Origin of the sequence: Desulfuromonas acetoxidans DSM 684, assembly GCF_000167355.1 — a bacterium.
Taxonomy (GTDB): Bacteria; Desulfobacterota; Desulfuromonadia; order Desulfuromonadales; family Desulfuromonadaceae; genus Desulfuromonas; species Desulfuromonas acetoxidans.
On record NZ_AAEW02000009.1, the window covers coordinates 115,344 to 169,836 of the forward strand.

41 protein-coding genes (1 of these 41 running past the window's edge) are annotated in these 54,493 nt (G+C 52.9%); 17 read left to right on the plus strand and 24 right to left on the minus strand.

All coding sequences use genetic code 11. The annotated features are described in order from the left end of the window. The 4 genes from citF to DACE_RS17270 all read left to right on the plus strand — a co-directional run. Positions 1 to 437: the final stretch of a citrate lyase subunit alpha gene (citF, locus tag DACE_RS09295; protein WP_006000628.1), read on the plus strand. 1,102 nt of this gene lie to the left of the window's left edge; the window shows 437 of its 1,539 coding nt (coding positions 1,103-1,539); its start codon lies beyond the left edge, outside the window; the stop codon is at positions 435 to 437. Beyond that, the gene (citX, locus tag DACE_RS09300; protein WP_006000629.1) at positions 367 to 912 is read left to right on the plus strand and encodes a citrate lyase holo-[acyl-carrier protein] synthase; all 546 of its coding nucleotides are present in this window, start codon (positions 367 to 369) and stop codon (positions 910 to 912) included. Before citF ends, citX begins: the two co-directional genes overlap by 71 nt. After that, positions 854 to 1,696, plus strand: a complete 843-nt coding sequence (locus tag DACE_RS09305) for a triphosphoribosyl-dephospho-CoA synthase (RefSeq protein WP_006000630.1) — start codon at positions 854 to 856, stop codon at positions 1,694 to 1,696. The genes citX and DACE_RS09305 overlap by 59 nt, the downstream gene beginning before the upstream one ends. A gap of 113 nt (positions 1,697 to 1,809) precedes the next feature. Further along, positions 1,810 to 5,088 carry an EAL domain-containing protein gene (locus DACE_RS17270; RefSeq protein WP_006000631.1) on the plus strand — a complete coding sequence of 1,093 codons (3,279 nt, stop codon included), beginning with the start codon at positions 1,810 to 1,812 and terminating at the stop codon, positions 5,086 to 5,088. On the opposite strand, the gene DACE_RS09315 is transcribed toward DACE_RS17270, so the two are convergent. Next, the gene (locus DACE_RS09315) at positions 5,089 to 5,673 is read right to left on the minus strand and encodes a DUF2238 domain-containing protein (protein WP_006000633.1); all 585 of its coding nucleotides are present in this window, start codon (positions 5,671 to 5,673) and stop codon (positions 5,089 to 5,091) included. Between the two features lie 180 nt (positions 5,674 to 5,853). Here DACE_RS09315 and DACE_RS09320 point away from each other — a divergent pair, with 180 nt between their 5' ends. From DACE_RS09320 to DACE_RS09340, 5 genes are all read left to right on the plus strand, one after another. Beyond that, the gene (locus tag DACE_RS09320) at positions 5,854 to 6,306 is read left to right on the plus strand and encodes a Fur family transcriptional regulator (RefSeq protein WP_006000636.1); all 453 of its coding nucleotides are present in this window, start codon (positions 5,854 to 5,856) and stop codon (positions 6,304 to 6,306) included. A 32-nt stretch (positions 6,307 to 6,338) separates the two neighbouring features. Then, positions 6,339 to 7,688 carry an FAD-dependent oxidoreductase gene (locus DACE_RS09325; RefSeq protein WP_006000638.1) on the plus strand — a complete coding sequence of 450 codons (1,350 nt, stop codon included), beginning with the start codon at positions 6,339 to 6,341 and terminating at the stop codon, positions 7,686 to 7,688. 145 nt (positions 7,689 to 7,833) lie between these two features. Next, positions 7,834 to 8,316, plus strand: coding sequence for a hypothetical protein (locus DACE_RS09330; protein ID WP_155809077.1), 483 nt, complete (start codon positions 7,834 to 7,836; stop codon positions 8,314 to 8,316). A 375-nt stretch (positions 8,317 to 8,691) separates the two neighbouring features. Beyond that, the gene (locus tag DACE_RS09335; protein ID WP_006000641.1) at positions 8,692 to 10,344 is read left to right on the plus strand and encodes an L-lactate MFS transporter; all 1,653 of its coding nucleotides are present in this window, start codon (positions 8,692 to 8,694) and stop codon (positions 10,342 to 10,344) included. A 390-nt stretch (positions 10,345 to 10,734) separates the two neighbouring features. Then, the gene (locus DACE_RS09340) at positions 10,735 to 11,133 is read left to right on the plus strand and encodes an adenine nucleotide alpha hydrolase family protein (RefSeq protein ID WP_006000643.1); all 399 of its coding nucleotides are present in this window, start codon (positions 10,735 to 10,737) and stop codon (positions 11,131 to 11,133) included. A 119-nt stretch (positions 11,134 to 11,252) separates the two neighbouring features. On the opposite strand, the gene DACE_RS17275 is transcribed toward DACE_RS09340, so the two are convergent. The 3 genes from DACE_RS17275 to DACE_RS09355 form a co-directional block, all read right to left on the minus strand. After that, positions 11,253 to 12,923 (minus strand): diguanylate cyclase domain-containing protein, encoded by a 1,671-nt coding sequence (locus tag DACE_RS17275; RefSeq protein ID WP_006000645.1) that lies wholly within the window; start codon positions 12,921 to 12,923, stop codon positions 11,253 to 11,255. A 1,458-nt stretch (positions 12,924 to 14,381) separates the two neighbouring features. After that, positions 14,382 to 15,584, minus strand: coding sequence for a M24 family metallopeptidase (locus DACE_RS09350; protein WP_006000647.1), 1,203 nt, complete (start codon positions 15,582 to 15,584; stop codon positions 14,382 to 14,384). A gap of 101 nt (positions 15,585 to 15,685) precedes the next feature. Further along, complete coding sequence (locus tag DACE_RS09355) at positions 15,686 to 16,000, minus strand: MoaD/ThiS family protein (protein ID WP_006000650.1); 315 nt, start codon at positions 15,998 to 16,000, stop codon at positions 15,686 to 15,688. Positions 16,001 to 16,143: 143 nt separating this feature from the next. Between DACE_RS09355 and DACE_RS09360 the strand changes: the two genes are divergently transcribed. Then, on the plus strand, positions 16,144 to 17,418 hold the full coding sequence (locus DACE_RS09360) for a glycosyltransferase family A protein (RefSeq protein WP_006000652.1): 1,275 nt from the start codon (positions 16,144 to 16,146) through the stop codon (positions 17,416 to 17,418). 363 nt (positions 17,419 to 17,781) lie between these two features. Here the strand turns inward: DACE_RS09360 and DACE_RS09365 are convergent, their stop codons facing one another. From DACE_RS09365 to DACE_RS17280, 9 genes are all read right to left on the minus strand, one after another. Beyond that, positions 17,782 to 18,483, minus strand: coding sequence for an LrgB family protein (locus tag DACE_RS09365; RefSeq protein WP_006000653.1), 702 nt, complete (start codon positions 18,481 to 18,483; stop codon positions 17,782 to 17,784). Continuing rightward, complete coding sequence (locus DACE_RS09370; RefSeq protein ID WP_006000654.1) at positions 18,480 to 18,824, minus strand: CidA/LrgA family protein; 345 nt, start codon at positions 18,822 to 18,824, stop codon at positions 18,480 to 18,482. Before DACE_RS09370 ends, DACE_RS09365 begins: the two co-directional genes overlap by 4 nt. Before the next feature lie 394 nt (positions 18,825 to 19,218). Continuing rightward, positions 19,219 to 19,995 (minus strand): twin-arginine translocase subunit TatC, encoded by a 777-nt coding sequence (gene tatC, locus DACE_RS09375; RefSeq protein ID WP_006000655.1) that lies wholly within the window; start codon positions 19,993 to 19,995, stop codon positions 19,219 to 19,221. A gap of 2 nt (positions 19,996 to 19,997) precedes the next feature. Continuing rightward, positions 19,998 to 20,189: a twin-arginine translocase TatA/TatE family subunit gene (locus DACE_RS09380; RefSeq protein WP_040366750.1), complete on the minus strand. Its 192-nt coding sequence runs from the start codon at positions 20,187 to 20,189 to the stop codon at positions 19,998 to 20,000. Positions 20,190 to 20,231: 42 nt separating this feature from the next. Further along, the gene (locus DACE_RS09385; RefSeq protein WP_006000657.1) at positions 20,232 to 20,408 is read right to left on the minus strand and encodes a twin-arginine translocase TatA/TatE family subunit; all 177 of its coding nucleotides are present in this window, start codon (positions 20,406 to 20,408) and stop codon (positions 20,232 to 20,234) included. 144 nt (positions 20,409 to 20,552) lie between these two features. Next, the gene (locus tag DACE_RS09390) at positions 20,553 to 20,942 is read right to left on the minus strand and encodes a cytochrome c3 family protein (protein ID WP_006000658.1); all 390 of its coding nucleotides are present in this window, start codon (positions 20,940 to 20,942) and stop codon (positions 20,553 to 20,555) included. 52 nt (positions 20,943 to 20,994) lie between these two features. After that, a complete protein-coding gene (locus DACE_RS09395) occupies positions 20,995 to 22,524 on the minus strand; it encodes a flavocytochrome c (protein WP_006000659.1) in 1,530 nt (509 codons plus the stop codon). 425 nt (positions 22,525 to 22,949) lie between these two features. Then, complete coding sequence (locus DACE_RS09400; protein ID WP_006000660.1) at positions 22,950 to 24,419, minus strand: flavocytochrome c; 1,470 nt, start codon at positions 24,417 to 24,419, stop codon at positions 22,950 to 22,952. Continuing rightward, positions 24,412 to 26,091, minus strand: a complete 1,680-nt coding sequence (locus DACE_RS17280) for a PAS domain S-box protein (RefSeq protein WP_006000662.1) — start codon at positions 26,089 to 26,091, stop codon at positions 24,412 to 24,414. Before DACE_RS17280 ends, DACE_RS09400 begins: the two co-directional genes overlap by 8 nt. 670 nt (positions 26,092 to 26,761) lie before the next feature. On the opposite strand from DACE_RS17280, the gene pdxA reads away from it, so the two are divergent. From pdxA to DACE_RS09420, 3 genes are all read left to right on the plus strand, one after another. After that, positions 26,762 to 27,778 carry a 4-hydroxythreonine-4-phosphate dehydrogenase PdxA gene (pdxA, locus tag DACE_RS09410; protein ID WP_006000664.1) on the plus strand — a complete coding sequence of 339 codons (1,017 nt, stop codon included), beginning with the start codon at positions 26,762 to 26,764 and terminating at the stop codon, positions 27,776 to 27,778. A gap of 35 nt (positions 27,779 to 27,813) precedes the next feature. Next, positions 27,814 to 30,630, plus strand: a complete 2,817-nt coding sequence (uvrA, locus tag DACE_RS09415) for an excinuclease ABC subunit UvrA (protein WP_006000666.1) — start codon at positions 27,814 to 27,816, stop codon at positions 30,628 to 30,630. A gap of 83 nt (positions 30,631 to 30,713) precedes the next feature. Continuing rightward, positions 30,714 to 31,607: a lipid A deacylase LpxR family protein gene (locus DACE_RS09420; protein ID WP_006000668.1), complete on the plus strand. Its 894-nt coding sequence runs from the start codon at positions 30,714 to 30,716 to the stop codon at positions 31,605 to 31,607. A gap of 80 nt (positions 31,608 to 31,687) precedes the next feature. Here DACE_RS09420 and DACE_RS09425 read toward each other — a convergent pair whose 3' ends face one another. Beyond that, a complete protein-coding gene (locus DACE_RS09425) occupies positions 31,688 to 32,149 on the minus strand; it encodes a hypothetical protein (RefSeq protein WP_006000670.1) in 462 nt (153 codons plus the stop codon). 164 nt (positions 32,150 to 32,313) lie between these two features. Then, positions 32,314 to 33,987 carry an FAD-dependent oxidoreductase gene (locus tag DACE_RS09430; protein WP_006000671.1) on the minus strand — a complete coding sequence of 558 codons (1,674 nt, stop codon included), beginning with the start codon at positions 33,985 to 33,987 and terminating at the stop codon, positions 32,314 to 32,316. 253 nt (positions 33,988 to 34,240) lie between these two features. Here DACE_RS09430 and DACE_RS09440 point away from each other — a divergent pair, with 253 nt between their 5' ends. Together DACE_RS09440 and cls are read left to right on the plus strand one after the other, a co-directional pair. Then, entirely contained in the window at positions 34,241 to 34,567 is a 327-nt protein-coding gene (locus DACE_RS09440; protein ID WP_155809079.1) for a hypothetical protein, read from the plus strand. A gap of 15 nt (positions 34,568 to 34,582) precedes the next feature. Beyond that, complete coding sequence (gene cls / locus DACE_RS09445; RefSeq protein ID WP_006000673.1) at positions 34,583 to 36,025, plus strand: cardiolipin synthase; 1,443 nt, start codon at positions 34,583 to 34,585, stop codon at positions 36,023 to 36,025. Positions 36,026 to 36,222: 197 nt separating this feature from the next. Here the strand turns inward: cls and DACE_RS09450 are convergent, their stop codons facing one another. From DACE_RS09450 to DACE_RS09465, 4 genes are read right to left on the minus strand one after another with little or no spacing between them, the layout of a single operon-like run. Then, positions 36,223 to 38,304 (minus strand): HD-GYP domain-containing protein, encoded by a 2,082-nt coding sequence (locus DACE_RS09450; protein ID WP_006000674.1) that lies wholly within the window; start codon positions 38,302 to 38,304, stop codon positions 36,223 to 36,225. Between the two features lie 2 nt (positions 38,305 to 38,306). Continuing rightward, positions 38,307 to 39,020, minus strand: a complete 714-nt coding sequence (locus DACE_RS09455; protein WP_006000675.1) for a transglutaminase-like cysteine peptidase — start codon at positions 39,018 to 39,020, stop codon at positions 38,307 to 38,309. 3 nt (positions 39,021 to 39,023) lie between these two features. Then, positions 39,024 to 40,370, minus strand: coding sequence for an HlyD family type I secretion periplasmic adaptor subunit (locus DACE_RS09460; protein WP_006000678.1), 1,347 nt, complete (start codon positions 40,368 to 40,370; stop codon positions 39,024 to 39,026). A 9-nt stretch (positions 40,371 to 40,379) separates the two neighbouring features. Continuing rightward, positions 40,380 to 42,578 carry a type I secretion system permease/ATPase gene (locus DACE_RS09465; RefSeq protein ID WP_006000680.1) on the minus strand — a complete coding sequence of 733 codons (2,199 nt, stop codon included), beginning with the start codon at positions 42,576 to 42,578 and terminating at the stop codon, positions 40,380 to 40,382. Between the two features lie 159 nt (positions 42,579 to 42,737). Between DACE_RS09465 and DACE_RS09470 the strand changes: the two genes are divergently transcribed. After that, positions 42,738 to 44,078: a TolC family outer membrane protein gene (locus tag DACE_RS09470; RefSeq protein ID WP_006000682.1), complete on the plus strand. Its 1,341-nt coding sequence runs from the start codon at positions 42,738 to 42,740 to the stop codon at positions 44,076 to 44,078. Between the two features lie 181 nt (positions 44,079 to 44,259). Beyond that, the gene (locus tag DACE_RS17285) at positions 44,260 to 49,977 is read left to right on the plus strand and encodes a cadherin-like domain-containing protein (RefSeq protein ID WP_006000684.1); all 5,718 of its coding nucleotides are present in this window, start codon (positions 44,260 to 44,262) and stop codon (positions 49,975 to 49,977) included. A 251-nt stretch (positions 49,978 to 50,228) separates the two neighbouring features. On the opposite strand, the gene DACE_RS09480 is transcribed toward DACE_RS17285, so the two are convergent. The 5 genes from DACE_RS09480 to DACE_RS17905 form a co-directional block, all read right to left on the minus strand. Beyond that, positions 50,229 to 50,654 (minus strand): universal stress protein, encoded by a 426-nt coding sequence (locus DACE_RS09480; RefSeq protein ID WP_006000686.1) that lies wholly within the window; start codon positions 50,652 to 50,654, stop codon positions 50,229 to 50,231. Positions 50,655 to 50,681: 27 nt separating this feature from the next. Then, complete coding sequence (locus DACE_RS09485; RefSeq protein ID WP_006000688.1) at positions 50,682 to 51,977, minus strand: TRAP transporter large permease; 1,296 nt, start codon at positions 51,975 to 51,977, stop codon at positions 50,682 to 50,684. Next, positions 51,970 to 52,488: a TRAP transporter small permease gene (locus tag DACE_RS09490; RefSeq protein ID WP_006000690.1), complete on the minus strand. Its 519-nt coding sequence runs from the start codon at positions 52,486 to 52,488 to the stop codon at positions 51,970 to 51,972. Before DACE_RS09490 ends, DACE_RS09485 begins: the two co-directional genes overlap by 8 nt. A 98-nt stretch (positions 52,489 to 52,586) precedes the next feature. After that, the gene (locus DACE_RS09495) at positions 52,587 to 53,618 is read right to left on the minus strand and encodes a TRAP transporter substrate-binding protein (protein ID WP_006000692.1); all 1,032 of its coding nucleotides are present in this window, start codon (positions 53,616 to 53,618) and stop codon (positions 52,587 to 52,589) included. 217 nt (positions 53,619 to 53,835) lie between these two features. Further along, entirely contained in the window at positions 53,836 to 54,315 is a 480-nt protein-coding gene (locus tag DACE_RS17905) for a TRAP transporter substrate-binding protein (RefSeq protein ID WP_337442370.1), read from the minus strand. Between the last annotated feature and the right edge of the window lie 178 nt (positions 54,316 to 54,493).

The following is a 54,493-nucleotide window of genomic DNA, read 5'->3' on the forward strand; positions in this document are numbered from 1 at the left end:
TGGTGATGCTTGGTGCCACTGAAGTGGACGTGGATTTTAATGTTAATGTCAATACCGAATCCAACGGCTACCTGTTGCACAACACCGGTGGCCACAGTGATACCGCCGCTGGTGCCAAACTGTCGGTGATCACGGTGCCGTCCATTCGTGGCCGGCTGCCGATTGTACGTGATGCGGTGACGACAATCACCACGCCGGGAGAGACCATCGATGTCATTGTCACCGAGCGCGGTATTGCCGTCAATGAACGCCACGATGATCTGCGCCGCGAACTGGAGAAACGCCATCTTCCAGTCAAGGATATTCGCCAGTTGCAAAAAGAGATTATCGCCCTGACCGGTCAACCCAAGCCTGTGGAGTTCGAAGATGATGTTATTGCAGTCATTGAATATCGAGACGGAACCATCATCGATTGTGTGCGACGGATTAAGGCGTGACCTGCTCGACGCCCGTGAACAGCGTCAATGGGAGATCGACCAGTTTATCCAATCCGGCCATGCCGCAGTGATTCAGATCGCCACCAATTTCCCCGGTGCCGACAAGGCTCCCGAAGGGTGTGAGGCCCTGGTGGCCTGGGCACAGACGCAACTTGAGGAACAGTTGCAGGCGGTGACGGTATTGCACAGCCGCGATCGGGCCGGAGTGTACAGTTTGCTGATCAGCTCACAGGATGCAATCCGCTGCAAACAGATGGCGATTGATGTCGAACTGTCCCGTCCGTTTGCCCGTTTGCTTGATATTGATGTTTACGGTGCGCTCAGTGGTCAGATTCACCGTCAGGCGTTGGGCTATCCGGCCCGCCCCTGTCTGTTGTGCGAAGCGAATGCCATGGACTGTATAAGGAGTGAACGTCATGATCAGGATGCCGTTATACGCGCCGCTTACCACCATTTGCAGAACTTTACCCGATGATCGGCTCAGTGAGGCGTTCTGCCGTGGTGCGCGACGTGAGCTGCTGCTGACGCCCAAGCCGGGGCTGGTCGATGTGTTTGACAACGGCTCCCATGACGATCTCAACCTGATCGTGATGCAGCAGTCCATTGACCTGCTGCCGCTGTATTATCATGACCTCATGGCCATCACGCTCTCCCCCTTTGACCCTGAGGTGGTTCGCACTGTCGGCCTGGCCGCCGAAGAACGGATGATGATCCACTGCGGCACCAATACCCATAAAGGCTACGTGTTTCTTAGTGGCCTGGTTTTACTCGCCCTGCGTTATGGTCGCGACCTGCGCCATAATCTCCGCCAATTGAGTCGACAACTGTTTGCCGGTGGTCGTCAGAGCGGCAGTCACGGTGTCGCCTGTCAGCATCTCTACGGCTGCACGGGAATTGTCGGAGAGTGTCTTGACGGTTTGCCGTCGCTGTTTGAACACGGGTTGCCCTGTTATCGGAGCTATCGCAATCAGGGGATGGATGAAACCCGCGCCGGACTGGCTTTGATGGGACGACTGATGCAGGTGGTTGAGGACACCACCAGTTATCACCGGGCTGGAATGCACGGTGCCACGGTGATCCGGCATGATGGTGTTGTTCTGGAAAAACGCCTGGCTGCCGGTGGGCAAGTGGAGGACTGGCTGGTGCAGCGTAACCATTATTATCGTCAGTTGAATCTGACCATGGGCGGTGTTGCCGATATGATGGCGTTGACCTTTGCCCTGGATCAGCTGCTTGATGAAGAAGGAGCTGCGTCATGATAAGATTCTATGATATAAACAGGAGATAGGATTAATCTTATATCATGCTTTCCGGCTTAATTTTTTCCGTCGGAAGCCGACTTTCTCATGCCGCCTCTTCCTGTGGGGACACCATGGTTGTCAATACGTTTAAAGTTTCACTGCTGTGGCGCTTTCTTCTGGTGTCCTGTCTGCCGATGTTTATTGTGGGCATGTTCAGTCTGTCCTTTATTATTGACAGCACCCGTGATCAGCTTGACCGTCAGCTTGTCCAGCAGGCTGAAAATATCCGTACCGCCATCCAGTTTATCATCGACAAGCCCGAATCCACCCTACGTCACATGACCACCGGCTTATCCTCCTACGATTTTCGTGGTGATAGTGGATTGAACAATCGTTTGCAAAGTGTCGTCAACCGCTCGGAGATCATCGAGGCGATCTTTATCCTCAATCATCAGGATGTTGTTCTTCACGCCGGCTTGCCCAACGCTCTGGAAACGCAACGGCAAACCTTTATCGGTTACGATCTGTCTGAAAATGACGAAGTAAAACGCAGTAAGGCGCAACGCAGCATTTACTGGTCGAGTGTGGTGTCGTCGATTGTTACCGGGGAACCAGCGGTGGTCCTGTGTCAGCCGTTCCATCAGTATCTGCTGTTTGCCTATCTCAACCTCAACCGTCTTACAGCGCTCACCAGCCACCTGCCCACGGATTCCACCGCCGGGATTGCTGTGATCGGCCGTAATGGGCGGGTGTTGTTCAGCAGTGGAGAACCACAAGCCTCCCAGCACGGTGATCTGAGCACCCTGGTGCCGGTACAGAGGGGGTTACAGGGGATCGAAGGACACTACAACTATTTGTGGAACGGTGATGTTCATATCGGCAATGTGCTGATTATTCCCGAAACCGGCTGGCTGGTGTTGGTGTCGCAGCCGAAATACCTTGCCTATGCCGAAATCAACTACCTGCAGAACCTGTTTTTGTTCGGTGGTGTGAGTTGTGTGGTGCTGTCATTGCTGGTGGCGTTTGCCGTGGCCCGTCGATTGTCCCAACCGATGACGCAACTGGAAACCTGTGTCAAGGAGATGGCTCGTGGTGAGTGGGATGCATCGGTCGAAGTCAGCGGCTTTGCCGAGGCCAAAGCCCTGGCGCAACATGTTCGAGCCATGGGCCGGGCCATTCAAGAGCGTGAAACAGAGTTGTCCCGCGAACGTGACCGTTTTCAGGCGCTGTTCGATAACGTCAACGATGCGGTGTTCATGTGCTCTGTTGATGAGGAGCAGAGGGTCGGCAACTTTGTCGAGGTTAATGGTGTCGCCAGCGATCTGCTCGGCTATTCACGCGCTGAATTTTTGCAGATGACGCCGATGGATATTGACACCACCATCGACAGCCTTTCGTTACGGGACCATATTGGCTCCATCTCGATGGAGTCCGATCAGCCGATTCCCGGTCTGATCGAGACAACCATGGTGACCAAGCAGGGGCGCAAAATGCCTTTTGAGATCAATCTGCAGCCATTGCGTCTGGATGATCAACAGATGCTGGTGTGTGTGGCGCGGAATATCACCGACCGCAAACAGGCTCAGCGTGCCCTCAATGCTCTGGTGACCAGTACCGTCGGGTCGACGGGAAAATCGTGCTTTGAGAAGATTCTGCGGGAGCTGTGCCTCTATTTTGAGATGGATGGCGCCCTGATTGGTATCCCCAACGACGGCGACCATGTCGAATGTCTGTCGATGTTGTTTCTCGGTCATTACCGCGATGGCTACTCCTATCCGCTGGTGGGATCTCCCTGTGAGAAGGTGTTGCGCAACGAGGTGTGTTTTTATCCGTCCGGGGTGCGTGAGCTGTTTCCGCAAGATGTTGATTTCAAACAGATGGGCATTGAGAGTTATTTCGGCATTCCGCTGGTCAATTCCGAGCAAAAAGTGGTTGGTGTGCTCAATGGCTTCTCCCGGCAGCGCATGCACCTGCCGCCGGATGCTCGCGAGATTCTGTCCATTGTTGCTGCCCGTGCCGCCACCGAGCTGGAACGTCTCAAGGCGGACGAGGCTCTGGCGGAACACCGTAAGCAACTCAGTTATCTGGCTTTTCACGACCCCCTGACCCAATTGCCCAACCGGTTACGTTTTACCGAAGTGCTGGAAGCGGCGGTCGGCGATGCTGAAGGTCATGGCCGCTATCTGAGCCTGCTGTTTATCGACCTTGACCGCTTTAAGAATATCAACGATTCCCTTGGCCACAGTATTGGCGACAAGTTGCTGCAGGCCGTGGCACGACGCACCGGTAGCCTGATCGACTCCGCTGATGTTCTGGCCCGTTTAGGCGGCGATGAATTCGCCATCCTGTTGTTCAATTGTGTGACGCCGGTCGTCGGCGCTGATACGGCCCAGCGGGTGATTGATGCTCTGTCGCAACCCTTCCAAATCGATGATTATTCTCTGCACGTGTCGGCCAGCATCGGCATTACCGTAGCGCCGGTGGACGCACGCGAACCGGATGAGCTGATCAAATGCGCGGACATTGCCATGTTCAAAGCCAAGGATGCCGGTCGCAATACGTATAAATTTTATGAGCGCAGCATGAACCTGAAAACGCATGAATTATTGCTGTTGGAAAATGATCTGCGCCATGCCTTGAGCCGAGATCAGCTTGAGTTGTATTACCAGCCGCAACTGGATCTGCAGAGCAACTGCATTGTCGGGTTTGAGGCCTTGTTGCGTTGGAACCATCCGGAACGTGGTCTGGTTTCGCCGCTGGAGTTTATTCCTCTGGCCGAGGAGACCGGATTGATTGTGTCGATGGGGGAATGGATTCTGCGTAGTGCCTGTCGGCAGATCCGGACGTGGAATGAGGAGCATGGTCGCCAGCTACGGGTGGCAGTGAATATCTCGGCGCGGCAGTTCCACCATTACGATCTGGTCCACTGTGTTGAAAAGGTTCTCGAACAGACCGGCGTACCGACCGAGTGGTTGGAGCTGGAGATTACCGAGAGCCTGCTGATGTACGACATTCAGTCGTCGATTGAAACCATGATGCGTCTTAAAAAACTCGGGGTGCGGCTGGCGATCGATGATTTCGGCACCGGCTATTCATCGTTGAGTTATCTCAAGAAATTCCCCATTTGCAGTCTCAAGATCGATAAATCGTTTGTCGACGATCTGCTCACCGATGCCAGTGATGCGGCCATTGCCGAGTCAACGTTGGCTCTGGCCAGCAAAATGGACCTGATGGTTGTGGCTGAAGGTATTGAACAGCAGGAGCAGCTCGATTATTTGCAGCAGCGTGGCTGTCAGTTCGGTCAGGGCTACCTCATCAGCCGCCCATTGCCGGTGGCGCAGTGCACGCAGTTCTGCCGTGAGCGCTTCACCGAGGATTGTGCGCGCCAATCTTCGCAATCTGACAGCTGATCAGGCCCGCTTTTTCTCATGTCGGTGGAGCTCAATCCAGGCAGCCAGCAGCGCGCCGAGATGGGCGAGAACCATGTCCTTCTGCGCATCCCATTGATCCCCTTGTGTACCGAGAAACGCAATCCCCAATTCCGGATGGGTCCATTCTGTGGCCAGCCATTCGACAATCTCATAGATCCCAGAAGCGCTGAACAGAATCAACAGTGTGACCACCAGCCGCAGTGTTGACCGATGGAATGTTGTAGCCAGTTGTTCCTGTAGGGGGCGAAACAGCAGTAGACCAAATAAAAAATGAACCAGCCGATCATAATGGTTGCGTTGCCAACTGAGAGAATCGGCCAGCGTGTTGAGCCAGGGCATCTGCGCGTAGGTGTAGTGGGCACCGATAGCATGGAGGACAAAAAAGACCCAGAGCAGTCCGGCTGCACTATTAGAAAATGGTCGGCGGCGATGGAGCCAGAACAGAACCGGCAGGGCCGCAAAAACCAGGAGGTTTTCCAGCAACCAGTCGTCGCGATAGCGCGGATGGATGGCCAGAAGCAGCCAGATGATCGCATAACTGATCAACAGAAGTCGTTGTAACATCGTCAATCTCCTTGGCGGAAAAGCGAAATAGTTACAGGCGGCTACAAGGTTTTCAGCATCCACCTACGCCAGGTGGCCAAAACGTTTTATGGCATTATTTAACCTTACCCTCTTGACAGACTATCGGCAACGGCGTAAAACAGTTTGTGCGACTGAGACTCGTTCTCAATTGGAGGAACTATGGAAGCACTGGATCAATTCAAACAATTTTTGCAACAGCGCGGACTGAAATTTACCCGTGAACGCGACAGGATTTTTCAGGCGATTGTCGATTTTGAGAAACCTTTCGATGTCGACGGATTGCTGTTTCATCTCAAGCAGCACGAGGTGAAGACGTCCAAAGCCACTATTTACCGGACGTTGCAGTTACTCCTTGAATCGGGATTGCTGCGGACCATCAGCCTCTCGCCTTCGGATCATCGAAGCAATTTATACAGTTTATGCGGAAAATTTCGTGCCTACGATCATTTGGTCTGCACTGGTTGCGGTAAAGTGACCGATGTTGAAAAAAAGCAGATTTGCGACAGTTGCCGCCTCATTACTGAAGAGCGTGGTTATCAGTTAGAATCGCATAGTTTACGCATCTTTGCCTTGTGTCCGGACTGTCAGAAAAAAGGACTGAGAGTCTGTTAGCAGGCATTGAAATCAACCATGGAGGGAACACAATGAATACAACTGATGTGGCGATTATCGGCGGTTCTGCCGCCGGCCTGGCCGCTGCAACCACCCTGATGAGACGTTATCCTGAAAAACGGATCAGCTTGATCCGCAACGTAACTCAAACCGTTGTACCGTGCGGAATTCCGTATGTGTATGGCACATTGGGCGCGGTGAATAAAAACATCATCCCTGACAACCAGTTTCGCGATGCCGGTGTGAATATCATCACCAAACACGTTAACGTGATCGATCGTGATAACAAGGTTGTGGAATTTGATGACGGTGAGACACTTGGCTACGATAAGCTCATTCTTAGTACCGGTTCCAAACCGTTTTTGCCGCCGATTGACGGCGTTGATTTGACCAATGTGTTCTGCATCCACAAAGACCCTGCCCACTTGCAGACGATCCTCGATGCCCTCAACCCGGCGCAGAATGTCGTGGTGATTGGTGGCGGATTTATCGGGGTGGAGATGGCCGAGCAAATTGCCCGCATGGAATCGCGCCCTGCCCATATCCGTCTGGTGGAGATGCTTCCTCACTGCCTGATGACGGCATGCGAGGAGGAATATTGTGTGGTGGCCGAAAAAGAGCTGGAACGTGAAGGGGTCGAAGTGATGACCAATTGCCAGGTCAAGGCAATTCACGGTGATTCAGGCGTGCAGACCGTTGAGCTGGCCGACGGCAGGCAGCTGGATGCCGATGTGGTCGTGATCGGTATCGGTGCGGCACCGAATATTGAGTTGGCCGAGCGATCGGGTATTGCCTGTGATGCACGGGGTGGTGTCAAAGTGTCACGCACGTTGCAAACCAGTGATCCGGCGATCTATGCCGCCGGCGACTGCGCGGAAAAATTCTCGTTTTTCAATGGAGAACCCAGTGCCATTCGCCTGGCGTCTATTGCCGCATCCGAAGGGACCATTGCCGCTTCAAACCTTTATGCCGACACACAGCGTGAAACTCTTGGCGCGCTCGGGGCTTTTGCAACGAAAGTGGGTACACGCAGCATTGCTGCAGCCGGGATCACTACCCAAGCTGCCAAGCAGCAGAACCTTGATGTTGTTATCGGTGAAGCCGTTGCCTCCAACATGCATCCCGGTTCACTGCCCAATGCCATCGCCGATATGCGCGTGAAACTGATTTTTGAGCGTCAGACCGGTCGCCTGCTTGGTGGTCATGTCTGCGGTGGTGACAGTTCAGCGGAGTTGGCTAATGCCATTGCCGTGGCGGTCCAGGCCCAACTGACCGCGAATGACCTGTCCCTCATGCAGTACGCGACCCACCCGTTGCTGACCGCATCACCGGTGATGTATCAACTGATGGTTGCGGCGGAAAATGCCCTGATTCAGCTGTAGCGCCTAGCAAACACCCGGTCACGGGCGTCTGCTGCATTTTGAATGACATGCGCCCCGTTTGACATGATGTTGAACGGGGCGTTCCTCTCTCAGATTTGATAAAAATTATAAAACAAAGTTTGTTTGTTTGATTTCAATGGTCTGTATGGAAACCGAGGCGCCATTGCTGAAAAACAATCAACAAGATTTGCCTGTCGGGATGAATCTCGCTATAGTTATCACGAAAACGTGGCGGCAACACGCTGGTATTCCGGGAGGCTTCATGTACACAAAACTCAGTAAACTCATGACGCTGTTTGGCCTTTGTGCCATGGGGTTCTATGCGATCATGCTGTCTTCCGGGCAGTTTTCAGTCGAAGTCCTACCGCAGTTCGCCCTGTCAGCGGTTTTTTTTCTCAGCTCGGGTCGGATGATGAAAAAGGTTGCCAGGAGGATTCGTGCTGGCCAATCCGAACAGGATGAAGATCAAGCCAATCGCATTGACCTGCAGTTGCTCAGTTGGGTAGTGGGCATCGCGCTCTTGATGGTCCTCAGTCTGCTTCTCCTCGTTCCATTTGGTGTAACCATTGAACATACTTATCTTTTTAAAGTTGCTCATCAACTTTTTGACAGCGCCTTAATCCCCTGATAAACACTTTTTGCATTCCTGCAAAAAATCCTATTTGTGCCGACATAATTGCAAAACAAAGTTTTATTATATTGTGAATAACCATTCCGTTTCCCTGTCATTTGGGGAGTTTAAGCTGATGGCCTGTCGCAACGGATGGAGGCTTTCCTTGTTGCAACAATTGTTACGCCCTGTCCATTGATTTGCAAATCTGCGAAGTTGTTGAGATAAACGGGAATATCTGCGTTTTGTGTATACGTGGTGTTTTTCGGTAACTCTTTGTATTTACGCGGTTTTGCATAAAGTGTGTCATGTGCCCTGCTATTGGTATACAGGTTGCTAATTCTTCTGTGCAACGGCGGAAACGCTACAGCGACCGATGACGGTGGAGTAGTTATGAACAACAAAGATGTGTGTCCCTATTTTCGCAAAGATGACGAAGCCTGTGATGTCGGCTCGGAGCATATTTCCAGCCATGACGTCATGATGATCATCAATTATTGCAATGGACGCTATCGGGAGTGTTCCAACTACCAGCTTCTCGCAGACGGTCTGGATCCCTGCCCGTCCAAGCCGTCGCTGATCACACCACCCGCCATACCAAAGGAAGCGCCGAGAGCTCATCATAAGGCAATGCGAAGGGTTCCCCCCTTCAGCGTCAAGTGGCCGAGTACCGTTCAGCTTCGTGCGATGACAGCTCAATACAATGAGAGTTTTAATTACACACAGGAGAACACGACCATGACTGACCAGATCAAGAACAAAGGACTCACCGTGGTGCTTGCCGCGACCGGCATCAACCTCGCCCTGGGAATCCTTTATACGTGGAGTATTTTTAAAGGGGCCATCGCCGACTCCATTGCAGCGGGCGGACCCGGCGCTTTTACCTGGGATAAAGCTTCAATCAATGATCCCTATGCCGTTGCCTGTCTGGCGTTTGCCGTATCGATGATCATTGCCGGTAAATTGCAGCAGAAGTTCGGTCCCCGTCTCACCTGCATTCTCGGTGGTCTTCTTGTTGGTGCAGGCTTTGTGTGGATTTCCCAGACAACCAACTACTGGGCCTGGATCCTCGGTTTCGGCGTCATGGCCGGGATGGGCATTGGATTTGGCTACTCTGCGACAACGCCACCGGCCTTAAAGTGGTTTTCCCCGGCCAAAACCGGACTGATCGCGGGTACGGTTGTGTCCGGCTTCGGGCTGGCGTCTATCTATATCGCGCCGCTGGCCAAACATCTGCTGGCCACCCAGGGGTTGCAGCAATCTATGCTGATCTTTGGCATCGCCTTTGCGATTGTTGTCAGTCTGCTTGGCTTGTTGATCAGCAATCCGCCGGAAGGTTTTGTTCCCCAAGGTGCCGAGGTTGCAGCGAGTGCGGCTAAAAGCAGCAGTGTGGATATGACGGCGTCACAAATGCTCAAAACTCCCAAGTTTTATATCCTGTGGACCTGCTTCTTTATCGGCGCGGGTGCTGGGTTGATGGTGATCGGCAGTGCCAAAGGTCTGGCCAAGGCGTCCATGGGCGAAATGGCCTTTCTTGTCGTTGCCATTATGTCGGTGGGCAATGCCGCCGGTCGTTTAATTGCCGGGGTGGTTTCCGACAAGGTTGGACGCGCCAACACCCTGACCTTTATGTTGATGTTCCAGGCGGCATTGATGTTTGCTGCCGTGCCGGTTCTGGGCGGCAGTGACAGCAGCCCGATTCTGGTTGTACTGCTGGTCAGTTTTATGGTGTTTAACTATGGCACCAACCTGTCGTTATTCCCGTCATTTGCCAAAGATCTATGGGGCGCGAAAAATCTCGGCATGAACTACGGTTTGCTGTTCAGTGCTTGGGGCGTCGGCGCCTTTGTCCTGGTGCGGTTGTCTCAGATGATGGTGGTGAAAACCGGCAGTTTTGATCTGTCATTTGAAGCGGCAGGAATCATGCTGTTGGTGGGTGCCGGTTTATCGCTGACCTTACGTGCCAAGCAGGCCGTGGCAGAGGCGCCCCAGACCGAAGCTGTGCTTGACGAAGAGTACGACGAAGAAGATCTGCTGGTCGATTAATCGATCACGCAGTACACGGATAAAGCAGGGGCTGTACGGCATGACACGACGACGAATTTGCCGCCCGGCCCCTGTTCAGTGTGTTTAGCCAATTTGTTCCATCGCCTGAGACACTCTGTGGCAGAACGTAACTCAGGGCAAGGCATGGGCTGGCACGAAACCATCGAATACCCTTGGTAGAAATATACTGTAAACACATTGAAATATTAGCGTTCAGAGATTTTATGACAAAGTGGCACTGTCGTTGCTATTACAAGTCACTACAGATTGTCTGTTGCAGTGTCGGAATTTTCGGAAGTAACTGATACCGTTTCAATGGCGGAGCGGTGACGTTGCGCAGCAGATACGACGTTATCACGGCGCACAGTGTGCCATGCAGAGGAGGGAACCATGGATTGTCAAACAATTGTTGTAAATTACACCCACCCGGATCGAGATGCCGAGGCGCTGAGCACCGCTCTGGAGCTGGCCTATCGTCATGAAAGTGAGCTCCTGCTGCTGCACAGTAACGGTGCATGCTGCAAAGAGGCGTGTCAACGCAACTACCTGTTCAGCGAAGAGGAATTGGTGCAGCAGGTTAATAAGGCCAACGGCTATGGTGTGCCGGTGGTCGTGAAGATTGTTGATGAGCAAAGTCCTCTCGAAGAGGCGATTCGCCATCTGGACAACCATGATCTTCTGGTTGTTGGCGACAGCCATGCCGATTGCTTCAGCAACAGGGTAAACAACGTATCGGCCAGCAGGGTGTGCTTCCCGTCGCAAGTGGAACCACTGGCACAAGCCGTCTGATTTCGGCTTGATAAAAAAACAACAATCCCGCCTTTTTGATCCTCCCGGTTGGAAGTGAGGGGATTGTTGCGAGGCCACCCTTTACGGGGTGGCCTGTTTTTTTGGGGAGTCGAGTGCTTTCAGGAGGACTCAGGCAAAGGCGGTGCCATGATGACCTGATTGCGTCCGGCTTTTTTAGCGGCAAACATGGCATGATCAGCCTGACGCACCAACGTTTCTGTGGTATGTCCCTTACAGACCCGGGCAATACCGATTGAGCCGGAAATTTGGGCCTGATGACCGTTGAGATCAAACGGGCGGTTGAGCTGATTAAGGACTTTTTCAGCCACGCTGAGGATTGCCTGATTGTCGCTGGTATGGCAAAGAAGCACCGTGAATTCATCGCCACCGATGCGGGCGACCTGATCGGTCTGTCGCACACTGTCTTTCAGGCGTTTAGCCACCTGTTGCAACAGCAGGTCGCCATAGTCATGTCCCAAAGAATCATTGACCTCTTTAAAACAATCCAGATCAACAAACATCAGTGCTGCGCCGATGTCCTGACGTTGGGCATGGAGAACCACATCGCCGAGATACTGATAAAACAGCACCCGGTTGGGCAGGTCCGTCAGGGAGTCATGATGAGCTTGGTGCCAGATCTTATCTTCAAGAGCTTTTTGTCGGGTGATATCTTCTTTGATGGCAACAAAATGGCTGATCTGATGCTGGTGGTCCAGCACTGGGGCAATGGCCGCTTTTTCCCAATAGGATTCACCGTTCTTGCGTTGGTTGTAGAAGAGGCCGCGCCAGATCTTGCCATCGAGGATGGTTTGCCACATCTGGCGCGTTTCCGCCGGTGGCCGGGGCCGGGCGCGTAGCACGCGCGGATTTTCGCCGAGCACCTCTTCGGCGGTGTAGCCGGTGATGCGGGTGAAGCTCTGGTTAACATATTCGACACGGCCATCGCGGTTGGTAATGACAATAGAGGCTGGGCTGTGTTCCACCGCAGTCGTGATTTTACGCAGATGATCTTCAATCTGAACGCGCTCGTTGATATCGTGGATGATTGAGTAGAGCAGGGTCCGGTCAGAGAGGATGATTGGACCGCTGAACACTTCAATGGTGCGGATTTCACCATCGGCCAGTTGATGTCTGACCCGGTAACAGGGGGTTGCGCCGGTGTACGCCTGGTTGATCTTATCCTGAATGGCCTGGTCGGTATCGACATTGAGGTCGAACAGGGAGCGCTGGGTCAACTGGTCGTGGCTATAACCATAAAAAAGGCAGGCGGCCTGATTGGCATCGACAATGCTGCCGTCATCGGGATCGATGAGCATCATCATCGAGTGACTGTTGTAGAATAGCGGGTAATCGGCTGCTTCGAGCAGTGGCGATGGATTGGCCTGCCGTTGCCGGGCGGGAACCTGGCTCCATAAACGGCACATCGACAGCTCAAGGATATCAAAATAGCCGCGCATGACGGCGCGAAGGTCCACTGAGGAACACAGCGACAGGTAGCTGTCGCGCAAGAATTTGAGAATCCGTAACAGGTGAACATGCTCAAGCCCTTGATTGTGGCACCAGTGAATGAATTCTGGTTCAAACCCTTCGCACACGGGATGCTCGTCCGGATCAAAATCGTGATCAACCTGATGCACAAGTCGTGTCACGGCCGGGAACAGGGTGTTCTCCCGCGCACCGCTGATCAGATCCTGAGCATAGTCGACACATTGCTTGATCAGTTCAGGATTGTGATTGCGGACCAGGCGGTGAATCTGCTGGCGGTTATCTTGGGTTGGCTTTTCGTTCAACACGCTCTCCTGCTCAAAGTCTCACTTTTCAGCATAATCTAAAACCGGTTAAACACAATGAAGATCAAGGAGAATTTATCGTTCCAAGGTGTCTACTCTTTAGCACTTCAGTTTTACAGTTCAGCTCCGAATTGAGAACTGCTGAAGATCAAGGTCAAAGTCAAAGTCGCCGGGTTTCGTCCCGACAGCCGACATACTTTTGACTGGCCGCTCAAAAGGATGCAAAAACCAGCTTGAACACCTCCTGAACCTGGATCAACCGACACAGAGTCTGTTATTTAGCAACTAAGCTCTCCCGTTCAGCAGCACCGAACGCAATGAACGTCAGCGAGTTTTGCCGACATCGCGATGTAAGAGAATGGAGAGAGGGAACCCGCAGAGTGCAATGACGGGAGTCGATTTTGCCTCCCTTTTGTCGACGCAAAAGGGAGCCGACGGGCGGGGGCGGAAGCCCGCGTCACGTGGGTACCACCATTGCGAACGGATGAAGTTTGCCAGCGCGATTTGTTCCAGATGACGAACCACTGAAGGTCAAAGACAAAGTCGCCGGGTTTCGTCCCGGCAGCCGACATACTTTTGACTGGCCGCTCAAAAGTATGCAAAAACCAGCTTGAACATCTCCTGAACCTCAGATTAACCGACAATGCGTCTGTTTCCGTAATGCTTCACAGATTCGGCTCGCCGCCCTTTAGGTCGACGAATCTTGCGACTCATCTCCTTTGGCGTAAAACCGTGATAACAATCTTAAGTCGCGTTCTATCTCTGGTGTGGCACCAATCAAACGGGCGGGACGGTGCCCGCCCTGCAGTCGTGTGTTATTAAGCAGCCCAGCCCTCCCGTTCAGCAGCACCGAACGCAATGAACGTCAGCGCAATGGTTGTCGGCAACCTGTTTGAGCGTCAGCGAGTTTTGCCGACATTGCGATGTAAGAGAATGGAGAGAGGGAACCCGTAAGGGTGCAATGACGGGAGTCGATTTTGCGGTACTTTTGTCGACGCAAAAGTGCCCCGACGTGCGGGCGCGGAAGCCCGCGTCATGTGCGTACCACCATCGCGAACGGATGATGTTCGCCAGAGCGATCAGTTTCGAATTGTGAACCACTGAAGATCAAGATCAAAATCAGGGTCGCCGGGTTTCGTCCCGGCAGCCGACATACTTTTGACTGGCCGCTCAAAAGTATGCAAAAGCCAGCTTGAACACCTCCTGAACCTGGATCAACCGACAATGTATCTGTTTCCGTAATGCTTCACAGGTTCGGCTCGCCGCCCTTTAGGTCGACGAATCGTGCAACTCATTATCTCTGGCGTAAAACGGTGATAACGGCTTGATGCAGCGCCCTATTTCTTCCGTGGCACTTGTTAAACGGGTGGGCAGTGCCCACCCTTCTAAGGTGTGTTGTTTTGCGCCTCACTTGCAAAGACAGAGCACCAGAGTTTAATCCGGCCTCAACGGGCAGAGTTATTCGCAACAGGCAACTTCCATCAGTCCGGGATGATCCCCGGTGATACATTCGCCACCGGACGGCGTAACAATAAAGGTATTTTCAATGCCGACCATACCGACATGTTCAATGCCCCGTTTAGGTTCGATGGCCATGACCATTCCCTCTTCCAATGGCTCATCAAAGCCCTTGGCAATGACAGGATATTCATCGATGTACAGACCAATACCGTGAGCGAGAAACCGCGCTTGGCGGTCACCGAAGCCCATGAAATTGTGAAGGAAATCGGCGTCAAGAGTGGCGATAACTTCTGTATAAATCTGTGAAGGAATTGCTCCGGGCACCATGCGACGGGCGACTTCATTCTGAACCTCCACACAGCGGTCATGACTGCTGCGCATTTCATCCGTGGCACTGGTGCCGAACAGGTAGGTCATGGTTTTATCGGTATGGTAGCCGTTGACGCCGCAGCCGATATCCACAAACACCAGGTCGCCCCGTTTAAGGCGACGATCACGGCTGCCGAGGAGGGGAACTGCTGGATTCATTCCATAGTTACCGCCAGGGCCGTCGAAAGATGTCGGGTAGATGGAGCTTTCGCCGAAGCCGATCTGCCCCAAGAGGATCTCCGTTTCAAACATGCTGAATCGAGCGATGCCATGGTGGCCTTCATCGATCATCACCGGATAGAGTTGGCTGGCAAACTCGGCTTCAGAGATGCCGAGCTTGAGCAGTTCAGGAACACGCTGCTCAAGGATGCGTTGGTGAATGTGGCCGGCTTCACGCATCAGGTCGAGTTCAAAAGGACTTTTCACCGCGCGGACCCGGGCGATCATGCCGTCGATGGGGTGGACCTGCTCGACAGGGAAATGTTTCTTAAAGCGTTCAAAACCGGCCAGCGGCAGCAGCTCCATCTCCACATGCACTGTTTTCGGCATGGTGGGGAATGTTGATGCCGCATCGCGGAAGCTACTCATGGGGCGGATGTCGGTAAACTCGGACTCTTCCGTGGCACGCTGAAAACTGCGTCGCACCCAGTAGGTGGCGTCACCATCACGGGGAATCAACAGCACACCGTCCTGCATGGTGCCGGTAAAGTAATAGTGGTTGATTTTACCGAAAATAGCGGCCAGCTCCCAGTCGGACTGGTGCTGGTCCATCAGGTGGCGAAATCGTTGAAGACGGTTGGACAGTTCACTGGCGGGAACGCGATCAGACATCACAACACTCCATGGTATCAAGAGACGTTTGCAGACAAACAGATTGAAACAGCAAAAAGAACGTATGGAGTATACAGGGGCGACGAGTGTGGGGCAATGCCTCAGTCGGAGGAGTTGAGATGCCCCTTGCCAGCGGCATGGATACCGAGCATGAAACGATGAGGTCCCGGTACTCCGGTGGGAATAAACGCCACTTTGTCACCGGGATGAAGTCGGTGGTCGAGACCGTAGGCGAGATGGTTGCAGAAGACGCCCTCAATGCGGTTAAGCGGCAAATCAAGTTCTTTGGCAAGATCCATGGCTGTCATCCCCTCTTCCGGCAGCCAGACCTCGGCGACGGGAGGCAGGCCGCGCTCACGACGTAAGGTGTGCAGGTTGCCGAACAGACGAACAGTGGTGTTGGATTTTTTGGTCATGTGTTCTCCATCTTGAAGCGTTTACGGTCAGAGTAGTACGTATACGCTGGAGACAAAAGAGAAACTTGTGCAAGGATGGTCACCTCAGAGAGGAATATGGTACAACCCCATAACATTGCAGCCCGTGAGCTAAGGATTAAGGAATGACTTTCTCTAAAACGCAACAACGCTATCTGCAACGCCACGCCTTGAGTGGGCCATGGACACTGGAAGGGGTGCAGGGAGATAAGTATCGTGGTGCGGTGGTGATTCCCGCTCTGGCAGAAGGGGAAGTGTTATGGGCAACCCTCAATACTCTGTTGAGTCAGAGCGGTGGCTGGCCGGACGACTGGCTGGTTGTTGTTGTGATCAATGCCCGCGAAGACAGTGATGCACAACAGGTGGATAGCAATCTGAAGGATCTTGAACAGTTACGTCGTGGGCGTTTTGCACCTGCGCCGGTAAGCTGGGTGGATGCGTCGGGTGGCGGCTGTCGCTTGTCGATCAAACGCGGAGGCGTCGGCATGGCACGCAAACTTGGTTGTGACTTGGTACTGCCTTATCTGGCTGATAAGGGTCTTCTGGTGCATCTGGATGCCGACTGCCGGGTGGAAGATACTTATCTGACGGTCATTGAAGACTATTTTACCCGCCATGAGGGGGGTGGCGTGCTGCCGTATTGTCATCCTTTGCCGACCACCCAACCGTTTCGTGCGGCCATGATCTGCTACGAGCTCTATCTGCGCTGTCACCGTCAAGGGTTGCAATGGGCGGGCTCGCCCTATGCTTATCATGCGATCGGCAGTACCATGGTCAGTACGGCTGAAGCTTATGTCAAAGCCGGTGGCATGAACTGCCGTCAGGCCGGGGAGGATTTCTATTTTCTTCAACAGGTGGCCAAGATCTCAGCTGTTGATTACCTCGAGGGCACGGTAGTGTGGCCGTCGTCTCGCATTTCGCAACGTACGCCCTTTGGTACTGGACAGGTAATTGCCGCCAGTGAAGAGGATACGCTACAGCAGCTTTACCATCCCGCCACCTATGCAGTGCTGCGTGATTGGTTGCGAACGGCCACTGAACACCCTCAGGAGACTTCCCAGCAGTTATTGGAACGGGCCGCCGCCATTGACACTGTGTTGCATAATTTTCTGCTCAAGGAAGGTTTTGCCGAGCGTTGGAGGCAGTTGTGTCGCACCCATGGAACCATAGAGCGCCGACTGCGGGCGTTTCACGAATGGTTTGACGGGTTAAAGAGCTTGCGCTGTATTCATGCTCTTGGCGAGACATATCCGGTTGCGCCGGCGGTTGAACAGGTGCCGCGGCTTTTTGAGTTGTGGGGATGGGACGCCTGTTGTGATCTGGAGGAGGCTTTGATTCAGTTGCGACGGCAGGATTTGTCGTGGTTGGCGGAAGGGGATGCGGCTTTTTTGTTGGATTAGGTTTTTAAGGTCAAAGTCAAGGTCAAGTTCGCCGGGTCTCGTCCCGGCGGCCGACATACTTTTGACTGGCCGCTCAAAAGTATGCAAAAACCAGCTTGAACACCTCCTGAACCTGGATCAACCGACACAGAGTCTGTTTCCGTCATGCTCCACAGATTCGGCTCGCCGCCCTTTAGGTCGGCGAATCATGCAACTCATCACCTTTGGCGTAAAACCTTGATAACGATCTTTCGTCTTTCTTTAGTTCTGGTGTGGCGCCGATCTAACGGGTGGACAATGCCCACCCTGCAGTAGTTTGTTATTTAGCCTCCCAGCTCTCCCGTTCAGCAGCAGGCTGTATCAATATATGGCAAGAGCGAAAAGCTATCCCGGTGGCAACACCCCCTGCAACAAAGGAATCAACAACGCCGTTGCAATCCCATTCAGCCCAATCGCCAATCCGGCAATCGCCCCACCCAGCACATCAATCTCCAACATCCGTCCGGTGCCGATTCCATGCGCGGCGGTGCCCATGGCCAACCCCATGGAGGCCGGATCGGTGATGCGCAGCAGGCGGCAAAGGCTCGGGCCGATCAGAGCGCCAAAGCAGCCGGTCAGTACAACAACGGCCGCTGTCAGCGGGGTGATCGCGCCGATTTTGTCAGCAATGCCGATGGCAATCGGCGTGGTCACCGATTTGGGTGCCATGGTCAGGGCCAACTGACGACTGCCACCCATCAGCAGGATGATCCCCGAGGCGCTGACAATTGACGCCGTGGCTCCGGCAATAATACCCCCGGCAATCGGGATCAGCCGATGGGTGATCTCACTGCGGCGCTCATAGAGTGGTACGCCCAGAGCCACCACGGCCGGACCGAGCAGAAACAGGATCATGTCACCGCCCAGGGCATAGTCGTCATATGGAGTGCCGGTCACAGAGAGAAGAACAATGATGGCGATGATGGTCAGGATCACCGGATTGAACAAGGGATGCTGAAAACGGCGATAAAACAGACTGGCAAACTGAAAGATGATCAGGGTCAGGGCAATGCCGAACAGAGGCGTATGCAGTAGGCTGTCGCTCATGCTTTCCTCCGCCGGTGCAGTAGTTGATCGGTCAGGCCAGTAACGGCCAGCACCACCAGTGTACTGATTGTGGTGGCCAGAGTCAGGGGCAGCCATTGCTGTTGGATCAGTTCCGCGTAGACCATGACGCCGACGCCGGCGGGAATAAACAGCATCGACAGGTTGTCGAGCAGCAGTTGGGCCGCAACGCGTACCCATTCGAGCTGGATGATCTCCAGGCGCAGGGCGAACAGTAACAACACCATGCCGATGACGCTGCCTGGCAGGGGCAGGTCCAGTACGGTGGCGGTCACCTCGCCGAGGTATTGAAAACCGAGTAAGATGGCAAAGCCGCGTATCATCAGGGACTCCTGTGGTGGGTAAGTTTGAAGGTGTTTTAGTATAGCGATAATTATGGGCTTGTGGAGGTTAAATCTTAGGTGTTGAGTGTCAGCGATGTCATGGTACTCAACAAATAACCAGCTTAACTTATTTAACAATTAAACGTTAGTTCTGGCCAATGCTGATGGTTTGCATGAGTTGCTGGACTGAGAAACGGTTACAGGTCGGTTTTGCATCCTTTTGTCGGCATAAAAAGGATGGTTGTTGCCGGGGCGCGTCCCGTGGCTCTCATTGTGGGGGGGGATACCTCAACGTTACCGCCGCGAAGGGTACTTGTCGGGTGGGGAGATCACATAAACGGCAGAGATCCCTCGTGGTGATGGAGACACTCTGCCGTACTCAAACCATGCTTTGCTACGAAAGTTGTGATGACGTTTCGCTTTGCTCTTTTGCCCCAAATATCCAGGCCCCCCAGATACCAACTTCATAAAGTACGACAAAAGGCAATGCAATGGCTGTCTGGGAAAAGATATCCGGTGGGGTGAGTAAGGCACCAACAACAAAGCCACAAAGAAGGGCATATTTCCGATAACGACGTAACGTATGGTGATCGATGACGCCGAGGCATGACAGAAAAATCATGAAGATCGGCAGTTCAAAGACCACTCCAAATGCGAAAAGTAAGCGACAGCAAAGAGTAAGATATCCGGCCATAGAAAGCATGGCATTAATATCACCAAGGTTTGTGCCGAACGAGATCAGAAAGATGAAAACTTGTGGAAAAATAAGCGTAAAGCCGAAATAACAACCGCTTCCAAAACAGAGACAACTTGCCAGGACGAAGGGCAATGCAAGACGTTTTTCTCCATGGTAGAGTGCTGGAGAGATAAAGGACCATGCCTGCCATAAAAATATCGGCAATGCCAGAAGTGCCCCTGCCAGAGCACTAACCTTCAAATAGGTAAAGAACGGTTCTGTTGCGTGGATAAATACCAGCTGACTGCCCGTGGGTAGGGCATTGTGCAGCGGCGTGGACAGGAATGCAAACAGTTGCCCTGCCTGACTATAGCACACCGCGAAACACACCAGCCAAGCCAGGGCTGAAACAATCAGCCGCTGGCGCAGCTCGTCGAAGTGACTGAGATAATCGGCAAAACCAGTTTTCTTTGCATGAACCTGTTCATTCGCCATGGTTATGAACGCTTGTCTTGATCATGGTCTGACATGTCGATTTCAATAGAATTTTTTATTTCTTGAGTTGCATGGCGAAACTCGTTGAGTCCACGCCCCAATGCTTTGGCAATCGCGGGCATTTTTTTTGGTCCCATAACCACCAGGGCAAGGATTAAAATCATCATTAATTCAGGCAGGCCGATTCCAAACATACTCAATCTCCTGTGCTTTTAGGGCAAACAACTCGCGAAGCTTCATGCTTCTGTCTGGTCGATCTGCTGGTCATTGGCGTTTTCTTCCTTGAGCCCTCCTTTGAAGTTGGTAATCCCTTTGGCCAATGAACTGCCAAGCTGAGGAAGCTTTTTCGCGCCGAATAAAACAATGACAATAGCGAGAATGATCAACAGTTCTTGCATTCCTAATCCAAACATAAGAGTGTCCTTTTTTTAGGCCTGACTCAGGGGTGACGCACATTTTTACACGTTATGATCCACGCACTGATTCAGGTAAGAGTGAAACTGTCATTCAGGCAATCAACGGCCTGCCCGGAAAGGGCAGGCCGTTTAACGGATTGTCTACTTTTGAAAGTTGGGGTAGTTAAACGAATGACAACCAGCGCACATCGGTTTTCTCGAACTATGCTCACCGTGACATTCCATGCAGGGAACATCTTTTCCGTAGTGCATATTATTGTGCGGATTTTGCCATTTTTCGTCTTCGGGGCGGGCCGTTGTCTTGACCAGTTCTTCAAGGTCATGGCAGGCCAGACAGGCGTCATCCTCAGGTAAGCTCAGAGGGCTTTTGTTTAAGTGGCAAGAATCACACGCCTTTTCCTCATAGAATTCGGCGTGATAACTACGACCTTTAATACCATCGAACTGAGTAAGGCTATCTGCGGCCATGCTGGTATTTGCCAACAACATCAACAGCAGCACCAACATAAACCCTTGAATTGTAACTTTCATAACGTCTCCTTTTTTGACGGGAAGTCAAACGTTAAACGGGGTGGCGTTCTGCCTAACCCTTCATCATGGTTTCAGCCGCAGTCATTCCCATAACCATGCAGTCCGGAATGGAACAGCTGCCTAAGCGGCTGACGCCATGCATGCCCCCAGCAACCTCACCCGCTGCATACAGACCGGGAATGGGTTTCCATGTTGTGGAATCGATGACTCGCGCTTTAAGATCGATTTTAGCGCCACCCTGGCAATAGTGAACTTTTGGCCAGTTACGTACGGTGACAAAGGGTGCTTTAAGGTATTTCCCTTTGGCTTTTTTCATCGGCTTGCCAAACTGCTTGTCGACACCTGCCTTGACATAACCATTGTATTCATCAATTTGCTTTTTCAATGGCGCAAGAGGAATGTTGAAATGAGCGGCCAATTCTTCCAGAGTATCGAACTTCCAGCCGACGCCATATTTGAGCACTTTTTTCATTGTTGGGTGTTCTTTAGCGTGTTCATAGCTGGTGATGGTGACTGGTGGAAGCGGTTTTCCATCATCATCCCGGCAGGTAAGCTCAGCATCGGCACGGGTTTTCCGGTCGGCAATTTCATTCATGAACCGACGTCCGGTTTTCGGGTAAACGGAAATAGAATGAGCAAAGTTGTAGATGGAGTAGTTGGAGACATAGCCGAAACCATCTTCATCAGGAGAAGCCCATGGTCCGGTCTGGATGTAGGCCATGTGAACTGGAACAGCGCCGACATCAAACAACTCCAGAAGCGCCTCACCCGTGGCGTGGGGCAGGTTGGTGGAACCAACTTCCTCCGTCAATGTCGGATCCTGGGCACTGCGCAGCCCGACGTTGCGTGCAAAACCACCTGTGGCGATCAAAACCCCGCGCTGTGAGCGAACGTTGATTGCTGATCCCTCTTTACCGCGACCGAAATAATATCCTTCAAATATTTTTGCGCCGGCAACCTTGCCTTTGTCGTCAAAGATCAGGCTGTCGAACTTGGCTCGAGTCACCAGTCGGACGCCAAGGCGGCGACATTCTTTAATTAATGGCTGGGTGATTCCGGCGCCACAAGCAACGGTCGTCTGGTAGGTACGAGGGACAGAGTGTCCACCGAGTTGTTGCAGATAAGGGAAATACTCCGAACCAGCGTCCAACGTCATCTGCAAGGCTTCTTTGGCGCGTGTGGCGACATGTTTCAGCAACTCTTTATCGGCAACACCGCGACCGGCCTTGAGCTGGTCTTTGGTCATGATTTCGGGAGAATCGGTTACCCCCTCTTTTTTTTGCAAAGGTGAGTTTGGAACCGCAAACAAACCACCGTTAAAGGCGGAGTTGCCACCCAAAACAGGCATTTTGTCATAGATTACCACGTCTTTGGCTCCAAGACGTTTTGCCTGAATGGCCGCTGCGAGTCCGGCAAAACCTGAACCGATAATCACAACCTCATGCTCTTGATCCCAGCGTACATCACTTTTGCAGGACGTGGTGGCAAGAGCGGGACCGGCCAGGGTCACAGCCGCGCCAGCGACCCCCATGCCAATCAGGAATTTGCGGCGATCCGCCTGATGTCCTTTTGAGTCCTTCATGTTTGACCTCCGTAATGTGGTTTGACCTCCCCGCTAATCGGGACGGAATGAACCGGTTGATTTTCCGTATGGTGAAATAAATGCCGTATTAAAACGTATCAACATTGATTCAGGTTACAAGTGCACCACGTACCGCTGACCAGATTTTTGTTATGTGCTGATTTTTGGCTGGTGTGCTTTGGCGTAAAAGTTAGCAGGCAATGTGGTGTGTCGGTAGGTCAGTTATCGGGGTTTTGTCGGGTATAAATGACTACCCGATAGAGGGGAAATGTTCGTTTTCTTGCGTAAAATGATCAGATGAGCGTGATCCTGGTGCAGGTTTGTGGAATGGGGTAAAAGGAGGTTTGGTTGTATGGCGGGGCTGCACAGCCCTCCCCTTCAATCGGGTGGGCTGCGCGTGATCATTCCTGTCCCGTAGTGGTGACTCAACACGGTTTCATGGCAGCGTCACTGCGTGCAGCCCCGGCGTTTTTTCCTGCAATACGACCGAACACCAGACAATCGACAATCGCATTGCTGCCGAGCCGACTGGCGCCGTGAATGCCACCGGTCACTTCACCCGCCGCAAAAAGGCCGGGAATAGGCTGGTGGTCGTGGATTGAAAGCACTTGGGCATGGCTGTTGATCTGAATCCCGCCCATACAATGATGCACTTTCGGCAAAAGTCGGATTGCGTAAAAAGGAGGTTTTGCAATCGGCTTAAGGTCCTTCACCAACGGCTTTCCAAATTCGATGTCACGGCCATGGGATAAAGATAAGTTATAACGTTCCAGAGTCTGATGCAGCTGTGGTAGTGGAATCGTATAAAATGCCGCTAACTCCTCAAGGGAGTTGAATTTTTTAACGACTCCGCGCTTCAGGCATTTATCGAGGGTGCTGGCATTTTTGACCCCTTCGCTGTCAACGATTGCGACAGGTGTAATGTTTTTCATCAACATGGCATCGGTGCGAAGTTTTCGGTCGGACAGTTCGTTGACAAAACGTTTACCGCTGCTGGAGTCGACCATGATTCCGTACGGAAACCCTGCCAGCAGCGTGAACATTGAACCGACACCCCAGCCTTTTTCATCAAGTGAAGCCCAGGGGCCAAGTTGTATCCATGACAAGTGGACGGGGATGGCACCGACCTGTAGCGCACTGCTCAAGCCTTCGCCGGTAGCACCGACGTGATTGGTGCTATCGATATTTTCTCCCAGCCGTGGGTCTTGACTTGTGCGCAAAAGGATATCGCGACTGAAACCGCCGGTGGCGAGAACGACCCCTCGATGAGCACGGAGTCGTTGTACGTTCCCTGAATCGCTGTTGGGAAACAGATAATTATCGCGTATTTCAACGCCTTGAATGTGGCCGCGCTGATCGGTGATCAGGCGCGTGAGTTGTGATTTCATCTGTACCGGAATCGCCATCTTATGGCACTCGGCGAGTAATGGTTGGATAATTCCCGAACCCGTGCTGGTCGCGGTAATGTACGTTCGAGGGACACTATGTCCGCCAAGGTGGTTCAAACTGTCCTGGTACTCAACACCTAATTTTTCAATGGTCCAACGCAGCACGTCACCGGATTGTTCCGCAACCAAGCGGGCCAATTCAGGGTGATTTAAACCCATTCCTGCTTTGAGCATATCGTTAAACATCAGTTCAGGGCTGTCTTCTATCCCTTTATGGTGCTGCAAAGGGGAACCGGCTACAGCAATCAGGCCACCGCTGATTGCAGAGTTCCCACCTGGGATACGCATTTTTTCGAGTACCACGGTACGTGCTCCGGTCTGGGCGGCCTCGATCGCAGCCGCCAAACCGGCAAAACCGGAACCGATAACGACAACATCGTATTCCTGATCCCACGGCTGATCATCATATGTCATGGAGTTACACCGATCTGGGCCAGAGTCAGTCATCAGAACCTCCCAGTTCACAATTTCGGCTTGTCAGATAACTGTGGAGATTGATCTCTTTACCACGAAGGTCCAGCTTTTTTCGAATATTTTTGCGATGGGTCTGAATGGTTTCAAAAGACAAGTTCATGGCTTCGCAGATCTCCTTACTACTTAAACCGGCTTTGATAAATCGGCAGATTTTTAGCTCACTTTTGCTCAATTTCATCAGGCCGGCATCCAAAGAATGCTCAAACCCGGTTGTCAATGCGACCAGTTGCGCTTTGAGCAGGTCAAAATATTGGTCAACCATCTCATCTTCAAGATTTCTTCTGATCCTTTCCAGTCCTGGAACAAGTTCGGTACGGATTCGATTTGTCAGATTTTGTTCAAATTCACGACGGTCACTTTCGATGCTTTTCAACACGTTGCGTAACGTGACATTCATCTCCTCCGATTGCAGCTTCTCTTCACGCAGCCCATTTTCCAGGGCACGCTGTTCTGTGATGTCACGTATGATGACAGGCCAGAAACGCTGCCCTTGCAGATCCATACGCGTCATTGTGATTTCACTGGGAAAGGTCGTCCCATTAACATAGAGACTGGTCACTTCGGCGCTACGCCGTTGCCCTTCCAGTAGATTTTCACTCAGTGCCATCAGAGTGAGACAACCATCAGGGTCTGTCAGCGTGCAGAATGCTGTGCCGATGAGGACTTCAAGGGGGATCCCATACATCTCGCTGGCTTGTTGGTTGGCTTTGATGATTTCCCGATCACTGTCAATTAGCAGGATTCCTTTGCCTACCGACTGAAATATCGCATCAAGCATTTTTTCTGATCGCGTCAGAGCCTGTGTGCGTTCTGCAACGCGTTGTTCTAACAGTTGGCGATGGTCAACCATGCAGGTAATATCGTTCAATAACAGCATCAAGCCCTGGTCGGTCAGACTTGTGTGCCCAATCGGAAGAATTTGCAGGTTGAACACCTGATGATATTGATCGCGTTGTAATGTCAGTTCATGTGGTTGATGTGGAGGGAATCGGGTAAGAAACTGGTCAAGGTCAGAGATCGTTTGATCGAACAAAGATGCACAAAATTCTCCCAGAAGAGGGTGGCCTGAATAAAACACACGTGCTTCCGGGTTTGCGTCGGTGACGATGCCTTGCTGGTCTGTGATCAAGACCAGGTTGCTCGTCGCTTTAAAAATGTTTTCGTACGTGGCTGTTTCGCGAGCCAGCTGACGATTGGTTTGTTCAAGATCAGCCAGAGCCTCGTCATTTCCACGGTGGTGCCAATCCTTGAGAAGTCTTGTTTCAATCGTTTGGGTGAGACGGTGAAGGCGCAGGATGATTTGCTGTTTCGTTGACTCCGCAGCGACACTTTGCACAATCAACTGTTCCATCGCCGTCCACATCCCCTTAAATACGATAAGGCTCTGGGGAACTGATATCCCCCGACTACGCTGATATTTGCTGGCGTTTATAAAGTAAGACACCGCTGGGTCGTTGGGAGATAACTCACATGCCGGATTGACATCGAGCTTTTCCAATGTCGCAACCAGAAGCAAAAAACCTTTGCGCCAGTCGTCGTCGGAAAAGGGTGATTCGATAGAGTCGAACTGCTCCAGCTGTCTTTGCCACAGGTGGTGAAAATGGTCAAGACCCTCAACCAGTTGTCCCAGCAGGTCATTGATCATGGCTTCCCCTTGTCATCTAAGTTGTCCTGATAGCGCTACAATCGTGTGATGAATGAAGTCAGATTCCTATGTTGTTCCAGTGCGTTTGTCAGGTTTTTTAAACGTCGGCATCATTTTAAAAAGCCTGACTCAGACTGCAATGCACAGTCAGAAACACCATTCAATCATCGCTCGACCTACATCTTTTGTCGAGAGGAAAAGATTGGTTACATCTGGTGATTTCTCGAAATGACGATTTGATTTTTGGCGTTGTTTTCGATTTGAATTCGCTCCACATTTACTGTGATAAACCTTTTTTGCAGGCGTGGAAGCCTGCGTCACGTGGGTACCAAGCGATGTGAACGGATGAAACTCGCCAGAGCAATCAGATTTGTTACATGAACCACTGAAGATCAAGCTCAAAGTCAAGACCGCTGGGTTTTGGCCCGGCAGGCAACATGAATGACAGGCGATTATAAGCGCGTGATGCGTCATTCTTAGTCATGATTCTCTGCCATACTCCATCCAAGGCGACAAAAGAACGTTTATCTGATAAGCTCGGCTGTTCCGCGTGATTTTTATCTCATGGGGTTCTGCACCGGAATGAAAAAAGACTGGAATAGATGGTTAAATCCGCATACAATAAATAACAATTTAGGTAATAATTATCTTGCAAACCAAAAGAGAGATCATGGACGCACCCGTCATCGTTACCATGGGGGATCCCGCCGGCATTGGCCCGGAAATTATTATTAAAGCCTGGATTACCGGGGCTCTAGACGCTTTTGACATGCCGCTGGTAATTGCCGGAGATGTGGCGATTTTGCACCGCGCCGCACGGGTGCTTAAGTGCGAGGTGGCGTTTGAAGTCGGCCAACAGGGCGAAGCGGTATTGATTCACCAAGGTCGGCGTTTACGTGTCAAACCGTTGTCGATTCTCGATCCGGCAGATGTTCCGTTCGGTGAGATTCAGGCTGAATGTGGTGAGGCGATGCTCGACTATATTGAGTGGGCCTGCGAACAGTGTCGCATGGGCCGGGCTGCCGCCATGGTCACTGCGCCGATTCAAAAAGAGGCGATCCGTGCCGCCGGTTGCAACTTTCCCGGCCATACCGAATTGCTGGCTGAACGCTGCGGTGTCGATAAGGTGGTGATGATGCTCGGTGGCGAGCGCCTCAAGGTGTGTCTGGTCACCACTCATCTGGCATTACGCGATGTGCCGCAGGCGGTTACCGTCGAAGAGATTGATGCGACCCTGCGGGTGACGGATGCGGCATTTCGCCGTTATTTTACGTCCGACGCACCGCGTATCGCTGTGCTGGCTCTCAATCCCCACGCCGGTGAAGGTGGCTTGTTTGGTGACGAGGAACAGCGGCTGATCGCTCCGGCCATTGAGCGGGCGCGTCAGGCCGGGATGGATGTGTCCGGGCCGCACAGTGCCGACACCCTGTTTCACTTTGCCGTGCAGGGCGCGTATGACGCCGTGGTGTGCATGTACCACGACCAAGGGCTGATTCCGTTGAAGCTGCTCCATTTTGACGATGGCGTTAATGTTACGCTGGGGCTGCCGATTATTCGCACTTCCGTGGATCACGGTACGGCCTATGATCTGGCCGGAACCGGCCGGGCCAGTTGCGAGAGTCTGGTGGCGGCGCTTCGCACCGCCGTCGCTATGCATCACCGTGCCGAAGAAAATAGCCTTACGTAAAGAACGGCCCTCCAGGGTTGTGAAAGAGAACGGTTATGATCGATAAAATCATTGTCAAAGGTGCCCGTGAGCACAATCTGAAAGATATCGACGTCGAGATCCCTCGCGACAAACTGGTGGTGGTGACCGGGGTGTCCGGCTCGGGCAAGTCGACCCTGGCTTTTGACACCATCTACGCCGAAGGGCAGCGACGCTATGTTGAGAGTCTGTCGGCCTATGCCCGCCAGTTTCTTGAGCAGATGGAAAAGCCCGATGTCGACAGCATCGACGGGTTGTCGCCGGCCATCTCCATTGAACAGAAAACCACGTCAAAAAATCCCCGCTCCACTGTGGGCACGGTGACCGAGATTTACGATTATCTGCGCCTGCTGTTTGCCCGTATCGGCAAGGTGTTCTGCCATCACTGTGGCCGCGAGATTGCCGCCCAGAGTGTGCAACAGATGGTCGATCAGGTGATGAGTTTTCCCGAGCGTACCAAGTTGCTGATTCTGGCACCGCTGGTCAAGGGGCGAAAAGGGGAATACCGTAAAGAGTTACAGCAGTTGCAAGCGGATGGCTTTGTCCGGGTACGCATCGACGGCGCGCTTTATGAGCTGGCCGAGACCCCGGAGCTGGACAAGAAAAAGAAGCACACCATTGAGGTGGTCGTTGACCGCCTGATCGTCAAGGAGGGGATTGAAAGCCGTCTGGCCGACTCGCTGGAAACCGCTTTGCGTCTTGGTGATGGTCTGGTCATGGTGCAGGATGTCGATGGAGCCTGTCATCAGTTTTCGGAAAAACATGCCTGTATCGATTGCGGCATCTCGTATGCCGAGGTGGAGCCGCGCATGTTTTCGTTTAACAATCCCCACGGCGCCTGCCCGGACTGTTCCGGCCTGGGGACACGTAATTATTTTGATCCGGACCAGGTGGTGCCCCATGCCGATCTGACCCTGCGTGAGGGTGCTATTGCCCCATGGGTGACGCGCAAGGGGTTCTATTATCAGCAACTGCTCGAATCGCTGGCCGACCATTACGGTTTTGACACCAACACGCCGTATCGCGATCTGTCGGAACGGATTCGTAAGATTCTGATGTACGGCTCCGGCGATGAAGAGATCCGCTTTTACTATGATCAGGGCGAACGGCGTCATTTTTATCACAAGGTGTTTGAGGGGGTGGTCCCTAACCTCGAGCGCCGTTATCGCGATAGTGACAGCGATACCATGCGCGAAAAGCTGGAGCAGTACATGGACATCATGCCCTGCCCCAGTTGCCACGGCGCACGCCTGCGCCCGGAGTCGCTGCATGTCAAGGTTGACGATAAAAGCATCTATGAGCTGTGTGAGCTGTCGGTGGCCGGGGCGCTGGACTTTTTCAACAACCTGCAATTGAGCAGCAAGGATGCCGAGATCGGCCAACGGATTCTCAAAGAGATCCGAGAACGGCTTGGTTTTCTGGTGCAGGTTGGTCTCGATTATCTGACCTTGAATCGTGCCGCAGGTACCCTGTCCGGTGGCGAAGGACAGCGCATCCGTCTGGCCACTCAGATTGGTTCGTCATTGATGGGCGTGCTGTACATCCTCGACGAACCGTCCATTGGTCTGCATCAGCGCGATAATCGCCGTTTGCTGGAAACCCTGGTTCACTTACGCGATCTGGGCAACACGGTGCTGGTGGTAGAGCACGACGAAGAGACGATTCTCGAAGCGGATTATGTCCTCGACATGGGACCGGCCGCCGGTGTCCATGGTGGCGAAGTGGTTTCTGAAGGCACGCCAAAAGAGATTGTCGCAGACCCCAAGTCGCTTACCGGCCGCTATCTCAGTGGCGAGTTGGAGGTGCCAGTGCCGTCACAGCGGCGGACGGCTGAGCGTTGGCTGGAGGTTCTTGGGGCCGAGGCCAACAATCTGCAACAAGTCGATGCCCGCTTTCCTCTCGGCGTTATGACCTGTGTCACCGGTGTGTCCGGCTCTGGCAAGTCAACGTTGGTGATCGATACCCTGTATCGCAGTCTTGCCCAGCACCTTAACCGCAGCCGCGAGAAGTCCGGTAAGCTCAAGGGGATCAGTGGTCTGGAGCACCTGGATAAAGTGGTGGATATCGATCAGTCCCCCATCGGCCGTACGCCACGCTCCAACCCGGCCACCTACACCGGCGTGTTCAGCGATATTCGTGAGCTGTTTGCCCAATTGCCGGAAGCTAAAATTCGCGGCTACAAGCCGGGACGTTTTTCGTTCAATGTCAAGGGCGGCCGCTGCGAGGCGTGTAACGGCGATGGTGTGCTGAAAATTGAGATGCACTTTTTACCCGATGTCTATGTGCAGTGCGAAGTGTGCGGTGGTGCGCGCTACAACCGTGAGACCCTGCAGGTGCATTACAAGGGCAAAAGCATCGCCGATATTCTCGACATGACGGTCAATCAGGCCAGCAAGTTTCTCGAAAACATTCCGCGTATTCACAACAAACTGCAGACGATCCGCGATGTCGGCCTCGGCTACATCAAGCTGGGCCAAAGCGCCACCACCCTGTCCGGGGGCGAGGCACAGCGGGTTAAGTTGGCCAAGGAGCTCGGAAAACGGGCCACCGGGCGCACTATTTATATTCTCGATGAGCCGACCACCGGTCTTCACTTTGACGATGTGCGCAAGTTGATGGAGGTATTGCACCGGTTAGTGGACACCGGCAACACCGTGATTATCATTGAGCACAACCTTGATGTGATCAAAACCGCCGACCATGTTATCGATCTCGGCCCCGAAGGGGGCAGTGGCGGCGGGATGATTGTTGCCAGCGGCACGCCGGAACAGGTGGCGCTTAACAGCCACTCCCATACCGGCCGATATTTGCGCTCTTATCTCGATCTTGTGTAAATAACAAACAGCCGTGCATGCAACCAATTTTTCAGTTAGAATGTGCATTCATCATCTTATTCTAACTGTTGTCAGGAGGTTGCATGCCCGCTCGTCTGTTGCTTCTCGGTGTCCTATTCTGTTTTAGTGTGATTGTGGCCGTGTCACCAGCGGTAGCGCAAGAAAGCGCACCGTCGTTGTGGAGTCTTGGTATTGCCAACGATAGCTTCTTTGATCAGGATCGTGGTTATACCAGTGGTTGGGATATTGCTTTCACTCCCCAGGCGTCACCATTTACAGTACGGATCGGCCAGGATATCTATACGCCGGACCGTGATAACAGCGAGATGCCTCCTCCCGGACAGCACCCCTACGCAGCCTGGTTATATGCCCGCGGCGATTATCGCTATCAGCTCTGCCCAGTGGTTCTGATGACCACCAGCGTCAGTTTCGGTACCACCGGAGAGCGGGCCTTGGGCGAAGAGTTTCAGGATGTGGCGCATCAGGTTCTCGGTTTTGATGAGTATGAAGGCTGGGACAGCCAGGTTTCCGAGCGCTGGGGCTGGATTGTCGGTGTTGAACTGCTGTGGCAACAGCCTCTGCTCAGGACACCTGCAGGTTATGGCCTGGATCTGATCACCATGCTGGAAGGCCAGGGGGGCAATATCCTTGTTGATCTCAGTGCGGGAGTCGGAGTGCGCTTTGGCTATCACCTCCCTGAACTCTCGGCGACGCCCGAACCAAATGCGCCAAAATCAGTCTATTTTACCCTGTATGGAGAGCGCAAAATCGTTGATAAGAACGTGTTTCTCGAAGGGGTGAGCAGCAGAGATTACAGTGTTGAGCCGGAACGGGGTGTGAATACTCTGAGTTGCGGTGTCCATTGGCGCGAAGGGGCTTATCAGGTTGACCTCGATTTTTATTTTCCCGAGCAGGAGTTTAAAGACCAGGACCTGACCTATCGCTATGGGGTGCTGCGTTTGAGTTACTGGTACTAATTTCCCATTTTTCCGGATTACTGAAAAAGGGTTCTTCATTTTTGAAGCGCCCTTTTTTTATGGGCAGGTCAGGAATGGTCTTAATGCGCGCTGTGGGACTGGACCATACGTAGCGGTGGCCGCTGCTGGTCTTCGAGCCAGCGGCACATAGTGCGGAATACCTCAATTTCGCTGATTTCAGCGAGGTTGCGTAAGTCGATGGCAATGCCGGTGCTGTTCATGCGCAAAAACTCCATGTCCCACAGATCGCAGGGGGTGAGTTTTCCACTGCGGTAGTCCTGCTTGCACGGCGTGTAAAGGTGCAGGTTTTGGCGGAAATAGGTCATTTTGGCAACGCATAGATCGTAGAAAGAGAAGACCAGCTCAAGGATGTGGCAGCGACGAAAAGCGCGATGCGTCGCATAAGGATGGTCGGGACGATTAGCAAAGCAGCGTACCCAGTAGATCTTGTTGTCGACCTGTTTGGGAACCAGCTTGAATTTTTTGATCAACTGCTGTTTTTCTGTAGGCAGTTCATTGAGAAGTTGGTCGTCGTTAATCATATGCAGATCCTTGGCAGGAGATGAACGATTAGCGAGTCCAAACTAAATCAGATGATTTGATATGTCCAATTGGAATTACTGATTATTTAATCGAAGCCTATCAGGCGGGGAAATAAAAAAGCCGAGGCGTAGGCCTCGGCTTGGAAGGATGATCTTAACCAAAATTATTCGAATTCATAAGGCCAGGCAAGGACGCCGCCTTCCATGTAGCGGACATTGGTAAAACCGGCCTGTTGCAGAATAATCTGCGCTTCGAAGCCGCGCAGGCTCAGCTTGCAAAATGGAATAATCAACTGATCCTTGGGAAGCTCGTCAAGACGTTTGCGCAGCGCTCCGAGCGGCACCAGCGTGGCACCTGGAATACGGATCTCCTCGTATTCAGCAGGAGAGCGGACATCCAGAAGGATGACAGGCTCACCGCTGTTGACAAGGTCAACCGCTTCACAAGGACTCATGCTGTCAGCCAGGCCGTCGAGCTTGTTACGCATGGCATTGGCCGCCTGAATCAGAGCATCCATCGCATTGGCGAACGGCGGTGCGTAACACAGATCAAACTGGGCGAGTTGGTCGACCGTAGCGCCCATGGTCACGGCTGAGGCAACGACATCGAGGCGTTTATCAACCACACCCGGGCCGACGATCTGGGCACCGAGCAGTTTGCGAGTTTGCCGGTCGGCGATCAGCTTGATAATGATCGGTTTGTTGCCGGGATACAGATGGGCGATATCCGGTGAGGTGGCAATCAGGCTGACGGAGTCGTAGCCGTTAAGGCGGGCATCTTCAGCGCTGAGACCGGTGCGGGCAACATTCAGATCAAAAACTTTAACCACCAGGCTGCCGAGAATACCGGGAAAGCGATCTGCTTGACCGGCGATTACGTTGGCGGCAACGCGGCCGTGTTTATTGGCTGTGGAACCGAGTGGGACATAGACGGGCTTACCGGTCAATTGGTCAATGGACTCGACACAGTCACCAACGGCATAGATGGCGGGATCGTTGGTCTGCATCTGGTCGTTAACGGCAATGGCGCCGGTTGTTCCCAGTTCGATACCGGCATCCTTGGCCAGCTCCGTAACCGGCCGCACGCCAATAGCCATAATCACCATGTCAGCCGGGTATTCCCCCTGCTCAGTGATCACTTTTTCAACGCGGTCCTGTCCTTCGATGCGCAGCAGCGGTTCCGCCAGGCGCAGGTTGACGCCGTTTTTACGCAGTTCCCGATGGACAATGGCCGCGCTGCTGAAATCAAGGGCCGTGGCCATCACCTGATCCTTCATCTCCAGCAGAGTGACGTTGATCCCGCGTTTGGTGAGGGCTTCTGCCACTTCCAAACCAATCAGACCGCCACCGACCACCACGGCATTTTTGGCGGTGTCGGCCAGTGCGTCAAGTTGTTCGGCGTGTTCCATGGTCTTGAGCGGAAGAACACCGTCCAGATCGTGACCGGGAACCGGAGGAACTATCGGTGTATTCCCTGTCGCCATCACTAAGGTGTCATAGCTGAGGGTTTGGACACGATCCTCGTCAAGAGAGCGGATGGTGACCGTTTTGGCATCGCGATCAATGGCTGTTGCTTCGCTACGGGTTAGCGTGGTGAATCCTTTGACATTGGCAAAAAACGTCTCGTCACGCAGGACACCGACAGGTGTTTTGCGGACCTCCATCAGGTCGTCATAGAGACCTTCAATATAATAGGGTAATGGACAGGCGCCGTAAGAGATGTTTTTGGTTCGATCAATGACGGTAATTTCAGCATCGGCATCAAGGCGACGTAGACGACAAGCGGTTTTCATACCCGCTGCAACACCACCAACGATGAGGATTTTACGAGAATGCATAATCGGAAACTCCTTGTAAACATCATTTCATCAAAGTTGTCACCATATACCGAATGGCCATTGTTTTCTACCGCCAAACGGCAAAAAAAGCATTTTTTATTGGAATGTTATGCGAATGTTAATTCTATTATTGCTGTGTTTTTAACCTGTAAAAAAGGGCCACTGTATGACTGCGATGTGATTTGTTATAGTTAAGACTGTTGCCGGAGTTTCCAGGTAAAAATGCTCAGGTTGGTAACAGATGGGAGGTTGCATGGAGAAATGTCCTGAATGTCATGAACCGCAAAAGGGGAAATACTGGTGCCGCAACTGCAAGCGGGTGTTTGTCTGTCCCAATCCGCAATGTGGTGCTGAAATGTCTCAAGCGCGCGATAACTGTCCGCGCTGTGGCTTGTTGTTTGAAGATTATATCGTGCGACGCAAAATGTATCGCCGCTGTCCGAAATGCAAAAAAAAGCAGGGGCTGTCGGACAATCAGTGCCGTTATTGCCAGTACTGGTTCACCTGCCCAACCTGTGGCCATCCGGTGACGTCCACCAGTATGTTGAGCTGCCCACGCTGCGCAACCCGGCTGCGTTAGGCGGAACGAGGGGTTATGAACGGATTTTCTGTGGGCATCGTGATCGTGAACCTGCTGTCATTCGTGGTTGCGGTTCACGCCTTGCTCAACAAGCGCGATCCGCGTGCGGCGCTGGCCTGGATCATTGTCTGTCTGGCGCTGCCCGGAGTCGGTGTGGTGCTCTACTGGCTGATGGGGGTCAATCGCATCCGCACGCGGGCATTGCGCTGGCAGCGGCGTGGCGAAGGGATCTATGTTGCCGAAGAGGAAGCGCCGTGCGAGAAGAGTGTTGTGCTGCGCACCCCGTTTCATACCCAGAACTATCAGTTGCAACGCCACCTGGCCGATGCTGTAACGCGGCGCCCGCTTGTTGGCGGCAACCGGGTGGTGCCGCTATACAACGGCGAGCAGGCCTACCCGGTTATGCTCAAATCGATTCGTGCCGCCGAGCGCAGTATCGATCTGTCCAGCTATATTTTTGACACCCAATTTTGTGGGCGTGAGTTTGTCCAGGCGCTGATTGAACGAGCGGAAGCGGGCGTTGCCGTGCGGGTCCTGGTGGATGGCCTCGGCGAGTGTTATTCCTGGCCACGGGTGCATACTCTGTTTGACAAGACCCCGGTGCAGGTGGTGCGCTTTCTGCCGTTGTCACTGTTTCGACGCGGAATGCACCTTAATTTGCGCAATCACCGTAAATTGCTGATTGTTGATGGCAGGGTCGGCTTTGCCGGCGGCATGAACATCAGCCAACGGCATCTGGTACAGAAAAAACGCCATGATGTACGACCACGTGAGCGGGTTGTCGATATTCACTTTAAAGTGGAAGGCCCGGTGGTTCGGCAGATGCTGGAAGTGTTTCAGGAGGACTGGCAGTTTGCCGGTGGCAGGCCGTTTGAGCTCGACCCCACTCCACCCTGTCTTGGCGGCCCGGACAGCTTGTGTCGAGGGATCAGCGCCGGACCGAACGAAGACTATGAAAAGCTGGTGTGGATTGTTGTTGGTGCGCTAAATTGTGCGCGCAAGCGGGTTTCGATCATGACGCCCTACTTTATTCCCGATCGTTCCATGGTCACCGCCATGAACAGCGCCGCCTTGCGTGGCGTCAATGTCGAGATTGTCCTGCCGGTAAGAAATAACCTGCCTTATGTCCACTGGGCGAGTCGCGGTGCCTTCTGGGAACTGCTCGAATACGGCGTTAAGATTTATTACCAGCCACCTCCATTTGCCCACAGTAAATTGCTGTTGATGGACGATCACTATGCCCTGATCGGCTCAGCCAATATGGATCCGCGCAGTCAGCGCCTCAATTTTGAATTCAACCTTGAAGTGTACGATAAAAGTTTCAATGCCGAGATGCGTCACCATTTCGACACCACTGTGGCCAAATCCCAAGCCATCAGCCTCGACGAGATGGATGGGCGTCCGGTCTGGCAAAAAATGCGCGACAACTTTTTCCGCCTGTTTACTCCGTTCCTTTAGCAGGCTGTTGAAAAACAGCCTGTGGAGCCTATGGACGGGCGATCAAAATCAAGGACAGGTTTTCAAGTCCTTGATTTTGTGAGCAAGACGGAAATCGGATTTTCGGCTTGCGTCGTTGGGAAATCCCCGGACGGGATTTTCTCAACATCCTGTTAGTCGGGGGCCAGAGGGCCGGCTGCTGGTGTTTAGTCACCGCATTACGCATCCTCCTGGCGCTGGAGAATCTTGTCTCCGGCCGGTGATTCGATCACGTCGCGCAATGCCGTGACAACACTGGCTTCATAATGCTGTGGCAGGTTTTCCAGCTCGTTTAGAGCCTCGGCGATACTTTTCCCGGTGCGATGCGCCCGCGGTTCCACCATGGCACAGAAGCTGTTGATGACGCTCAGAACACGTGCGGTGAACAGAATTTCGTCACCCTGTAACCCTTTCGGGTAGCCACTGCCGTCGAGATGTTCATTGATCTGGTAGATGGTTTCCGGCACTGGCAACTCAAACGGTATCGGGCGCAGGATGCGGGCGGAATGCTCGACATGCTGCTCGACTTCATGACGCTCCTCGTCGCTCAGCGGCCGTTGGGCGGCAATCAGGTTTTTGTCGATGAACATTTTGCCAATCTGTGACAAGTTGGCCGCCATTTCAACCGTGGCCACCTGCTGCTTGTTGCCGCCGAGCTGTTTCATCACTTCCTTGCTGAGTTGGCGCAAGCGTTGGCTGTGACCTGCCAGATAGGTGTCGTTGAGTTCAATGGCACTGACCAGAGCTTCAACGGTTCGGCGGATGGCGCGTTCGTGACGTTTCTGGCTTTCCACCAGCTCAGTAATGTCACTCATCACTGTGATAATCCCGCCGAGCTGATCCGATTTCTCAAAAAGAGGCGCTTTAGAGATCAGCACATGGGCCGGTTGAGATTGCAGGTAAAGGGTCTCCTGAACACTGATGGGCTTGGCTTCAGCCACCACCTGCTGGTCAAGCTTTTCCAGGCGTTTGGCGGTATCAAAACCGAAAACGGCACAATCGTCGCGATCAAGAATCTCCGTTAGTTCACGTCCCAATGCCTTGACCATGGCCGGATTGGCATACTGATAAAGGCCGCGAATGTCTTTGAGGCAGATAAAGTCGTCAATGTTGTCATTGATGTTGTTAAGCAGTTGGCGTTGTTTATCAATCTGTTCGGCCAGAGATTTAAAATGGCGGGCAGTTTCGCGGTTTTTCAGACCAATCTGCTGAAACCACAAAATCCCAAAACCCAGCGAAAAAACACCCATAAGCAGAGCGGAAATGCTCCAGGCTGTTCGGGCATGACGACTCAGACTGGCGCGTGCTGCCGTGTATTCCACTTCCTCGACAATCCACCAAGGCAACCGTTGTAACGGGATGGCCAGAGAGTAAACCTTGTTGCCGCTCTGCAGGCCGGGACGAACCGCAAAGGGCAGTGTGTTGTCGATGATTTGCGGCGAAAGGCCATTGAGTGGCGCGATCTGTTCCGGCATCCATGGCGTGACGACCGCCAGACCCTTGTTGGTACTTTGCAGCAGGTGAACCCGTTCCCCCTGCTCGATCAGCGGTGATGCCGACAGCAGCTGATTGATTTTCTCCGTGACGACTTTGGTCAGAATGAGAACGGCCACGACAGTGCTTTGCTTCTCGTCACTGTCGAGAGAAAACAGCGGCAGGGCCATGTCAATGATCAGTCCGGCCGAGGTGGCCTGCAGGGCGGAAAATTGCGCTGTTGCCGAATTTAAAACCTGCTGGGACAAAGCCTTCTGTTGTTCGGACAGATGGCTGATGCCGCTGTCTGTGGACAGGTAGGCCTGACCATTGGGATGGACCAGGCGTCCGGACAGAAAACCGGCATAATGACTGAATTCGATGAAAATATTTTGCAGTTCAGGAAGTTGGGCGCGCAATGCTGCAGCTTCATCGTCAGTGGTTGGGGTCCATTCGGGAGTGATCAGGGCGGAGATATCCTCTTCGATCAGATCCACTTCGGTTGCGTAGAGCCGGAACAGGTCTGAATTGACAATGCGGTCGCCTTGGCGAATCAGCCCCTCAAGCCAGGTGTCGATCACCTGGGCATGGCTGGTCGCCAGCAGGGACAGGCGCTGCTCCAGGGAACGTTCTGTCTGCCGCTCCTTATCACGAATGCTCCACGAGGAGCCGATGATGGTGCCGATGGCAATGGCCGTGATCACGACAATGGCCAGCAACAGGGTTCTGCGTCGGGACATCAGCAGCCGGGTCTGTGGTGGCGGACTTAAAAATGGTGTTGTGACCATGGTTATTCTCCTGTGTCAGTACGCGTTGGCAAGGCCGTAGAGCGTGGCTTGATATGGATCCAGCGCGTGTTTTCATTGACTGAATACTGAGGCAGATAGTGCTGATAGCGGTGGTGTGAAAACACCGGATCAGAAAGATTGTCCAGTATCAGGATGTCGTTTTGTGTGTAAACGGCCAGCACCGCGTGGGTAATGGTCCGGATGGTGTCGTGAAGAATGACGATGCGCATCCGGTCAGGGGCCACACCGAGGTGCCGCAGGGCAAAATATTTACAGATAGCGTAATCCTCACAGTCGCCGGAGTGGCGTAAAAACTCCAGCGGGGTCGCCCAGTAGTCCTTTTTTTGCCAGACCTCGCGATCCAGACGATAGGGCCAGCGGTTGAAAAAACGGTTGACGGTTTTCAACTGCTCCATCAGTGGTGCATCGGTCAGTTGGGTGACCACTTGCTGCCATTCGCGGGCGGCACGGATGCCGGTGTCCTGTTGCGGCGAGCTGAACCGGTTCATCTCATCGTCGCCAAGGGGTAAAACACGTTGCCAGTTTTTCAAAGCGGTCAGTGTGCCGCGAAACTCATAGGAGTCGAATACGCCTGTCGGTGGTGGTCTATCCGCGGCCGTTGTTTTCGGAGACGAGGCCTGTACCGGCGAACATCCGACCGTGGACAGCAATAGTCCCAACAGGATCAGGGCACGTATGTTATTCCATCCCGGCAAGGCTTAGCGCTCCCGTAATGCCGTCTGTTTGGCTTTGAGAATCGGCTTGAGCAGATAACTCAAGACCGACTTCTTGCCGGTTAAAATATCCACGGAAGCCGTCATGCCGGGAATGATCGGCAATTGGGTTCCTTTGTAGGTCAGGGCTTTTTCCTTGGTGCGCAGCTTGACCCGGTAAAAGCTCTCTTGGTGTTCATTGACGATGGTGTCGGCGCTGATTTGCTCGACATAGCCATCCAGCCCCCCGTAAATCGAAAAATCGTAGGCGGTCAGTTTTATTTTTGCCGGCTGGCCGGGATAGAGAAAGGCGATGTCGGCCGGGCGGATTTGAGCCTCCACCAACAGGGCGTCGTCAAGGGGAACCACTTCGAGAATCGGCTCGCCGGGGCGGATGACCCCACCGACGGTATTGACAATCAGTTGCTTGACCGTGCCTCGCACCGGTGAACGGACATCGGTGCGGGTAACGCGGTCTTCACCAGCGGAGATCGCTTCGCGCAGAGAGATCAGTTCCATGCGTCGTTTGCTGATCTCATTGAGCACCTCAGTGTGGTATTGGGCGCGGCGCTGGTCGATACGGCGCTGCGCCTCGCGGGCGGATTCACGGATGCGCGGAATGGTCAGATTGACAACGTTGAGGTCTCCCTGCATGTTCGCCACATCGCGCTTGAGGCTGAGGTAGTCGACTCGCGGGTAAAGCTCTTGCTCCACCAGCGGCGTGGCAATGTCGAGTTGTTCGCGCGCCAGGCTTAAGCCCTGTTGCAATTTTTTCTTGCGGCTGGAGAGTTCGCGAATCTCCTGCTGTTTCTGCTGGTATTGCGATTCCAGCACATTGATTTCGAGATCGATCTGAGCCTGCCGTGCTTCAAAAATCTGCCGTTGGTCGGAGACCAGCTCAGGATGATCACGCTCGATTTGTTGGGAAAATTCAAGAGGACCGTTCTCTGCCTCTGCGGTCAGTCGGGCAATGGCCGCTTCATGTTCCAGGGCGGTGTTGGCGGCGTCGCGGTATTGGCTGGCGGCTACGGTGTTGCGAATCCGTACCAGCACGTCCCCTTTTTCAATGATCTGGTTCTCTTCCACCAGAATCTGCTCAATGATCCCCCCTTCCAAGTGTTGGATAATCTGCACCCGTTGTGACGGGATCACCTGGCCCTGACCGCGTGTTACTTCATCAAGCACGGTAAAGTGGGCCCACAGGACGAAAATGACCATCAACAGAAAGATCATCAGGGACAACAGGTAGGCGAAGCGATGACCGGTGCGGTAGGTTGCCGCATCCACTTCGCCGAGAAATTCCAAAGAGTCACTCAGTTGTTTTTCTTGTGGTGTCTTATTGAAAAGGCGCATAGGCCCCTCCTAAGCCGATGTGGCGTGAATCTGCTGTTTTTTTAGCGCTTCAAGAACATGGCGTTTGGGGCCGTCGGCAACAATGCGGCCGCCATCCATGACGATCAGACGGTCGACCATGGTCAGCAGTCCGAAGCGATGGGTAAATAATAACAGAGTTTTTCCCGACAGCTCCGGTTTCAACCGTTGACAGAAGCGTTGTTCCGAGCCGTTATCCATGGCGCTGGTCGGTTCGTCAAAAATCAGAATGTCCGGATTGGTCAACAGCGCCCGGGCAATGGTGATGGCCTGACGTTGACCACCGGACAGAGCGGAACCCCGTTCACCGACCGGACAATCAAAGCCTGCCGGGTGTTGATGGATAAAATCACTGACACCTGAGATGCGCGCAGCATGCAGAATTGCCTGATCATCCGCCTCGGGAGCACCAAAGGTGATGTTGTCGCGAATACTGCCGTAAAACAGATAATTATCCTGGGAAACGTAGCCGATGCGGCTGCGCAGGTCCGCCACATGTAACTGGCGGATGTCGATTCCGCCGACACTGATCTGGCCCTGCTCCGGCGTGTACAGCCCCAGAGCAAGGCGGCCCAGAGTGCTTTTACCGCAACCGGTACGGCCGATGATGCCCACCCGTTCTCCCGGACGGATTTTCAGGGTCAGGTCACGAAGCGCCATGGTTTGCGCCTGTGGATAGGCGAAGCGGATCTCTTCGAACGCCAGAGAATTGGACAGATGTGGCTGGCGCATGAACTGCTGATCTTCCGGGGATTCATTGGGGATTTTCATCAGCATGTCCAGAGCGCCCAACGCACTGCGGGCTTGTTGCAGACGGGTGAACATGGCGGCAACGGCAGCCAGGGGAGACAGAGCCCGTCCTACCAGAATATTACAGGCGATCAGGCCACCAAGGGTCATGCGTCCTTCGCCGATCAGGTAGACTCCGCCAATGATGATCAGCACACTGACCACATGAGTGGCAAAGATGGAGAACGATAACGAGAAATTGGCCAGCGATTTAACTCTGGCGCTGGTGCGGGCATTGGCGCCGACCACTTTTTCCCAGCGTTGCTGAATCTGGCCACGGGCCAAAGAGGTTTTAATGGTTTCCAGACCGAAAATTGCCTCCACCAGTAGGGCACTTTTCTGAGACGATTCGCGATAGCCCTGATCAATCATTTGCCGAAACGGCACCTGGATCAGCAGGCCGATCAGGATGACGACAGGAACCGCCAGCGCTGGAGCCCAGGCCAAAGGTCCGCCGATGTAACCGATCAGAGCAATAAAGATCGCGATAAACGGGATATCGATTAGCGCCAGAAGCGTGGTTGAACTGAAAAATTCGCGCAGCGCTTCGAATTCGCGCAGGTTGTTGGCCAGGGTGCCGGTGGAGTCGGGTTTGTGATCCATGCGAATCGCCGTTAGTTGCTGCATCAGTTGGCTGGCAATCAGCACGTCGGCATTTTTCCCGGCGATGTCAACAAAGTAGCCGCGCAGGTTGCGAAGAATAAAATCAAAAATGTAGGCAATCATGACCCCCAGGGCCAGAACCCAGAGCGTTTCAAGCGCATTGTTGGGAACCACCCGGTCGTACACATTCATGATGAACAGCGGTCCGGCAATGCCGAGGATGTTGATGACGGCTGTGGCCAGCAGCACATGTTTGTAGATCGGCCAGAAGCGCAGAATCGTGCCCCAAAACCACTGGCGCGTTGAAACCTGTTTCTTGTCGCCCACTCGCTTGTCCATCTTGCAGCGGACATGGGCAAAGATGCAATAGCCCGAATAGTCCTGTTGCAGCTCCTTTAGGGACAAGGTCCGACGTTGACCATCCAGTTCTGCAGGGATAATGGTCGCCTCGTCGCCATTCAGATCCGTCAGAATGCAGCTATTGTTGTCATGTAACAACAACAGACAGGGCAGCGTCAGCCGGGATAACGCTTTGAGTTGCGGACGGTGAAAGCTGCGTGCTGACAATCCCTGTTGCTCTGCAGCACGCAAGCAGGCGGCGATGGATGGCGCTCGTCGATCCGTTGGCAGCGATGATGTCAACACGTCCAGAGTCAGAGGTTGTCCGAGCATGGAGGATAATGTGCACAAGCTCAACAAGATCGGCGCTGTGGTATCGACGTTTGCCTGATCAAAACGATGAGGAATTTTGTCCTCTTTATTAACAGAACTATTTAACTTCATTTGTTTTTCAGCCATAAGCTCTACCTATTGCCAACTTTTGCTCATAAGAGAAAATTGATTTTATTGACGGCGTGACTTGGCAGGGCACGGAAACCTGTTAACTTTTATTGTAGAAGGTCAGAAGAAAAATACAAATAATCTTAAGTTTTTACATTATTTTAAAGGGAGGATGAGATGTTGACGGGAAATAAAAAACAATTGAGTTTGGGCGTGCTGTTTATTGGCGTTTTCTTATTCGTTGTTTCATCTGCCAGTGCAGAAACAACGTTGCAGGAAAGTGTCAGTTCAGCTCTGAAAACGAATCCACAACTACAAATCCTTCAACATAACCAGCGTGCTGTCGGTCACCAGGTCAATCAAGTGCGTTCCGGATATTTCCCACGTCTCGATCTGACCCTGGGCTATGGAACCGAAGCCCATGATGACGAAATAACCCGGGCTCGTGGTGATGATGACACGTTTCAGGACCGTGGTGAAGCGGCGTTACAACTGACTCAGCTTCTTTATGATGGTGGGGAAACGTCACGCCGGGTTGCTGCTGAAAAAGAGAAATTCGCTTCTGCACAGAAGCGTGTTCTGGATAATGCTGAAGCCATTGCTCTGGATGCTGTCATTGCTCACATGCAGGTCTATCGTCAGCAGGAGTTGGTGCAACTGGCTGAGAAAAATGTCAAAGACCATGAGGATATTATCGGCATGCTTGAGGAACTTCAGGAGGCCGGTGCCGGAAGTGTCGCCGATGTGGTTCAGGCCCAGGGGCGTCTGGCACGCTCACGTGCTTCTCTGGCAAACGCCCGGAGTGACTTGCGCCAAGCTCAAGCCAATTATCTGCGGGTTGTCGGTCATCCCCTTGATGAAGCGACCTTCAATACGTTGGTTGCTGCAGTTGCCCCTGCAACTCTGGAGCAGGCTCTGGAGCTGACCGAATGTGGTAATCCGAAAGTGTTGGCATTGAAGGCCAATATGCGCGAAGCCAACCAGCGCGTTGCTGTGGTTGGGTCCAAATTTTATCCCAAAACCCATTTGGAACTGCGCACCAGCTACGAGGAAGAGGTGGAAAGTTCTCAGACCTATGAGCGCAATCATCAGGCTATGGTCCGTCTACGCTGGAATCTGCTGAACGGTGGAGCGGATTATTATGAACGCAAGGCGGCAGCATCGCGGTTCTCGCAAACCTCGTCAGAGCATAGCAATCAACTTCTTGATGTTTTGGAAGAAACGCGCAACACTTGGGCGGAATATGAGGCTGCTCAGGAGAGCAAAGCGGCGTATTATGACGCCGTTGATTACAACAATAAGACCCTGGACAGCTATTTGAAACAATTCCGCGTTTCGCAACGGACATTGCTGGATGTGCTTGATGCGCGCAACGAATTGTATCAATCTTCGGGGCAATTGGTGACCAGCCGTGTCAATGAAGTGATCGCTGCTTATCGGTTACGGGCTCTTGCCGGTCAGCTTAACGAAACCTTAGAAATTCAGCCGCGGCTTTTCGAAGTCGCAATGTCAGAATAATTCTGGATAGTTGCATCCCCTGAGTATTTCTTCATAAATGCTCAGGGGATTTTTTTGCCCGTAATTTGGCATAAGTATACGGGAGATGGTGTTTTTTTGGATTGATGCTATACTTTATGACAAAGATGGTAATCAATTAAAATGCAAGTACGTTAACGTTATAAACGTTCAGGAGGATGTCATGGCTGACGAACTAAAACTGAACACGACCAATGAAGAGATGATTTCGCAGGCGGCGGAACCTTCTGCTGCTGTTCAAGCAAATCCTGAAGCGGCACAGCCTGAATCAATGATCACCCTCCCTGAACCTGGGACGGTTGCTGTGGTTCCCGTACAAGCAGGGCAAGAGGTTCCTGTCGCATTTGACTTGAACGATGTGCAAATGAGTGTTGTCGGTGGCGATCTACAACTTGATTTCGGCAACGGAACACTATTGATGCTGGAAGACTTCGCAACGGCTTCGGCAGGTGATAACCCACCGACATTGGTGCTTGGTGATGGAACAATGTTGCCGGGCGATGCCATTGTGTTTGCTTCGGCGGAGACCGATTTTGCTCCTGCGGCCGGCCCTACTTTAACCAGTGGCGGCGTGGGTGAATATCGTACCGATTTTGGTGAGGTTATTGAGGGGGTTGATCGTCTTGGAGTGCAAGGACCGACCTCTCTAGGGGAAAATCAGGAAACCGTACTCGAAGATACCAGTATTGTGTTGGATGAAAATGATCCTCCCGATGCTCTCGATGACACCATTACAATGGCGGAAGACACCACCGCCGTTATTCCCGTGTTGACCAACGATAGTGATCCGGATGGTGATCCGTTGACGATCATTGATCTGGGCTCGGCGCAAAACGGTACGGTGACTCTCAATGACAATGGCAGCGTCACCTACACCCCCAACGAAAACTATAACGGTGACGACAGCTTCACCTATACCATCAGTGATGGTCAGGGCGGAACTGACACCGCCACTGTGTATATCACCGTAGAACCGGCCAATGATCCCCCTGATGCGGTTAATGATGCAACGACCACAGACGAAGATACCTCGGTGATCATTCCGGTGCTGAATAATGATACCGATCTGGATGGTGATACGTTAAGCGTTGAAAATGTCACTCAAGGGCAGAACGGTCAGGTGCAGATTAATGAAGACGGCACGGTGACCTACACCCCGAACGAAAATTTCAACGGAAGTGATACGTTTACTTACACCATCACCGATGGTCAGGGTGGGACAGACACCGCAACGGTGACCGTGACGATTGCAGCGGTGAACGATGCGCCGGTCGCTGCTGATGACTTCTATGCCACCGATGAAGATGTGGCACTGGTCGTCGATGGCAGCATCGATCCAGCGGTCTTGGCCAATGACAACGATCTGGACCTGGATACGCTGACCGTGAACACGACGCCGATCACTGACGTCAGTAACGGCACGCTGACGTTGAATGGTGACGGCACCTTCACCTACACGCCGGACGCCAACTTTAACGGTAACGACAGCTTCGTTTATCAAGTGAGTGATGGTGCCGGTGGCACGGCTCAAGCGACCGCCTACATCACAGTCAATCCGGTGAATGATGCGCCGGTTGCAGCTGATGACTTCTACAATACCAATGAAGATGTGGCGCTGGTTGTTGATGGGACCATCGATCCAACGGTCTTAGCCAACGATAACGATCTGGATCTGGATACGTTGACCGTAAACACGACACCGATCACCGATGTGGCCAACGGTACGCTGACTCTAAACGCCGACGGCACGTTCACTTATGCGCCGGACGCTAACTTTAACGGTAATGATAGTTTCGTTTATCAAGTAAGTGATGGCGCTGGCGGTACAGCTCAAGCGACCGCCTATATTACGGTGATTCCAGTCAATGACGCGCCAGCGGCAGCGGATGACTACTACACAACCGATGAAGATATTACTCTGGAGGTGGATGGTAGTATTGATCCGACCATTCTGGCCAATGACAACGATATTGATCTGGATACCTTGACAGTGAACACGACACCGATCACCGATGTGGCCAACGGCTCGTTGACACTGAATGCCGACGGTACCTTCACCTATACGCCGGACGAAAACTTCAGCGGTAATGACAGCTTCGTCTATCAGATCAGCGATGGTGCGGGTGGCACCGCGCAGGCCACAGTCTATATTGCCGTCAATCCAGTTAATGACGCGCCGGAGGCTGATGATGATTTCTACAGCACCAATGAGGATGTGGCGCTGGTTGTCGATGGCACCATTGATCCGACGGTGCTGGCCAACGACAATGACCTGGATCTGGATACGTTGACCGTCAATACGACACCGCTTACCGATGTGGCCAATGGTACGTTGACACTGAACGCCGACGGCACTTTCACCTATACGCCGGATGCCAACTTTAACGGTAACGACAGCTTCGTCTATCAGATCAGTGACGGTGCTGGCGGTACAGCTCAAGCGACCGCGTATATCACGGTACTTCCGGTCAACGACGCTCCGGCTGCCGCTGATGACTTTTACAGCACCAATGAGGATGTGGCGCTGGTCGTCGATGGCACCATCGATCCAACGGTACTTGCTAACGACAATGACCTGGATCTGGATACGTTGACCGTCAATACCACACCGCTTACCGATGTGGCCAATGGTACGTTGACTCTGAACGCCGACGGCACGTTCACCTATACGCCGGATGCCAACTTTAACGGTAACGACAGCTTCGTCTATCAGATCAGTGACGGTGCTGGCGGGACCGCCCAAGCGACCGCCTACATTACGGTCGTGCCAGTAAACGATGCGCCTGTGGCTGCCGATGACTTCTACAGCACCAATGAAGATGTGGCATTGGTGGTTGATGGCACCATTGATCCAACGGTCTTAGCCAACGACAACGATCTGGACCTGGATACGCTGACCGTCAATACCACACCGCTTACCGATGTGGCGAATGGTAGTTTGGTTCTCAACGCTGATGGCACCTTCACCTATACGCCGGATGCCAACTTCAACGGTAACGACAGTTTCGTCTATCAGATCAGTGATGGTGCTGGCGGCACCGCCCAGGCGACCGCGTATATCACGGTGATTCCGGTCAACGATGCGCCGGTCGCAGTGGCGGACAATAATACCATCACCGAGCTGGCCGATGATATCATCACGGACAACGAGGTGACCGGTAATGTTCTCACCGGAGCCAGCAGTGGCGGCACGGATAGCATTGACGATAACGACCCGTCCGGTGACAGCCTGTTTGCCGATTTCTTCGTGGTATCTGTCGATGGGACTCCGGTCGGTGACGGAGCCACTGATGTCACCATCGTCGGTGACTATGGTACGCTGACCATCAGCGGTGACGGCAGCTATACCTATGAGCTGGATGATGCCAACACGACTGTCCAGGCGCTGAATACCGACAGTACACCGCTCAGCGACGTGTTCAGCTACATCATGAACGATGGTGACGGTGGCACGGACGGCGCTGATCTGACCATCACCGTTAACGGCACCAACGACAGTCCGATTGCGGTTGCCGACAATAATGTGATCACCGAACTGGCTGATGACATCGTGACGGACAACGAGGTCACTGGTAACGTTCTCACCGGAGCTAGCAGTGGCGGCACAGACAGCATTGACGACAACGATCCGTCGGGTGATAGCCTGTTTGGCGACTTCTTCGTGGCTTCCGTGGACGGTACGAACGTGGGTGACGCAGCCACTGATGTGACCATCATCGGTGATTACGGGACACTGACCATCAGCGGTGACGGCAGCTATACCTATGAGCTGGATGATGCCAACACGACTGTCCAGGCGCTGAATACCGACAGTACACCACTCAGCGACGTGTTCAGCTACACCTTGAACGACGGTGACGGCGGCACGGACAGCGCAAATCTGACCATCACCATTAACGGCACCGATGATGCGGCAACATTGACGGCAGCAACAAATACCACGGTTTCCGAAGAGGGACTCACCTATGGCAATTTGGATACCCTGCCAGATGGCTATACCTTGTTGCCGGATGACGATCCGCTCAATAACCCGAACGACAACACCAATCTGGTTGTTAATTCAGGTAGCTTTACTTTGACGGATGTGGACAGCCAATACACCATGGACAGCATCAGTCTGGCGACGGATGCAACAGTGAAAACCGCCGATGGTGTTGATATCACCTTTAACTGGGTTGATGGTGACAATGCCCTGATTGGTAGCCGTGATGACAATGGTGATGAAGTGATTCGCATCAGTGTTCAAAGTGTTACTCCGAATCTTGACAACTATGAGGTTGCCTATCAGGTGACGCTCAGTGAAGCGATTGAACACCCGTTTGTCGGTGACGGCAGTGGTGTCGCCTATGATGAGAGTAGCGCGACCGAGGATGATGAAGATGAACTGTCACTGTTCATTGATGTCACCGCAGGCGACACAACCTTCACGGATGCGTTTAGCGTGACTGTGGAGGATGACAGCCCGCTGAACATTATGCCGGATGCTGCAGAGTTGCCGAACCTGCCGCTCGGCACATTTACAGGTAATCTGGATTTCGACGGCCAGATTGAAGACAATATCGGTGCCGACCAGCCAGGAAGCGTACAGTTCCCGGTTGCTCTGGAAGCTCTCACCGATACCGGTTTGACCTCCGGCGGTTTGAATATTAACTACGATGTTTCTGCGGATGGCCAGACCCTGACCGCTTACACGGTGGCCGGCACGGTATTCACCATCGCCCTCAATGTTGACGGGGCTGGTAGTGATCAGTACACCATCAACATGATCGGCACGGTGGATGGTGGTGCAACATCGATCGATTTCAATGCCGGTGGCTACAATTTCGTCGGTGGTAACGGTGCCTGGGCTGGTTTCTCAACCGAGGCCGATGATAACAGCCTTGATCTGTTACTGACGCCGATCGGTGCCGGCACGGTCAACACCAATGCCAACGAAGGTGGGGTTGGTGGCGGTAACTCGGTTGGTCCGGGTGAGGCCATACGCGCCGACTTTGTTGTCGATCTCACCGGTGATCCTAAAGGGACGCCTTATACCGATGCCGCCAATCAGGACCATGTGTTTGACAGTCATTATGAGGTCAATGGCGCGTCCGCCCTGTTTACCCACACGGCTGGCAGTACCGTCCTGATCAAGGCCTACGATGATGCCGATGGTAATGACGTTGGTGATGGTGTTCAGGATGACATTACCGCCATTGGTATCAGTTATGGCGGTGAAGAGATCTTCGTCTCCTCGGCACTCGGCAACAGTCAAACCGTGACACTGGATGGTAATGATTTTGATGTTACGTTTGATGGCTCAGACGTTCAGGTTGCCGGTGTTTTTGAAGGTGTGGCCTTGTCAGCATTCACCGCAGATGGCTATAACAGCATCGAGTTCTGGCATGATGGCGGAGAGACATTTAAAATTGGTGACTTCGGGACGACGGTCACCGAGCCTGGCCAGTCGGTTGAATTCTCTGTGCCGCTGGATATCTACGATGCTGACGGCGATATGGCTGCCGGAACCATTGATGTTGTTTTGACACCGGACAGTGATATTGGAACAGCCAGTACTCTCCAGGCACTGATGGTCGAAGACCCGATGATTTACGAATTCAGTGCCAACGGCGGCGAAGGTGATCTGGTGATTGACGGTTTCGATGTCAATCAGGATGTCATCCGACTCACCGATGTTCTTGATCTCGATACAGATGGGAGTCTGGACAGTGGTGATGTTTCGGTTGGTGTTTTTGCCGATGGCAATGATCTGGTACTGACCATCAGCGGTCAGGATGGCGTTGATACCAATGTCACTCTGGCTGATGTCGGCTCTTACCAGGGCGTTGACAGTCTGGACAGCCTCGCTCAGGCTGGATTCCAAGTGGAGTACAGTAGCTGATCTTCTCAACCCTCAATCAAAAAGCCCCGCATTTTGCGGGGCTTTTTTTATTCTTCTTCAGATTCAGACGGGTCTTTTTTCTTGTCCTTCCGCACGGGAAGGTCGCACTGCTGTGGACCTCAGCCCATACCGATTTTAGGAAATACCCAGCGGTTGAGAACAAACCAGATCGCCACAATGCCCAACAGAGGCCAGATGGAATCCATTATTAAGTGCTCCTATTCTTTCGGGCTCGTTGATAGTTAGAGCCTTTAGAATAGCAGGACTGGGCATTTTACGCCATGCAAAACGTGATTGGATACCGAGCCGAACAGCACATCGCGGATTTCGCCGCTGGAATGGCGGCCAATGATCACCAGCGAGAAATTCTCTTCATTGGCTATCCGGCAGATGGTATCACGTGGTGAGCCGGTTTCCATCCGGGCAATGATCTCCAGCCCGGCGTTCTGCAGCAGCGTGGTTTGCTCCGCAAGAAACTTTTCGCCGGTTTTGGTGGCGTATTGACGCACCATATCAATCTGAAAGTCAGGAATCATACGGTAATCCATCTTGTCGAGATTGACGACGTGCAGCAGGGTGATCGGCGTGTTGAATTGATCTTTATGGTCGATCAAAGCCTGAACCGTCGCTTTACTTGTCACGCCATCACAGATAGGAACGAGAATTTTAAACGACATAACGATCTCCAGAAAAGGGAAAGCGGACTATTGCCCGTAACCGAACACCAATCGTGGCAGCAGGAGCACCGGATCGGGCCAGAACGTTAACAGTAGCAGAATTGCAATCTGAATCGCCAGAAAAGGCAAGACGGCTCGCGCCACATACAGCATGCTGCGATTGGCCACCGCACCGGAGATAAACAGGCTGACCCCTAATGGCGGTGTGCAGTAGCCGATGCCAAGGTTCAGCGTCATGATCAGGCCGAAATGCAGGGTGTCGATGCCGAACTGGTTGAGCAATGGCAGAAAGATCGGGGTGAGGATGATGGTGGCGGAGATGATATCCATGAACATGCCGACGAACAGCAGCAACACATTGACAACCAGCAGAAACGACCAGGGCGAATCAAAGTTACTCACCGCTGCCTGGGCAATTTGATCGGGAATCTGTTCAAAGGTGAGATATTCGCCAAACACCGACGCACCGGCAACAATGATCAGCAATGTTGATGAAGTCACCGCAGATGACACCACGACTTTTTTGATGTCTCGTATCTTCATGTCGCGATGAATGGCCAGCTCGACGATAAAGGCATACACGCAGGCGACGATCGCCGCTTCATTGGCGGTAAAAATCCCGGAATAAATGCCGCCGAAGATAATTACTGGCAGCATCAGAGCCCAAATGCTCTGGCGCAGCACCGAGACCACCTCTTTAAACTGCGGACGCGGACGCCGAGCCATGCCGTGGCGACGGCATGCCCACCAGGCATAAAATGACATGGCCGCCATGATCAGAAATCCGGGGATGAAGCCGGTTAGAAACAGGGCTTCAAGAGAATCCGTCGTGATCATGGCATAGAGGATCATGGCGATGGACGGTGGAATGATCACGCCGAGAATTGGTGCTGTGGTCATGACTCCAATGCTGAATTGCTCATCGTAGCCGTGATCAATCAATGCCGGAATCATGAAGCCGCCGATGGCCACCACCGTGGCAACGGTCGAACCGGAAATGGCACCAAAGAAGCCGCAGGCGAGAATGCCGGCCATGGCCAGGCCGCCGGGTAAAAAGCCAACCAGTACGTCAGCGGTTTTGATCAGTTTTTCAACAATGCTGCCCGTGGTCATAATGTTGCCGCACAGCACGAAAAATAGCACCACGATCAGGGCGAATTTGTCCATGCTGCGGTAAAGGATCTCAATAACGATCTGCGGATCGATGCCGACAATCAGGGTCAGCCCTGCCAGACCGGTAAAGAACAGTGCCATGAACACCGGAACTGTGGCCGCCATGGCACCGAGAAGCAGCGCCATTATCATCAGTTGCATGCTATCCATTGGCGGCCTCCTGGGTGTCGTCGCCGGACAGGTTGAAGACATCCTCGGTCAGCAACATGACGGTGCGAATGAACATCATCACCCCGACAATGGGCAGTATTGCGTAAAAGTACCACTCGGGGATCTGCAACGTTGCCGTGGTGGCGAATTCGTCGGCGCGAACTTCGACCATCATCTTCCAGCCCAGCCAGGTCAACATACCGGAAAAAACCAGCACTGACAGATGGTTGATAACATTGAAGAATTTGCGTGACACCGGAATGATCTGCGGGACAGCATCGATCCGGATCAGTGCGCGTTGTTTGATGGCCGCGCTGCAGCCGATGTAGGTGCAGAAGAAAATCGCTTTGCGGATCACTTCATCCGACCAATACAGGCTGTAAGGCGTGGCTTTACGCAAAATGATGTTGAGAAGTCCGGAAAGCAAAGCCACGGCCACGACAATCAGTAGTGACCAATCCTCGACAAACGAGAACGCGGCATCAATACGGCGGAAAAGTTTTTTTAGCATAAGGTTGTCCCGCAACGGTGAGGGTGATGAGTCAGGGCGCAACAAAAACGGCCGGAGGGAGTCCTCCGGCCGTTGGGCTGTTCGTTATGCGTTGGAGCTTATTCGGCCAAACGAGCTCGAACAGTGGCCAGATAGTCTGCGCCAATTTTTTCTTCCCACCTTTTATACACAGGTGCCGCCAAATCGACAAGTTTTTGCTTCTGATTGGCAGAAAGTGCATAAAAAGTGACACCGTTGGCTTTCGCTGCAGCGATTTGAGCTTCCTGTTGAGCACGGGTGCGCTGACGCGCCTTGGCGCTCTCTTCAGCAACAACTCTCAGGAACGTCGCACGCAAATCTTCCGGCAGCTTTTGCAGCCAGCGCTCGTTGATCATATGGATAAACAGGCCCTGAGCGTAATTGACTTCAGTGAAGTATTTGGCGATTTCAAACTTCTTGGTGATGTTGCATACCGTCGGCGTGTGATCCAGCCCGGTAATGACGCCGGTTTGCAGGGCTTGCGGCACATCCGGCCACGGCAGGGCGGTGAATTTGAGTCCCCATGAGCGGTAAATATCGGCATTGACCGGAGCCTGAGCGATGCGGAAGATGACATCCTTGGCTTCATCGAGGTTGGTGACCGGCTTGGTGGTGGCCCAGCCGTAGGTGCCGTAACCGGTGATATCGAGAACGCGGACTTTCTGCTTCAGACCACATTCACTGAACGGTGTGAACAGCTCCGGCGTTTCACGAAACTTGTCGAGCTTTTCAAAGGTGTCAATAACGTACGGCAGGTTGACGATCCCCAGTTTCGGGGCCAGGTTGGCTGCGGCAACCGACGATGACATCATGCCCTGAATGGCGCCCATTTTCAGCTTGCGCAGCACATCCTTTTCGCCGCCCAGTTGCGACAGCGGACGGAAATCGACATAGATGCGGCCATTGGTTTCCTGCCACACCCGGTCGCGGATGCTGTAACCAACCCCGACGCCTTCGATGGCCGGGTGGGACACGTTAGACAACAGATAGGTGTATTCGGCTCCGGAAGGGTCAAAATCCGGTTTCCATTTAGCCAACGGGTTGCCGCTGGCCATGGCTGATAATGGCATCAGGATAAACAGCAAGAGTGCCAGTAGTCGTTTCAATGTCATAAACGTTCTCCCCTTTAGGCGTGAAATTAATTTGACTCAGTAGGTGGTGCATGGTTTTAAAATAGCGTTTGTTTTTTCTATAATAACTGGTCGGGGAAGTGCAACGGAAAGACTTGGCCAGGACTCTTTTTTTGATAGTAGTAAAAAAAATTTGATATAAAAAAACGCCCTGCCGTTTTGGCAGAGCGTTTTGAATTGATTGCGGGATGATCGATAATCAGTCGAGCGTTGTTTGGACCTTTTTCAGATAGTCCGCCCCAATTTTTTTGCCCCACTTGTTGTAAACCGGTTGCGCCTTATTTTTCAGGGTCTGGCGGTCGGCATCGCTGAGGGTAAAGAACTGAACGCCGTCTTTTTTGGCCTGTTCAATCTGCTCGGCCTGTTGCAGGTCGGTTTTTTGACGAGCAATGGCACTCTCTTCACGCACAACCTTGAGGAAGATTTCTTTTAACTCTTCAGGGAGTTTGTCGAGCCAGCGCTTGTTGACCATGTGGATGTACAAACCCTGAGTGTAGTGGAGGTCGGTGAAGTAAGTGGCAACGTCAAACTTTTTGGTGATGCTGCACACGATGGGCGTGTGATCGAGCCCGTCGATGACTCCGGTCTGCAATGCCTGAGGAACATCGGGCCAGGGCAACACGGTAAATTTAAGGCCCCAGGCCAGGTAATTGTCTTTATTGACCGGGGCTTGGGCAATGCGGAAGTTGACTTTTTGGGCCTCTTCTCAGAGTACGCACACGGAGTGGTGGTGGCCCAGCCGTAACTGCCGTAACACGGTGAAATCGATCACCTTGATTCCGGAACGGACCGCCGCGTTGCTGAATTCATCGAACAGCCTCCGGCGTATTGCGGAATTTCTCGAGTTTCTCGCTGCT

Excerpts from the sequence above, each read along its gene's own strand:
- citX (WP_006000629.1), top strand. The coding sequence starts at position 367 with ATGATGTTATTGCAGTCATTGAATATCGAGACGGAACCATCATCGATT.
- DACE_RS09305 (WP_006000630.1), top strand. The coding sequence starts at position 854 with ATGATCAGGATGCCGTTATACGCGCCGCTTACCACCATTTGCAGAACT.
- DACE_RS17270 (WP_006000631.1), top strand. The coding sequence starts at position 1,810 with ATGGTTGTCAATACGTTTAAAGTTTCACTGCTGTGGCGCTTTCTTCTG.
- DACE_RS09315 (WP_006000633.1), bottom strand. The coding sequence starts at position 5,673 with ATGTTACAACGACTTCTGTTGATCAGTTATGCGATCATCTGGCTGCTT.
- DACE_RS09320 (WP_006000636.1), top strand. The coding sequence starts at position 5,854 with ATGGAAGCACTGGATCAATTCAAACAATTTTTGCAACAGCGCGGACTG.
- DACE_RS09325 (WP_006000638.1), top strand. The coding sequence starts at position 6,339 with ATGAATACAACTGATGTGGCGATTATCGGCGGTTCTGCCGCCGGCCTG.
- DACE_RS09330 (WP_155809077.1), top strand. The coding sequence starts at position 7,834 with ATGGAAACCGAGGCGCCATTGCTGAAAAACAATCAACAAGATTTGCCT.
- DACE_RS09335 (WP_006000641.1), top strand. The coding sequence starts at position 8,692 with ATGAACAACAAAGATGTGTGTCCCTATTTTCGCAAAGATGACGAAGCC.
- DACE_RS09340 (WP_006000643.1), top strand. The coding sequence starts at position 10,735 with ATGGATTGTCAAACAATTGTTGTAAATTACACCCACCCGGATCGAGAT.
- DACE_RS09350 (WP_006000647.1), bottom strand. The coding sequence starts at position 15,584 with ATGTCTGATCGCGTTCCCGCCAGTGAACTGTCCAACCGTCTTCAACGA.
- DACE_RS09355 (WP_006000650.1), bottom strand. The coding sequence starts at position 16,000 with ATGACCAAAAAATCCAACACCACTGTTCGTCTGTTCGGCAACCTGCAC.
- DACE_RS09360 (WP_006000652.1), top strand. The coding sequence starts at position 16,144 with ATGACTTTCTCTAAAACGCAACAACGCTATCTGCAACGCCACGCCTTG.
- DACE_RS09365 (WP_006000653.1), bottom strand. The coding sequence starts at position 18,483 with ATGAGCGACAGCCTACTGCATACGCCTCTGTTCGGCATTGCCCTGACC.
- DACE_RS09370 (WP_006000654.1), bottom strand. The coding sequence starts at position 18,824 with ATGATACGCGGCTTTGCCATCTTACTCGGTTTTCAATACCTCGGCGAG.
- tatC (WP_006000655.1), bottom strand. The coding sequence starts at position 19,995 with ATGGCGAATGAACAGGTTCATGCAAAGAAAACTGGTTTTGCCGATTAT.
- DACE_RS09380 (WP_040366750.1), bottom strand. The coding sequence starts at position 20,189 with ATGTTTGGAATCGGCCTGCCTGAATTAATGATGATTTTAATCCTTGCC.
- DACE_RS09385 (WP_006000657.1), bottom strand. The coding sequence starts at position 20,408 with ATGTTTGGATTAGGAATGCAAGAACTGTTGATCATTCTCGCTATTGTC.
- DACE_RS09390 (WP_006000658.1), bottom strand. The coding sequence starts at position 20,942 with ATGAAAGTTACAATTCAAGGGTTTATGTTGGTGCTGCTGTTGATGTTG.
- DACE_RS09395 (WP_006000659.1), bottom strand. The coding sequence starts at position 22,524 with ATGAAGGACTCAAAAGGACATCAGGCGGATCGCCGCAAATTCCTGATT.
- DACE_RS09400 (WP_006000660.1), bottom strand. The coding sequence starts at position 24,419 with ATGACTGACTCTGGCCCAGATCGGTGTAACTCCATGACATATGATGAT.
- DACE_RS17280 (WP_006000662.1), bottom strand. The coding sequence starts at position 26,091 with ATGATCAATGACCTGCTGGGACAACTGGTTGAGGGTCTTGACCATTTT.
- pdxA (WP_006000664.1), top strand. The coding sequence starts at position 26,762 with ATGGACGCACCCGTCATCGTTACCATGGGGGATCCCGCCGGCATTGGC.
- uvrA (WP_006000666.1), top strand. The coding sequence starts at position 27,814 with ATGATCGATAAAATCATTGTCAAAGGTGCCCGTGAGCACAATCTGAAA.
- DACE_RS09420 (WP_006000668.1), top strand. The coding sequence starts at position 30,714 with ATGCCCGCTCGTCTGTTGCTTCTCGGTGTCCTATTCTGTTTTAGTGTG.
- DACE_RS09425 (WP_006000670.1), bottom strand. The coding sequence starts at position 32,149 with ATGATTAACGACGACCAACTTCTCAATGAACTGCCTACAGAAAAACAG.
- DACE_RS09430 (WP_006000671.1), bottom strand. The coding sequence starts at position 33,987 with ATGCATTCTCGTAAAATCCTCATCGTTGGTGGTGTTGCAGCGGGTATG.
- DACE_RS09440 (WP_155809079.1), top strand. The coding sequence starts at position 34,241 with ATGGAGAAATGTCCTGAATGTCATGAACCGCAAAAGGGGAAATACTGG.
- cls (WP_006000673.1), top strand. The coding sequence starts at position 34,583 with ATGAACGGATTTTCTGTGGGCATCGTGATCGTGAACCTGCTGTCATTC.
- DACE_RS09450 (WP_006000674.1), bottom strand. The coding sequence starts at position 38,304 with ATGGTCACAACACCATTTTTAAGTCCGCCACCACAGACCCGGCTGCTG.
- DACE_RS09460 (WP_006000678.1), bottom strand. The coding sequence starts at position 40,370 with ATGCGCCTTTTCAATAAGACACCACAAGAAAAACAACTGAGTGACTCT.
- DACE_RS09465 (WP_006000680.1), bottom strand. The coding sequence starts at position 42,578 with ATGGCTGAAAAACAAATGAAGTTAAATAGTTCTGTTAATAAAGAGGAC.
- DACE_RS09470 (WP_006000682.1), top strand. The coding sequence starts at position 42,738 with ATGTTGACGGGAAATAAAAAACAATTGAGTTTGGGCGTGCTGTTTATT.
- DACE_RS17285 (WP_006000684.1), top strand. The coding sequence starts at position 44,260 with ATGGCTGACGAACTAAAACTGAACACGACCAATGAAGAGATGATTTCG.
- DACE_RS09480 (WP_006000686.1), bottom strand. The coding sequence starts at position 50,654 with ATGTCGTTTAAAATTCTCGTTCCTATCTGTGATGGCGTGACAAGTAAA.
- DACE_RS09485 (WP_006000688.1), bottom strand. The coding sequence starts at position 51,977 with ATGGATAGCATGCAACTGATGATAATGGCGCTGCTTCTCGGTGCCATG.
- DACE_RS09490 (WP_006000690.1), bottom strand. The coding sequence starts at position 52,488 with ATGCTAAAAAAACTTTTCCGCCGTATTGATGCCGCGTTCTCGTTTGTC.
- DACE_RS09495 (WP_006000692.1), bottom strand. The coding sequence starts at position 53,618 with ATGACATTGAAACGACTACTGGCACTCTTGCTGTTTATCCTGATGCCA.